This window comes from Lutibacter sp. HS1-25, from assembly GCF_004121075.1.
Classification (GTDB): domain Bacteria; phylum Bacteroidota; class Bacteroidia; order Flavobacteriales; family Flavobacteriaceae; genus Lutibacter.
In genome coordinates this window covers 57,672-115,342 of sequence record NZ_RHLN01000003.1, presented here as the reverse complement: position 1 = coordinate 115,342, position 57,671 = coordinate 57,672, and the positions used below count along the sequence as shown (strand labels likewise).

Genomic DNA, 57,671 nt, shown 5'->3' with positions numbered 1-57,671 from the left:
CCTGCTTCTTTAGCTTCTGCTTCTTTATCTGGAGTTACCAATGCTAATACTTTTACATCTTTACCAGTTCCGTGAGGTAATGTTACTACCCCTCTAACCATTTGATTTGCTTTACGAGGATCAACTCCTAATCTAACAGCTAAATCGATAGATGCATCAAAATTTACACTAGTAATTTCTTTTACTAAAGCAGAAGCGTCTTTTAAAGAATAAGCTTGATTTTTATCAACCTTCGCTTGTGCTTCTTTTTGCTTTTTAGTTAATTTTGCCATTTTAATAACTGTTTATTTTTTAATTGGAGCTTCACCTTTTACTCTGATTCCCATTGAGCGTGCTGTACCAGCAATCATTAATGTTGCAGATTCAATAGTAAATGCATTTAAATCTACCATTTTATCTTCAGCAATCGCTTTCACTTGATCCCAAGTAATTGTAGCCACTTTTTTACGATTAGGTTCAGCTGAACCACTTTTAAGTTTAGCTGCTTCTAATAATTGAACAGCCGCTGGTGGAGTTTTTACAACAAATTCGAAAGATTTATCCTTGTATACAGTAATTGCAACAGGTAATATTTTTCCTTGTTTATCTTGAGTTCTAGCATTAAATTGCTTACAGAACTCCATAATGTTAACTCCGGCAGCACCTAAAGCAGGACCAACTGGTGGTGACGGGTTTGCGGCTCCTCCCTTAACTTGTAATTTTACTACTTTACTAATTTCTTTTGCCATCTTTTAATCTTAAATTCAATATTACATTTAATGGAAGCAAAATGCAATATTACATTATTGTAACAATTATGAAATCTTTTCTACTTGCATATAACTTAATTCCAATGGTGTTTTTCTTCCAAAAATTTTCACCATAACTTCAAGTTTACGCTTTTCTTCGTTTATTTTTTCAATTGTACCATCAAAACCATTAAATGGTCCATCAATAACTTTTACTGTTTCACCAACTACATAAGGAATTGCTACATTGTCATTTTGAACAGACAATTCATCAACCTTACCTAACATTCTGTTAATTTCAGATTTTCTCATTGGAACAGGATCTCCTCCTTTAACTTCCCCTAAAAAACCAATTACACCAGTTATAGATTTGATAATATGAGGTAACTCACCACTTAGGTTAGCTTCAATCATAACGTAACCAGGAAAGTAAACACGTTCTTTGTTTAATTTTTTCCCATTACGTACTTGAATAACTTTTTCTGAAGGTACTAATACTCTATCTACATAATCAGACATGCCTAAACGAGCAATTTCATTTTCAATATAAGTTTTCACTTTATTTTCTTGCCCACCAATAGCCCTTACAACGTACCATTTTTTTACAGAATCAGTCATAAGTCTTTTAAAATAATTTAAAATATTCCGTTAATCCAGTTTGAAATAATTTATCAACAGCAAATACCGCAATTGCAAAAATTACTGTAAATACAGCAACAACTACAGTTGATTTTTGAGCTTCTTCCCAAGAGATCCAAGACATTTTATGTCTCAACTCATCAAAGGCATCTTTTATATATTGAACTAAATTCATTTCTTTAAATTTTGTACGGAGATAAATTTATTCGCATATAACATTTAGAATAAACTACCAATTCCTTATTATTTTATTGCACGGGCGGAGAGACTCGAACTCCCGACACCTGGTTTTGGAGACCAGTGCTCTACCAACTGAGCTACGCCCGTAAATATAAGGTGCTCCTCTAATAAGAAGCACCTTAATTTATTGTAATCTGGTAATTAGTCTAATAACTCAGTTACTTGACCAGCACCTACTGTTCTACCACCTTCACGGATTGCAAAACGTAAACCTACGTTTAATGCAATTTTTTGGTGTAATTCAACATTTATTGTTAAGTTGTCACCTGGCATAACCATCTCAACTCCTTCTGGCAACATAATAGTACCAGTTACGTCAGTTGTACGTACGTAAAACTGTGGACGATAGTTGTTATGGAATGGTGTATGACGACCACCTTCTTCTTTTTTAAGGATATAAACCTCAGCTTTAAATTTAGCGTGTGGAGTTACTGATTTTGGTTTACAAATTACCATACCTCTACGGATATCTTCTTTTGCAATACCTCTTAATAAGATACCTACGTTATCTCCAGCTTCACCTCTATCTAATATTTTACGGAACATTTCAACTCCAGTAATTGTAGAAGTTAATTTTTCAGCACCCATACCGATAATTTCAACAGCATCACCTGTATTAGCAACACCAGTTTCGATACGACCTGTAGCAACAGTTCCACGACCTGTAATTGAGAATACATCTTCAATTGGCATTAAGAAATCTTTATCAACGTCACGTTTTGGTAACTCGATCCAAGAATCAACAGCATCCATTAATTCCATAATCTTTTCAACCCATTTTGGCTCATTGTTAAGACCACCCAAAGCAGAACCTTGAATAACTGGAGTGTTATCACCATCATATTCGTAGAAAGATAATAAATCTCTGATTTCCATCTCTACCAATTCTAATAACTCCTCATCATCAACCATATCCACTTTATTCATGAATACAACTAATCTTGGAATACCTACTTGACGACCTAATAAGATATGCTCTCTAGTTTGAGGCATAGGACCATCTGTTGCAGCAACAACGATAATTGCACCGTCCATTTGAGCAGCACCAGTTACCATGTTCTTTACGTAATCCGCGTGACCTGGACAGTCAACATGAGCGTAATGACGGTTAGCTGTAGCGTATTCTACGTGAGCAGTGTTAATTGTAATACCTCTTTCTTTTTCTTCAGGAGCATTATCGATTTGGTCAAAGTTTTTTACTTCACAAAATCCTTTTTGTGCTAATACTACAGTAATAGCAGCAGTTAAAGTAGTTTTACCGTGGTCAACGTGTCCAATAGTACCTATGTTAAGGTGTGGTTTGGAACGATCAAAATTTGCTTTTGCCATGATTATTAATTTTTAAATCTTAGTTATATATAGTGTTAAATTCAATACTTTACTTGAGCCAATGACGGGATTTGAACCCGTGACCTCTTCCTTACCAAGGAAACACTCTACCCCTGAGCTACACCGGCCAAAAAAATAGAGCGAGAGACCGGGCTCGAACCGGCGACAGTCAGCTTGGAAGGCTGAAGCTCTACCAACTGAGCTACTCTCGCAATAATTTTTTCAAATCATCATTGTTGTAATAATTTCTTATTACTTCCTTTTCGTGGTGAGAGAAGGATTCGAACCTTCGAAGCTTGCGCAGCAGATTTACAGTCTGCCCTCGTTGGCCACTTGAGTATCTCACCATTTTAATTTTCAAAGATCTAAGCAAATGAACAAACACTTACTCTTTTCATTTTAAAAACAATTTCTTGTTTTTGAGCCGATAGAGGGACTCGAACCCACGACCTGCTGATTACAAATCAGCTGCTCTAGCCAGCTGAGCTACATCGGCATTTTACTCCATAAAAGAAGTCCGCTATTTCTAACGGACTGCAAATGTATTAAAGTTTTATTTTAATCCAAAACTTTTTATGTTATTTTTTTTAATATTATTTTTCTCTTACTTTTTCTTTCTTTTTTGCCAATTGCCTTTTCAAGGAATCTGCAGCCAACAAAATACCTTCTTCAAAGGTTTTACATTGTTTTTTTACAACAAAATCGTTACCAGGTACATTTAATTTTACATCAATAAGTTTGTTTTCTTTTTCACTTGTTTGCTGTACTTTAAGATACACTTCTGCATCTACAATTTTATCATAATACTTATCTAAAGCAGATAATTTCTTTTCAACAAACTCAACAAGCCCCTTGTCTACATTAAAATTTACACATTGCAAATTTACTTTCATAATAATTTAGTTTTTATCGCTCCTTGGGTGAGCTAGATTATACACTTCCTTTAACTTACCCAAACTACTATGGGTATATACTTGTGTTGACGCCAAACTAGAATGCCCAAGCAATTCTTTTACAGCGTTTAGATCAGCACCTTCATTTAATAAATGTGTTGCAAAAGAATGCCTTATTACATGTGGGCTTTTCTTTACCTTCAACGACACAGTACTAAAATAATTATTTATTATACGATATACAAGTGTATCGTATATTTTTTTACCATGTTTTGTAACAAATAAATATGATTGATCAGACTCAATAACACCTCTAAACTCGTGATATATTGCTAATGAGTCTAATACAGATTTTAACAATGGAATATAGCGCTCTTTATTTCTTTTTCCTAAGACCTTTACTACACCATTACTTCTATCTATATCATTTAATCTTAAATTTACCAATTCACTTCTACGCATACCTGTTGAATATAACAATTCCACAATCAACTTATCTCTTACAGATTCAAAATCAGTATTTTCCATATTTAAATTTAAAACACTTTCAATCTCTTTTTCAGAAAAAGGAACCTGAACTCTTTTTGCCACTTTTAAAGCTTTATGTTTTGTTAGTGGGTTTAAATCTAATTGTTTTGTCTTTTGAAGAAACTTGTAGAACGATTTTAACGAAGATATTTTTCTGTTTATACTTCGATTTGAAATATCTGAATTTACTAAAACAACTATCCAACTTCTAATTTGAGAATAATTTGCATTTACAATATCATCACTTTCAAATTCTGAAACACAAAATTCCTGAAAAGAAATCAAATCGTTTTTATAGGCCGTCACAGTATGTAACGAATATTTTTTTTCGAGCGAAATATAATTTATAAAGGCATTTATAGGCATAAAAAAAACCGTTAGTAAACAAACATACAAATTGTAATTTGTTTTAACTAACGGTTTAAAATGTTTTGGCTAAAAATTAACCTTGCTCTTCTGCTGTTCTTAATTTTTGAACATATCGAGCTTTTATAATTTGTGCGCGGTTTTCAACTGAAGGTTTATTGAATTGCTTACGGTTACGCAAATTTTTCATTGTCTTCGTACGATCAAATTTTCTTTTGTAACGTTTTAACGCTCTATCAATATTTTCTCCGTCTTTAACTGGTATGATTAACATATTTTAGCACCTCCTTTCAAATTGTTCTCTTTTATTTTTTGGATTGCAAAGATACAAACAAAATAAATACAAGCAATGTATTTATGTTATTTTATTTTAGCAATTGGCTTATACTCTTTCTTATCTATAACAATTTTTGCGATAATTTCTCTCAAAATTTCTGAAGTTCCACCTCCAATTGGGCCTAAGCGACTATCTCTAAACATTCTTGCCATAGGATATTCTTCCATATAGCCATAACCGCCAAGAAATTGCAAACATTCATAAATTACTTTATCTGCCATTTTGGTAGACAATAATTTAGACATGGTAGCCTCTTTTACAACATACTGACCTCTATCTAACCTATAGATTACTGAGTAATTAAACTCTTTACACATCTCTATTTCACTTGCTAAATCGGCAACTTTATGGCGCAATGCCTGAAATTTATCTATTGTTTTCCCAAATGCACTTCTTTCAGACATGTATTTAATTGCATAATCTAATGCGTATTCAGCACTTGCATGAGCATTTATACCCATTATTACACGCTCTAAAGCAAAATGTTGCATAATGTACGGAAACCCTTTCCCTTCTTCACCTAACAAATTTTCAGCAGGAATGACCACATTATCAAAAGCAATTTCGGCAGTATCAGAGGCTTTCCAACCCAATTTTTCTAAATGTGTTGCTGTAATTCCAGAAGTTTCACGATCAACAACAAAAATACTCATTCCTTTATTACCTAATTCGGTATTAGTTTTTGCTGCAACCACCAAATAGTCTGAATAAACACCATTTGTAATAAATGTTTTTGATCCGTTTAATATATAGGTATCACCATTTTTCACAGCGGTAGTTCTCATTCCTGCAACATCAGAACCTCCAAATGGTTCAGAAATACACAAACAACCAACTTTTTCGCCAAGAATACTTGCTGTTAAATATTTTTCTTTTATAGCAGAACTTCCCTCTTTTTCTAGGTGAGTCATTGCTAAATAAGTATGCGCCCAAATAGCTGCAGCAAATCCAGCTGAATTTACTTTTTGCATTTCTTCTAAAAAAACCACCGTATAAAAAAGATCAAGATTTATACCTCCAAATTCTTCAGGATAATTTAGGCCAAAATAGCCCATTTCACCCATTTTTTTCCAGATGTTTTTATCTACAAAACCATCTTTCTCCCATTTATCAACATTTGGAACAACTTCCTTTTTTAAAAAATCTTGGAAACTTCTTCTAAATGCCTCGTGTTCTTCAGTAAAATACATACTATTCATAGTGGGAAAACTATTATTTTTTTGTTGAAATTTTATTTAGCCTGCAAATATAGTGCTATTCTGTTGAATTTATCCAAAGGAAAACCCTCAATTTTTTTTAATTCTTCCAAAGATTGTATTTCAGCAACCTCATCTCTATAATTAAAAATCTTTTTAGTTAACTCATAATCAATATAAACAATGGCTAAAACCTCTTTAAAAGTTGCGGTATTTACATTTATTTTTTGAATGGTTGGAGGTGTTTTAACTCTAAAATATTTCAATACATCATTTGCAACTTCTTCATCTAAATTCCAAACCTCATACAATTGCTCATTCATTGAAAATCCTTGTAATTTTGTACGATAATTAACAATTCTACTTGCAAGTACCTCACCAATTCCCTTCACTTTTTTTAAATCTTCAACAGTTGCCAAGTTTAAATCTTGAATTTCCATAGCTTTTTTTACGGTATTATTACCATCATTTGAATTAGATTTTGAAGAATCAATCCAATCTGGAAATTTAAAATAGGGGCTTAACACATTCAACAAACTATCGCTAACACCTGTAATTTCTTGAAATTGTTTTGCTGAATTGATAAATGCTCCGTTTTTTCTAAAATCCAATAATTTATCAATCTCTTCAACAGACATTCCCAATTGATAGCCTTTATAATCTGTAATATAATTTGGATTGAAAGGATAAATTTTAGGTTTTGAATTTTCTAATTCAACAAAACGTAACGAATCCATTTCTTGTTGAAAAATAATTAATTTGGCCGAATTTGCTGAATTCTTTTCTTCGGAAGAAAAATCAACAAAAAAGAAAACCAATTGTAAGAGAATTATAATTATCAATAAAAATAAAATCCCATTTCGTTGGCGTTTATTATACCTAAAATGGGATTTAAAGCTATTCATAAAAAAGTTATTTAATAACTGTTAATTTAACTTTTATGGCTTTTAAATATCTGATAAGTTCACTTCTAACAATAGGAAATAAGAACAGTAAACCTATCATATTTGGAAAAACCAAGGCTAAAATCATAGCATCAGAAAAATCAAACACCGCTTTCATAGAAGCTGCAGCACCAATAATTATAAATGCAATAAATAATAATTTATAAGTTATATCAGCCAATTTACTTCTACCAAATAAAAATTTCCAAGATTGCAATCCGTAATAAGACCAAGAGATCATTGTTGAAATTGCAAAAAGTACAACTGCCAATGTTAACACATAAGGAAACCAAGGAATTACTGCTTCAAATGCCATAGAAGTTAAATTTACACCACCAACAGCAACACCATTAATAATAACGTTACCAGAACCATCTCCACCATAAACAAACATTCCGTCACTATTATAAAAAATAATTACCAAGGCTGTCATTGTACAAATTACAACAGTATCAATAAAAGGTTCTAACAAAGAAACAATTCCTTCAGAAGCAGGATATTTTGTTTTTACTGCAGAGTGCGCAATTGCAGCAGAACCTGCACCAGCTTCATTTGAAAACACTGCACGTCTAAAACCTGTAATTAAAACACCAAAAAAGCCTCCCAATCCTGCACTTGGCGAAAATGCTTCTCTAAATATAAGTGCGATTGCATCATCTATATAACTGGCGTGTGCAAACATTACAACCAAACAGGCTAAAATATAAATTACCGCCATAAATGGCACTACCTTTTCAGTAACCGATGCAATTCTTTTGATTCCTCCAATAATTACAAACCCCACAACTATTGCAATACCTACCCCAATTATTGTACCCGAATGACCACCTTGCATTCCCATTAGACTTGCCAATTGCTCCGCTGCCTGATTTGACTGTACTGCATTACCGCCACCAAATGATGCTCCAACACATAATATTGCAAAAAGTACCGCAAGTACTTTTCCTAAATTCTTGTAACCTCTTTCAGCCATTCCTTTTGTAAGGTAATACATTGGACCTCCATAAACAGTTCCATCTGGACCAACATCTCTATATTTTACTCCCAAAGTACATTCAACAAATTTTGTAGACATACTTAATAAACCTGCCATTACCATCCAAAAAGTTGCACCTGGTCCACCAATAGAAATGGCCAAAGCTACCCCTGCAATATTTCCCAAACCAACAGTTCCTGAAACTGCTGTTGCCAAAGCCTGAAAATGCGTTACTTCTCCTTCTTTACTTTCGTCTCGTATTGTATCAACAATATCACCATCAACAATATTTAGTTCTGCTTTTTCAGCACCATGCCCTTCAACTTCATCATATTTACCTCTAACAACATTTATAGCCAATCCAAATCTTCGAATATTGATTAACTTAAAATAAAAAGTAAAAAATACAGCTCCAAACACCAATAAAAAAACAACCAAAGGAACACCTGTACCTGGTACAAGCCAAAAAACAATTCCTTCCCATTTTGCTGTTATTGGTTCAAACCAATCATTGATTTTTTCATCTAAACCTTTTTCTTGCGCAGTTGAAATAAATGGGGCTATAAAAAGCAATAAGCTTATAAATTTTTTAGTCATAATTTTGGTTAATTTCATAAAAAGTCTGCAATATGGCAAAAAATTGATTTTACTACAAGTTTTAGACAATTTTAAAATTAAAAAACTTCCCTAAGTTTTGCTATTTGTTCTCTGTTTCCTAAAATAATTAAGTAAGTATCTTTTTCTAATTTAGTGTGCGCATCTGGATTGATAATATACTCTCCTGTAGAAGTTTTAAAGCCAATAGCTGTACAACCTGTTTTTTTTCTTAGATCTAAATCCAATATTGTTTTGGATAAAAATTCTTTAGGTAAGCTGTTTACAGATATCTCTTCGAGGTTTGCATTTTCATTCCCAGAAATAGAAAGTCTATCAATAAATTCAATTAAATCGGGAGTTACAACCAAAGAAGCCATATGTGCACCACCCAATTTATCGGGCATAATTACATTTGTAGCACCTGCAATTTTTAATTTACCGTAAGAAGATTCACTAGAAGCACGGCTTATTATAATAAAATTTTTATTGAACTGACGAGCAGACAATACCACAAATAAATTATCGGCATCAGATGGCAAAGCCGTAATTAAACTTTTTGCTTTATCCAATCCTAATTTTAACAAATCATCATCATTAGTTGCATCACCTTCAACATACAAAACCCCATCTCGCTCTAAATCAGCTATTTCATTAATTCTTTTTTCAATTACCACACAAGGCACATTAAACTGTCGTAATTTATTTACGGCTTGTTTTCCATTTCGTCCATAACCACACACAATGGTATGATTTACTAATTTACCAATTTCTTGTTCCACTTTTTTATATTTTATAAGTTGAAAAAATTTGCTACTTGCCAAATACTCGGTAATTGCAGTAACTGAATATCCATAAACTACAATACTAATTATGATTAAAAATATGGTAAAAAGCTTTGTTTCTGTCGAAAATTTATGAATTTCACCAAAGCCAACTGTAGACATTGTAATAATGGTCATATACAACGAGTCTACAAAGTTATCACCCGCAATAACCATATAACCAGTTACGCCAATAATAACAACTGATAGTAGTAAAAAAATAGAGATTTGTAATTTTGATTTGAATATCATAAAACTATAAGTCAAAAACTGAGCTTCTTTTTGTATAAATTAAATCTTTTAATCGCAATAAAAAAGCCAGGGTTAAATAAATTCCAAAAGAAACTCCTAAAGTTACAAATGATAAATAAATAAAGAAAATTCGCACATTAGAAACACTAATACCCAATCTATCTGCAAATCTTGACGAAACTGCAAATCCGTGTTTTTCAAAAAAATGACGCAAAGAATCAATCCACTTCACAAGCTAAAAATTTGAACGCAATATACTAATTTTCAAAATAAGATATTAGCTACATTCAATTTATAGCCACAATTTTTTAACTTTGCTGCTTTCCAAAAAACAGCATGACAAAACACCAGGAATATATTGAAGTACTTGGCGCACGCGTTCACAATTTAAAAAATATTGATGTTCGTATACCTCGAGAAAAATTAGTGGTTATCACTGGCTTAAGTGGCAGTGGCAAATCTTCTTTGGCATTTGACACTATTTATGCTGAAGGACAGCGGCGCTATATTGAAACTTTTTCGGCCTATGCGCGTCAGTTTTTGGGAGGCTTAGAAAGACCCGATGTTGATAAAATTGATGGACTTTCTCCCGTTATTGCTATTGAACAAAAAACAACCAGCAAAAGTCCACGTTCAACTGTAGGAACAATTACAGAGATTTACGATTTTTTACGATTGCTTTTTGCACGTGCTGCAGATGCTTATTCGTATAACACCAATAAAAAAATGGTAAGTAATAGCGACGAGCAAATTAAAGAATTGATTTTAAGCGAATTTGAAGCTAAAAAAATTGTAGTTCTTGCGCCTGTTGTAAAATCAAGAAAAGGACATTATCGCGAACTTTTTGAACAAATAGCCAAACAAGGTTTTGTTAGAGTTAGAGTTGATGGTGAAATTGTTGAAATTGAAAAAGGAATGCGTTTAGATCGTTATAAAACGCATGATATTGAAATTGTAATAGACCGCCTTGAAGTAAATAAATCTTCAGAAAAAAGATTGGAAGAAACCATTACAACCGCCTTATATTCGGGCGAAAATGTAATGATGGTTTTAGAGCACAATCAACATATTCCTCGCTATTTTAGTCGAGAATTAATGTGTCCAGAAACAGGTATTTCCTACCCAAATCCCGAACCAAATTCATTTTCATTTAACTCACCAAAAGGTGCTTGCGAAACTTGCAATGGATTGGGAAAAATCAACAAAGTAAATATTGACAAAATAATTCCCAATAAAGAAATATCTATAAAAAGTGGTGGAATTACGCCTATTGGCGAGCAAAAATCGACTTGGATATTTAAACAATTACAATTAATTGCAGAGCGTTATAAATTTCAATTAACCGATCCTATTTCAAAAATTCCTGCGGAAGCATTAGAAGTTATTTTGAATGGTGGTAAAGAAAAATTTGAAGTTGCATCAAAAACAATGGGCATTACCCGCAATTACGAAATTGATTTTGAAGGTATTATTAAATTTATTGAAAATCAATACAATGCAAGTGATTCAACATCATTAAAACGGTGGGCTAACGATTTTATGGATGAAATTGAATGTGAAACTTGCAATGGTGCCCGATTAAAAAAAGAAGCACTTTATTTTAAAGTAAACGAAAAAAATATTGCAGAGTTAGCGCATTTAGATATTTCAGAATTGGCAAATTGGTTTTCAACTGTTGAAGAAAAATTATCTAGCAAACAACTTCAAATTGCTTCAGAAATAATTAAAGAAATTAGAACGCGCATTCAGTTTTTACTAGATGTTGGTTTGGATTATTTAGCCTTAGATCGAAGCTCAAAATCTTTGTCAGGTGGCGAAGCGCAACGCATTAGGCTTGCAACACAAATTGGCTCTCAACTTGTTGGTGTCTTGTATATTTTAGACGAACCTAGTATTGGTTTACACCAACGCGACAATGAAAAGTTGATAAAATCATTGATCAATCTTAGAGATATTGGAAATTCTGTTTTGGTAGTTGAACATGATAAAGACATGATTGAACACGCCGATTTTGTTTTAGATATTGGTCCTGGCGCTGGAATTCACGGTGGTGAAATTGTAAGTGAAGGTACTTTTGCTGAACTAAAAAAACACAACACTTTAACTGCAGATTATTTAAACGGTACCCAAAAAATAGCAATTCCTTCAAAAAGAAGAAAAGGAAACGGACATAAAATTGTTATCAAAGGCGCATCAGGCAATAACCTAAAAAATTTAACGGTTGAATTTCCTTTAGGACAATTAATTTGCGTAACTGGTGTTTCGGGTAGCGGAAAATCTACTTTAATTAACGAAACATTGTACCCAATTTTAAATCAGCATATTTACAATGGTGTAAAAAAACCAATGCCTTTTAAAACCATTGAAGGTTTAGAACATATAGACAAAGTTATTGCTATTGACCAATCGCCCATTGGTCGCACACCTCGCTCAAATCCAGCAACTTACACAGGAGTTTTTGGCGAAATTAGAAATCTATATGCTAAAACTAGTGAAGCTGCTATTAGAGGGTATAAATCTGGTCGTTTTTCATTCAATGTTAAAGGAGGAAGATGCGAAACTTGTCAGGGTGGTGGCGTTAGGGTTATTGAAATGAATTTTTTACCCGATGTACATGTTGAGTGCGAAACTTGTCAAGGCAAACGTTTTAATCGTGAAACTTTAGAAATTAGATACAAAGGAAAATCAATTGCCGACATACTAGATATGACCATTGAGGAAGCTGTTACTTTTTTTGAAAACATTCCTAAAATTCACAGAAAACTAAAAACAATTCACGATGTTGGCTTGGATTACCTTACTTTAGGTCAACAATCAACAACCTTATCAGGAGGTGAAGCACAACGTATAAAATTAGCTTCTGAACTTTCAAAAAGAGATACTGGAAATACTTTTTATATTTTAGACGAGCCCACAACTGGTCTACATTTTGAAGATATTAGGGTTTTAATGGAAGTGCTAAACAAACTAACAAACAAAGGAAATACCATATTGGTTATTGAACACAATATGGATGTTATAAAACTGGCAGATTATATAATAGATATTGGTATGGAAGGTGGTAAAAATGGCGGACAATTAATTTGCTACGGTACCCCTGAAGAAGTAAGTAAACATAAAGAAAGTTACACTGCTAAATTCTTAAAAAAAGAATTACATTAGGCAAAAACTATTTTTTAGTTTTAAATAAAAAAATACAATTTACAATGACACCCAACGAAGATAGAAAAATACGAGAAAAATTTAAGCAAAAAACTTGGAACGAAATTAAAACCAACGACTCCTGGGCTATTTTTAAAATTATGGCCGAATTTGTTGAAGGCTTTGAACGCTTAGGTAAAATTGGACCTTGTGTTAGTATTTTTGGTTCTGCTCGCACAAAACCAGAAGACGCCTCATATATTTTAGCTGAAAACATTGCCTATGAACTAACCCAACACGGTTACGGAATTGTAACTGGTGGTGGACCTGGAATTATGGAAGCAGGAAACAAAGGAGCTGCACGTGGTAAAGGAATTTCGGTTGGTTTAAATATTGAATTGCCTTTTGAACAACACGACAATCCATATATTGACTCGGATAAAAGTTTGGATTTTGATTACTTTTTTGTTCGTAAAGTAATGTTTGTAAAATACTCACAAGGTTTTGTTGTAATGCCAGGTGGGTTTGGAACTTTAGACGAATTATTTGAAGCCATCACTCTAATTCAAACTAAAAAAATTGGAAAATTTCCTATTATTTTGGTAGGTAAAAAATATTGGTCTGGTTTGTTTGATTGGATTAAAAATACACTTGTTGAAGAAGGTAAAATTAGCCCAGCAGATTTAGATTTAATTTCAATTGTAGATACCGCTGAAGAAGTTTTAGAAGTTATAAACACCTTCTACCAAAAATACAGTTTAAGTCCTAATTTCTAAATAAATACTTTTTTTGAATAAGAATCTCCTTTTAATGGTTGTTTTTGGTGTTGTTTTTTTGAACTTAAGTTTTAGTCAAAATAACAACATTAAGATAAATGCTACCTTAAATACAGAAACTCACGAATTAAATATTTATCAGGAAATTAATTACTTTAACAAATCGGACAGCATTTTAAATAACATTTATTTAAGCAATTGGCCAAATGCGTATAAAGATAAAAAAACGCCATTGGCGCAAAGATTTGTTGAAAAAAACTCGAAATCTTTCCATTTCACCAAATCAAAAAACCGAGGAAATTCAACCATAAATACCATTCTTGTAGATTATGAAGTTGCTGATTGGAAGTCTCCAAATCAACAACCTGATATTTTAAACATCCTATTAAAAGAGCCCTTAAAACCCAACGATTCTGCTAAAATTATAATTACATATGTTGTAAAAATCCCCAATTCTAAATTTACAAGATACGGTGTAAGTTCTAATATTTACAACTTGCGCTATTGGTATTTAGTTCCTGCAATATTCAATAAAAAATGGGATACTTATAACAATCTAGACTTGGACGATTTATACATGGATTTTACCGATTATAACATCTCGGTAAATGTTCCGGCTGATTATACTTTAAACAGTGATTTAATTGTTTCTGAAACTAAAAATTCACTTCAAAAAACTTATCAATTAATAGGAAAAAACCGGTTAGATGTTGAATTGAGTATCTCTCAATATGATGATTTTTCGCAGTACAATTCCAAACCTGTTTCAATTATTACCAACTTAAATTCAGCAAGATTAAATTTAGTTGTAAAAACAACCATATTAAATAGAGAACTTCATTTTATTGAATCTTACTTAGGTGCATACCCACATAACAAATTGTTAATTAACAAAATAGAATACGAAAAAGATCCAGTTTACGGATTCAATCAATTGCCCGAATTTTTAGCACCCTTTAGTGATAATTTTGAATGGGATATAAAAATGTTCAAAGTATTGGCAAGAAAATACATCACTACAAAATTTTTGTTCAATCAAAGAGAAGATGTTTGGCTTGCTGATGGCTTACAAACATATTTAATGATGAAATATATTGAGGAATATTATCCTGAAATGAAAGCCATTGGTAATGTTTCAAAAATTTGGGGTGTTAGAAGTTTTAACTTGGCTAAAATAGATTTTAACGATAAATATTATTTTATCCATCAGTTTGCTGCTCGTAAAAACTTAGACCAATCACTTACAACACCTGCAGATTCCTTGTCTAATTTCAACCAAAAAATTGCCAATAAATACAAAGCTGGTATTGGCTTAAAATATTTAGAAAATTATTTAGGCGAAGAAACTATTAAAAATGCAATTGTAGATTTCTCTAAAAACAATGCCATAAAAAAAACAGAGAGCAATACCATTTTTAACAATATTAGCACAACTAAAAATATAGATTGGTTTAAAAATGGTTATATAGAGACCAGTAAAAAAAGTGATTATAAAATTAAAAAAGTTGATGTTATAAACGACTCTATTGAAGTTACCGTAAAAAATATGAGAGACTTTACGGTTCCTATTGAATTATTTGGAATTAAAGATTCTGAAATCAAATACAGAAAATGGCTTACAGGTATAGATTCAATTTCTAAAATTACCATACCTAAAGATGGATTTGACAAGCTATCTTTAAATTACCAATCGCTTTTACCTGAATACAACTTGCGAAATAACTGGAAAAATGTAAATCCTACTTTATTTACAAGGCCTTTACAATTAAAATTTTTTAAAGATATTGAAAACCCATATTACAACCAATTATTTTACACTCCTGTTTTTGGATACAACTATTACAGTGGAATTATACTTGGAATGGCTTTTTCAAATCAAACTTTTTTAAATAAAAGCATTAATTTTAAAGTCACACCATCATACAGTACAAAAAGTAACGCATTTTCAGGATCTTACTCTTTAAAATACGAGTTTTTACCTGAAAATAAACAAGTTAATAAATTTGTGTTAGGTGTTGCTGGTAATCATTACGACTATGCTCCAGATTTACCTTACAGCAAATTTACACCTTTCGCATTTTTAGAATTTAGAAAAAAAAGCCATAGAGACATTAGTAGCAATGCTATTTCTGCAGGTTATACTTTTGTTGACAAAGCTCCTTCACCTACAGAAACACAAGATCCTGAAACTTTAAAATACAATGTTTTTAGTATTAATTACGGCTTCTCAAAACCAAATGTAATTAATGATATTCGTTTGTCTACCGGATTTCAAATGTCCGATAAATTTAGTAAGGTATCATTAGATGCACATTATAGAATTTTAACAAACACCAACACACAATTTGATTTTAGGTTTTTTGCAGGTGCTTTTTTAACAAACGACACGAATACCGATTTTTTTAGTTTTGCTATGGACAGGCCAACGGATTATTTATTTCAATACGATTATTTAGGTCGCTCTGCAACAACAGGTTTTTTAAGTCAGCAAATTATTATTGCTGAAGGTGGTTTTAAGTCTAATTTACCCGTACAATACGCAAATCAGTGGTTAACTTCAATAAACACAAGTATTGGTGTTTGGCGTTGGGCTGAAATTTACAACGATGTTGCTTTGGCTAAAAACAAAAATCAAAACGTCTATTTTGCTTATGAAAACGGTGTTAGACTTAATTTTGTGCAAGATATATTAGAAGTGTATTTTCCTGTTTACTCTAATTTAGGTTGGGAAATTACACAAACAGATTACGCCTCTAGAATAAGGTTTGTATTGGTTTTAAATCCAAAAAGAATCGTAAATTTTTTACGAAGAGGATTTTATTAAATTTTTAAAATTTTGCAATATTCAATTGACAATCAATTAAATAATATTTATAAAATTTCGAGTTTTGATTGTTTATTCACAACAATTCCCAATTCAGCCAGTTCATTTTTAATTATCATCAAAAATAACTAACTTCGCACAGCTGAAAAATGAAAAATTAAAAAACCATGCAAGTAAAACCCTCATCTACTTCACCAGAACAACTCTCTTTTAATCAGTTTAAAAAAGAAGTTTTAGACGATTACAAAATTGCTGTAATAAGCAGAGAATGTAGTATGTTGGGGCGCCGAGAAGTTTTAACAGGAAAAGCAAAATTTGGAATTTTTGGTGATGGCAAAGAAATACCTCAATTGGCGATGGCAAAATCGTTCAAAAAAGGTGATTTTAGATCTGGTTATTATCGTGACCAAACTTTTATGATGGCAATTGGAGAATTAACTCCACAACAGTTTTTTGCAGGTTTGTATGCGCATCCAGACATTAAAGCTGAACCTATGTCGGGTGGTAGACAAATGGGTGGTCATTTTATTACGCATAGTTTGGATGAAAACGGAGAGTTTAAAAATTTAACCGAACAATACAATTCAACTGGAGATATTTCACCAACAGCAGCTCAAATGCCACGTATGTTGGGAGTTGCTTATGCTTCAAAACTTTTTAGAGAAGTTTCTGAACTTGAAAAATCTAAATTTTCAAACAACGGAAATGAAATTTCTTGGGGAACTATTGGTAACGCCAGTACTTCTGAAGGTTTGTTTTTTGAAACCATAAATGCTGCAGGTGTTTTACAAGTACCTATGGTAATAAGTGTTTGGGATGATGATTATGGAATTTCGGTTCCTGCTAAATTTCAAACAACAAAAGAAAATATTTCTGAAATTCTTAAAGGATTTCAAAGAGATGAGAAAGATAAAGGTTTTGAAATTTTTGTTGTAAAAGGCTGGGATTATGCCAAATTAATGGACGTATATGCCAAAGCTGCTAAAATTGCACGAGAAGAACATGTACCTGTTCTTATTCACGTACAAGATTTAACACAACCGCAAGGTCATTCAACTTCTGGTTCACACGAACGCTACAAATCAAAAGAACGCTTAATATGGGAAAAACAATTTGATTGTATTTCTAAAATGCGAGACTGGATTTTTGAGTTTGAATTAATAGACCAAACAGGCAATGTTTTAAAATTTGTTGAACTTGAAGAAGAATTGATAAAAATTGAAAAGGATGCTAAAAAACTAGTAAGTCAAGCTCGTAGAGACGCTTGGAGTGCTTATTTAACTCCCATAAAGGAAGAAAAATCGAAGTTAATGTTGCTTCTTGATAATTTAGCAGCTAAAAGTAACAACAAAGTTTTTCTGTCAAAATTAAAAAACGACCTGGCTACAATAAGTGAACCTTGCAGAAAAGATTTAATTTCTACAGCAAGAAAATCTATTGTTTATGTTAGAGATGAACAATTTGTAGAAAAAACACAACTTCAAAATTGGATTACTAATTTTATAAAAACTGAAGCACCAAAATACAATTCTCATTTGCATAGCGAATCTTCTAAAAGTATTCAAAATGCAAAAGAAATTTTACCTACTTACCCAAAAAATCCAGAACTAGTTGATGCCCGAATTATTATAAAGGATAATTTTGATACGCTGTTTTCTAAATACAACGATGTTTTTATTTTTGGAGAAGATGCTGGAAATATTGGAGATGTAAATCAAGGTTTGGTTGGACTACAAGATAAATATGGAAAATTACGAGTTTCTGATACAGGTATTCGTGAAGCGACTATTATTGGACAAGGAATAGGTATGGCTTTAAGAGGCCTACGCCCTATTGCCGAAATTCAGTATTTAGACTATGTGCTATATGCTATCCAAATATTGAGCGACGATTTAGCTTCTTTACATTACCGCACTGTAGGTAAACAAAAAGCACCTTTAATTATTAGAACTCGAGGACATAGATTGGAAGGTATTTGGCATTCTGGTTCTCCAATGGGTGCTATTATTCATTTATTAAGAGGAATTCACATATTAGTGCCTCGAAATATGACAAAGGCAGCTGGATTTTATAATACATTACTAGAATGCGACGAACCCGCTTTGGTTATAGAAAACTTAAATGGTTACCGACTTAAAGAAAAATTACCAAACAATTTTGGTGAATTTAAAACGCCAATAGGTGTTGTTGAAACAATTAGAGAAGGTAAAGATATTACAGTAGTTTCATATGGTTCAACCCTAAAAATTGTGCAAGATGTAGTAAATGATTTATTACAGGTTGATATTGATATTGAAATTATTGATGCGCAAAGTTTATTGCCTTTTGATATAAAACACGATGTTGTTAAAAGTGTTCAAAAAACAAATAGATTAATTGTTATTGATGAAGACGTTCCTGGAGGTGCATCTGCTTATTTGTTAAATGCTATTTTAGAAGAACAAAATGCCTATGAATTTTTAGATAGCAAGCCCATTACTTTAACAGCTAAAGCACATAGGCCTGCTTATAGTTCAGATGGAGATTATTTTTCAAAACCAAATGCTGAAGATATTTTTGAAACTATCTACAATATGATGCGTGAAGTAAATCCTTCAAAATTTAAAAAACTATATTAAATAAACTGTAGCTTTTGACTTTTTGACTTTTTGACTTTAAACTTTTGACTTTTGACTTTTGCTTTTGACCATCGCTTCTATGTTAAAAAACTATTGTTGTACAAACGCTTCAACCAATTCACCTAAAACTTTTTCAGACTTTTTAGCTACTTCCTGCACTTCTTCGTGAGATACAGATTCAACAATACCTTCAATACCTAAATCGGTTATTACGGATAAACCAAAGCAAGTCATTCCCATATGTTTGGCTACAATTACTTCAGGTACTGTAGACATTCCTACACAATCTGCACCTAAGATTTTAACCATTTTATATTCTGCAGGCGTTTCAAAAGTAGGACCTTGTAGGGCTAAATAAATTCCTTTCTGAATAGAAACATTTGATTTTTCAGCAATCATTTCCATTTTAGCAATCATTTTTTTACAATAAGCTTCGTGCATATCAACAAATCTTGGACCAAAACGCTCATCATTTTTACCGTGTAAAGGATGCGCTGGCATCATATTAATATGATCTGTAATAATCATAATATCACCCACTTTAAAAGCTGGATTTACGCCTCCTGATGCGTTTGAAACAATTAACTTTTCAACACCTAAATATTTCATTACACGTACAGGAAAAACAGTTTGCTCCATAGTCCAACCTTCATAATAATGAAAACGACCACGCATTGCTACCACTTTTTTTCCTCCTAAAGTACCAAAAATCAATTCTCCTGAATGCCCTTGCACTGTTGAAACCGGAAAATTTGGAATATCGGCATACGAAATAGCAATTTCAATTGAGATTTTTTCAACCAAATTACCCAAACCAGTACCTAAAATAATTCCATAATCTGGTGTTGTAATTCCTTTTTCTTGAAGAAATTTAACGGTTTCCTGAACTTTGTTCCACATAATTTTTTATAAGTTTATTAAAATCGTTTTCACGATTTATAAATGTTGTTTTTATTGAAATATAATGTATGTTTTTTACCTTATCAAAGATACGAACATAATCTTTCTCTGTTGTTAAAATCATTTTTTTTGAAGAAGTTAATGCTTCAAAATTTAACTTTATCATTTCGATATCAGCAGCTTTAAAATCGTAATGATCTGGGAATTTTAAATGTTTAAATTTCAGTTGTTTTTCATTCAAATAATTTAACAAAGGTGCTGGATTTGCAATTCCCGTAATTAAAAGCAATTCCGTATCATTTAGGTTTTCTAAATAAACTTCATCAATACCTTTCAACGTTTCATAATAAGCAATTGTCGTAAAAAAAACAGGTTGCTTTTGGTTTACATTTAACTTTGACACTACTTTTTCCTGTGCTTCAGCTAAAAGATTGTTTGGGCATTTTGTCACAATAATAGTCTGTGCACGTTTGGCTCCCCATTTATTTTCGCGCAAATTACCTGTTGGCAACATACAATCATCAACATACAAATCATTGTACGATGTTAATAAAATATTAAATCCGCCTTGCACTTTTCTATGCTGAAAAGCATCGTCTAACAAAATTACATCGGGTGGATTTTGCATTTTTTCCAATTGCTGAATGCCGTTGGTTCTATCTGCATCCACACAAACAATAATATTTGGAAATTTTTGAAAATACTGAAAAGGTTCATCGCCAATAATTTCAGCATTTACACCTGTTTCAGCCAAAACAAATCCTTCACTTTTTCGTTTATATCCTCTGCTTAAAACAGCAACTTTATAGTTATTTTGCAACAAACGAATTAAATATTCTATTTGAGGTGTTTTTCCTGTACCACCAACACTTAAATTACCAACTACAATGGTTGGTGTTTTAAATTTGGTTGATTTAAATACGTTAACATTGTACAAATAATTACGCAAAAAAGTAATTAAACCATACAATAAACTAAATGGAAACGCTATTTTTCTTAGAAAATTCACCAAATGCAAAATTACAAAACAAATCAGAATATTTCTATTTAAAAGGTTTAACTTTCATGTGTAAAAATTATATTTGTTTGTACAATTTGAATTATTATGATAAAAATTAAAGACATAACCAATTGCATTGAAAAAATTGCACCTTTAAATTATGCTGAAGATTTTGACAATGTTGGCTTGTTAATTGGTGATTTTAAAACTGAAGTTACAGGCGTTTTAGTTTCGTTAGACACTTTAGAAAACATTGTTGATGAGGCTATTGAAAAAAAATGTAACCTAATTGTTAGCTTTCATCCTATTATATTTTCGGGTTTAAAAAAATTGAATGGTAAAAACTATGTAGAACGTGTGGTTTTAAAAGCCATTAAAAATAACATTGCCATTTATGCTATGCATACTGCACTTGACAATAGTTTTGTGGGGGTAAATGCAAAAATTTGTGAAATATTGGGCTTGGAAAATAAAAAAATATTGATTCCGCAAAAAAATACCATCAAAAAATTAACAACCTATGTGCCTACAAAAAATGCCGAATCTGTGCGATTGGCATTGTTTGAAGCTGGAGCTGGTAACATTGGAAATTACGATTGTTGTAGTTTTAATACCGATGGATTTGGTACTTACAAAGGCAATGAAAATTCAAATCCAGTAATTGGCGAAAAAGGAAATTTACACACCGAAAATGAAACTTTTATAAGCGTAATTTTTGAAAAACACCAGCAACAAAACATACTTTCTGCGCTTTTTAAGTCACATCCTTATGAAGAAGTTGCCTATGACATTGTTAATTTAGAAAATATTCACCAAGAAATTGGCTTAGGAATGATTGGCGAATTGACTAAAGAAATGGAGGAAATTGACTTTCTTAATTTTGTAAAAAACACCATGAACGCAAAAGGCATTAGACACTCACAATTGCTAGGAAAACCAATAAAAAAAGTAGCTGTTTTAGGCGGTTCTGGAAGTTTTGCCATTAACAATGCAATTGCAAAAGGAGCCGATATTTATATTACATCAGATATTAAATATCATGAGTTTTACAAGGCCGAAAACAAATTAATTATTGCAGATATTGGTCATTATGAGAGTGAACAATTCACAAAAAATATTTTAGTTGATATTCTTACAAAAAAATTTCCTAATTTTGCAATCATTTTATCACAAAAAAACACGAATCCAATTTATTACTTATAAATATGTCTAAAAAGAAAGAAGTTACTGTTGAAGAAAAATTAAGAGCATTGTACGATTTACAATTAATTGATTCAAGAGTAGATGAAATTAAAAGTGTTAGAGGTGAATTGCCTTTAGAAATTGAAGACTTAGAAGATGAAATAGTAGGTTTAAATAAAAGACTTGCCAATTTAGATGAAGATGTTGTTAGCCTAAAAGGTGAAATTACAGCAAAAAAAGCAGTTATTGAAGACGCTAAAGCTTTGATTAAAAAATACGCTGAACAACAAAAAAATGTTCGCAATAACAGAGAATTTAATTCAATCAGTAAAGAAACTGAATACCAAGAATTAGAAGTTGAATTGGCTGAAAAAAGAATTAGAGAATTTAAAGCTAAAATTGAGCAAAAAAATGAAGTAATTGCTTCAACAAAAGCAAACATTGCTACTCAACAAGAAGCTTTAAAACACAAAGTTGCAGAATTAAATGATATTATGGGTGATACAGCTAAAGAAGAAGCTTTATTACTTGAGAAATCTGCAGAATACGCTGATTTAATTGATGATCATTTATTAGTTGCTTATAAGAGAATTAGATCTACTGTAAAAAATGGTTTGGCTGTAGTTGCAATTGATAGAGGTGCTTCAGGAGGTTCATTCTTTACGATTCCACCACAAAGACAAGTTGAAATTGCGAGTCGTAAAAAAATTATTACAGATGAGCATAGTGGACGTATTTTAGTTGACGGTGCTTTAGCAGACGAAGAAAGAGAAAAAATCGAAAGAATGTTAAGCAAATAATTGCTTATCAAATATTTATATAAAAAAGGCTTCCAAATTTGGAAGCCTTTTTTATTTTTTAATAGCTCTAATAGAATACAACAAAGGAAACATGCGTTGGTTTTCTTTTAAAACAAACAAGCCATCATTTGTTTTTTCCATATCCGGAAAACTATTGTATGGCGATTTTTCAAATTCGTTTAAAAATTCTATTTGCAAACCTGCACTGGTTAAAGCCGAAACAACTTCACCCAAACCATGGTTCCAGCCATATTCTTTACTTGTAATATCAGCATCATTATTTGTATAAGTCCCTTGATATTCTTCATAAATTACCTCTTTGTTAAAATATGGATAGGTTAATTTTGGTGGCGTTTGTAAAAAATCGAACATCCAAACAATTGGATGAAATTCAATCATATAAAACACACCACCTTTTTTTAATTTTGAGGCAATTATTTCTCCCCAAGTTTTTAAATCGGGTAACCAGCCAATTACACCATACGATGTAAAAACAATATCAAACTTACCTTTTACTTTTTCTGGAACTTCATATAAATTACTTTCAATAAAAGTTGCATCTAATCCCAAAGTTTTATTTAATTTTTGAGCCTCTGCAATACCTTCATTAGAAATATCTATACCCGTACATTTGGCTCCCAACCTACTCCAACTTAAAGTATCTTGTCCAAAATGACACTGTAAATGCAATAATTTTTTTCCTTCAACATGACCTACTTCACTTAATTCATAAGCATTTAATGAAGTTTTTCCTTTTAAAAATCCTTCAATATCATAAAACTCAGATTTGGTGTGGATACCCACTTTTTTATTCCAAGTTTCTTTATTTACTTCAAAATATTTTTTAAACTTTTCCATTTCACTAAAATAACACAATTAAAAACAACCAAAAAACAGGAATCGCTTCCACCCAAAAACTTGTATAATATCTCGATTTTTCAGCAGATGAAAACCATAAAAAACAACCTGTAATTATTGAAACAATAATATTTATATAAACTTCAGAAATTAAATAATTTTCTTTAAAAAAAGTTAACAATACAAATATTATTAACAAAATTAACCCAAATTGTTTTGATGTTTTAACGCCTAAAACATGCGGTAAAGTTTTTAGTTTTTTAGAATCGTAATTTACATCTCTAATATCAAAAGGAAGTGTAATGGCAATTAAAATAAAAAAACGTTGTACAAATTCAATCCAAACATTTTTATCTAGTGCAATATTCGCTTCATCCAAAGCAAATAATACACAAATAGCTGCCCAAGAAATTGCAATGCTAAAAATTTTTATGGATGGAAAATTTCTAAAAGAAACTTCAATTTTCTCATTTTTATAAACAGGAACAACATAAAAAAAAGTTATCAATGCAAACGGAATCAATATAATAAGCGAATTAAAGTTAAAATTGGTAAAACCCAAAATATACCATATCCCTAGAGTTGAAAAAGCCGATAAAACAATCAAACTTTTTTTAAATTCATAAAACCATGTTTTCAACCAAATTAACCTACTTGTTTTAATTTCATAAAACCGAATAAAATTGTAAGAAACAACGATTGATAATGCAATAAAAACAGGCATTTTATAAGATGAGTTTTCAAATTTCAACAAAGAAATTTTAGCCATACAAAACCCAGCCAAAGCAACATGGATATTGCTAAAAATATAAAAGTCTTTTATTTTTTGTAAAAATTGCATTTGGCAAATGTAGCCAATTGACCAACGAACAAATAAAATGGTTAACAAAATATTACAATATGTAATAAAAATAGTATTTGAATACTTGTATTTTACGTATTTTTGTCAACCTAAAATTCACCTACTAATTACACTAAATGAGAACAGATTCTTTTGTTTTAAGACACGTTGGACCTCGTGAGAAAGGGGTTGAAGAAATGATAAAAACAATTGGAGTTTCATCAGTAGAAACTTTAATTGACCAAACCATTCCTGCAGATATTCGACTAAAAAACAATCTTAATTTACCAATCGCTATGAGCGAATATGAATACATGAGTCATATTCAATCATTGGCCGCAAAAAATAAATTATTCAAAAATTATATCGGTTTAGGATACCATCCAACCATAGTGCCAGGTGTAATTCAACGCAATATTTTAGAAAATCCGGGATGGTACACTGCTTACACACCTTACCAAGCTGAAATTGCGCAAGGTCGTTTAGAGGCTTTGTTAAATTACCAAACTATGGTTACCGAGCTTACTGGTATGGAGTTGGCAAATGCTTCGTTATTAGACGAAGGTACTGCCGCTGGTGAGGCAATGACTATGTTGTTAAACAACCGTACTAAAGAACAAAAAAAGGCAAATGCTGTTCAGTTTTTTGTTTCTGATGAAGTATTACCACAAACCATTGATGTTTTAAAAACCAGAGCCATTCCTTTAGGAATTGAGTTGATTATTGGAGATTTCCAAAAATTTGAATTCAACCAAAATGTTTATGGCGCAATTTTGCAATATCCATCAAAAAATGGTCAGGTTCATAATTACAGTGCTTTTGTTGAAAAAGCAAAAAGTGTAGATGCTAAAATTGCCGTTGCAGCCGATTTATTAAGTTTGGCAAATTTAGTTCCTCCTGGAGAATGGGGAGCCGATGTTGTTGTAGGAACTACACAACGTTTTGGAATTCCTATGGGATATGGAGGTCCACATGCAGGTTATTTTGCTACAAAAGAAATTTACAAACGTACACTACCTGGAAGAATTATTGGTGTAACCCAAGATAAAGACGGAAACCGTGCTTTGCGTATGGCTTTACAAACCAGAGAACAACATATTAAACGTGAAAAAGCAACTTCAAATATTTGTACCGCTCAAGTTTTATTGGCTGTTATGGCTGGTATGTACGGTGTTTTTCACGGACCAAAAGGTTTAAAATACATTGCAACTAAAATTCAGAATTTAACAACTACTTTAAATGAAGGAATTTTAAAATTAGGCTTAAAACAATTAAACTGTACTTATTTTGATACCTTAACTATTGAAGTTTCAAACACTTCAACAGTAAAAGAAATCGCAGAAAATAAAGGTATTAATTTTTATTACCCATCAACAAAACTTGTAAGTATATCTATCAACGAGACTTCAACTTTAAGTGATGTAAATGAAATTTTAGAAATTTTAGCCATTGCTGAAGGAAAAAATACAATTTCTTTTAATGAAGTTAAAGAAAATAACTTACCCGAAAATTTAAAACGCACCTCTACTTTTATGACCAATGAAGTTTTTGAAAACTACCATTCAGAAACTGAAATGATGCGTTATATTAAAAAATTAGAACGAAAAGATTTATCGTTAAACCACTCAATGATTTCTTTGGGTTCTTGTACTATGAAATTAAATGCAGCGACTGAAATGTTGCCTTTAAGCTGGCCACAATGGGGTGTTATGCATCCATTTGTACCTGTTGAACAAGCACAAGGTTATCAAGAAGTTTTTAAAGGATTGGAAGCTGCTTTAAATGAAATTACTGGTTTTTATGCTACTTCCTTACAACCAAATTCAGGTGCGCAAGGCGAGTATGCAGGTTTGTTGGTTATCAAAGCTTACCACGAATCTAAAGGCGATCACCATAGAAATATTTGTTTAATTCCGGCTTCGGCTCACGGTACCAACCCAGCTTCAGCAGTTATGGCTGGTATGGAAGTTGTAGTAACAAAATCTACCGAAAAAGGAAATATTGACGTGGAAGATTTACGTGAAAAAGCCGAATTATACAAAGATAATTTAGCTTGTTTAATGGTTACTTATCCATCTACCCACGGTGTTTTTGAAAGTACTATTAAAGAAATTACTGAAATTATTCACCAACGTGGCGGACAAGTATATATGGATGGCGCCAATATGAATGCGCAGGTGGGTTTAACAAATCCTGCAACTATTGGAGCAGACGTTTGTCATTTAAACTTACACAAAACATTTGCAATACCTCACGGAGGTGGCGGTCCTGGCGTTGGCCCTATTTGTGTGGTAGAACATTTAGCTCCATTTTTACCTTCAAACCCAATCATTCCAACTGGCGGAGCAACTCCTATTACAGCTGTTTCATCGGCACCTTGGGGATCGGCATTGGTATTGCTAATTTCATATAGCTATATTAAAATGTTGGGTACAAACGGCTTAAAAGAGGCTACAATTTATGCCATTTTAAATGCCAATTATGTAAAAGCTCGTTTAGAAAAACATTACAAAATTTTATATGCTGGAGAAAATGGTTTTGCTGCACATGAAATGATTGTAGATTTTAGAGAATTTAAAGCAAAGGGTATTGAAGTTACAGATGTTGCTAAACGTTTGATGGATTACGGATACCACGCGCCAACAGTTTCTTTTCCAGTAGCTGGAACACTTATGATTGAACCTACAGAAAGTGAAAACAAAGCAGAATTAGATCGTTTTTGCGATGCTTTAATAAGCATAAAAGGTGAAATTGATGCTATGGAAAGTGGCGATGTAAATAGTGCTTTAAAAAATGCACCGCATACACAAGAAATGTTAACTGCTAATGAATGGAATTTCCCATACACACGTGAGCAAGCTGCTTTTCCTTTACCATATATTAAAGAAAATAAATTTTGGCCATCAGTTAGAAGAGTTGATGATGCTTATGGAGATCGAAATTTAATTTGTTCTTGCAATCCTATTGAAGATTATATCAATTAATTTAAGCGTTTTTAACGCATATTACACTAAAAAAGCCTCACAAATACGTGGGGCTTTTTAATTTCAAAATAAATTAAATTTCAAAAATTACAGTTTTCTTAATTCAACTGCATTAAAAATTTCATTCATTCAAAAAAATAGGAAAAATTTCAATAATTGGTAAACCAGTAATATTAACATAAAAAATATAAGCAGTTCCTTTTTTACTATCGCTCAAAATAGTACTTTTGCATTTCGATATAAATCAAATATCCTATAATCATAATGAAAAAAATCACTAAAGAAACCTATATCAATTGGTATAAAGACATGCTTTTTTGGAGAAAATTCGAAGATAAATTAGCGGCTCTTTATATTCAACAAAAAGTTCGTGGATTTCTACATTTGTACAATGGTCAGGAAGCAGTACTAGCTGGTGCATTACACGTAATGGGTAAAAATGACAAGATGATTACAGCATACCGTAATCACGTTCAACCAATTGGATTAGGAGAAGATCCTAAAAGAATTATGGCTGAACTGTTAGGTAAGGTTACAGGAACATCAAAAGGTATGGGGGGATCTATGCATATTTTCTCTCCTAAACATAATTTTTATGGTGGTCACGGAATTGTAGGTGGACAAATACCTTTAGGTGCTGGTTTGGCTTTTGCTGACAAATATTTTGGTAGAGACGGTGTAACATTAACCTATTTTGGTGATGGTGCTGCGCGTCAAGGTTCTTTACACGAAACTTTTAACATGGCTATTACCTGGAAATTACCTGTTGTGTTTATTTGTGAAAACAATGGATACGCAATGGGAACTTCAGTAAGTCGTACTGCAAACCACGAAGATATTTGGAAACTTGGTTTAGGTTACGAAATGCCTTGTGGGCCAGTTGATGGAATGAATCCTATTAAAGTTGCTGAAGCAATGGAAGAAGCTATTGAAAGAGCAAGAAGAGGTGACGGACCTACATTATTAGATATTAAAACTTACAGATATAGAGGACACTCAATGAGTGACGCTCAACACTACAGAACAAAAGATGAAGTGGATGAATATCGTAAAATTGACCCAATTACTCAAGTGTTAGATGTTATTTATAAGAAAAAATACGCTACAGAAAAAGAAGTTAAAGAATGGGACAAAGAAGTTAAAGCTAAAGTTGATGAATGTCAAAAATTCGCTGAGGAGTCTCCATTCCCAGAAGCTCAACAATTATACGATATGGTGTATGATCAACAAGATTATCCATTTTTAAAACATAGATAGATGGCAGAAATTATTACAATGCCCCGTTTAAGTGATACAATGACTGAAGGAGTTGTAGCACAGTGGTTAAAAAAAGTAGGGGATAAAATTGAAGAAGGAGATATCCTTGCTCAAATTGAAACTGACAAAGCTACAATGGAATTTGAATCTTTTAACGAAGGTTACTTATTACATATTGGATTGCAAGAAGGGGAAACAGCTCCTGTTGATAGCTTATTAGCAATTATAGGTGAACAAGGTGAAGATATTTCTGCATTGTTAGCCGGAGGTGCTACCAAAACAACTGCAAAAGAAGAAACTCCAGCACCTGTTGCTGCTGAAAAAACTGATGCTGCTCCTGCTAAAACTGAAACTGCACCTGCTGCTGAAGCTTTTGTAGTTCCAGATAATATTACTGTTGTTACAATGCCTCGTTTAAGTGATACTATGACAGATGGTACTGTAGCTTCATGGTTGAAAAAAGTTGGTGACAAAGTTTCTGAAGGTGATATCCTTGCTGAAATTGAAACTGACAAAGCCACAATGGAATTTGAATCTTTTAATGAAGGAACATTGTTATATGTTGGTTTACAAGAAGGTGAAAATGCTCCTGTAGATTCTTTATTAGCCATTATTGGTGAAGCTGGAACAGATGTAACTGCTGTTGTAGCTGGATTTGGTTCTGTTGCTGCTGCTCCTGTAGCTGCTGCACCTAAAGAACAAGCTCCTACAGAATTTGTAGTAGAAAAAAAGAATCCTACAACAACCACAAATAATGCAAATACAACAGCTACTAAAAAAGTAAGCGCAATTAATTCTGAAAATGGACGTATTGTAGCTTCTCCTCTTGCAAGAGTTTTAGCTGAAGAAAAAGGAATAAACTTAGCAAAAGTTGTTGGTACTGGAGAAGGTGGTAGAATTGTAAAAACAGATATTGAAAATTACAATCCTGTTGTTGAAACTGCTGTTGCTGCTGCAACTGTTGTTGCTGCTCCTGCTGGAGAAATCAGTAGAACTGAAGTGAAAAATTCTCAAATGCGTAAAGCAATTGTTAAAGCGCTTGACAATTCTCAAACTACTGCAGTAAACTTTACTGTGACAATGGAAATTGACATGGACAATGCTATTGCATCTAGAGAAACAATCAATGCATTACCAGATACAAAAATATCTTTTAATGACTTAGTTGTAAAAGCTTGTGCTATGGCATTAAAATCGCACCCACAAATTAATACTGAGTGGACAAACGAACAAACTATCTACAACAATCACATCTCTATTGGTGTAGCTGTTGCTATTGAAGATGGCTTGGTAGTTCCTGTAATTCCTTTTACAGATTCTAAGAGTTTAACTCAAATTGGTGCTGAAATAAAAGATTTAGCAATCAAAGCTAAAAACAAAAAATTAACACCTGCTGAAATGTCGGGTTCTACTTTTACAGTTTCTAATTTAGGTATGTTTGGTGTAGATCATTTTACTTCTATTATCAACCAACCTAACTCAGCAATTTTATCTGTTGGTGGAATTAAACAAAAACCTGTTGTTAAAAAAGGAGAAATTGTTGTTGGAAATGTAATGACATTAACTTTAGCTTGTGACCACAGAACTATTGATGGTGCTGTAGGTGCTGCTTTTATGAATACCTTAAAACAGTATATTGAGAATCCAGTTGCTATGTTAGCTTAACATTTAGCTTCAAAATATTTAAAAACCCATTGTTTTCACAATGGGTTTTTTTAAACCCTAGTTTTAAAATAACAAAATATGACAATAGATATCCCAGGATATAAAAAAATTGAAATCAAAAATTTACTTTGCGACTTTAACGGAACAATCGCAAACAATGGTGAATTGATTTATGATATGGATTTGCTTATCAATAAACTATCAAAAAGCATCAAAATATATGTAATTACTGCCGATACATTTGATACTGTTGAAAACCAATTAAAACACCTAAATTGTGAGATTATAAAAATTTCAAGTGAAAATCAAAGTGAACAAAAATTGGCCATTTTAAAAGAATTAAACCCTTTAAATACAGTTGCCTTTGGAAATGGCAGAAACGATCAATTAATGCTAAAAGAAGCTATTGTAGGCGTTGGAATATTAGAAAACGAAGGTATTTGCACTTCAACTTTAATAAATGCAGATATTATTTGTAAAAACATTCACAATGCTTTTGAATTGCTTTTAACTCCCAAAAAATTAATTGCGACTTTAAGAAATTAAAAAAGCTTATCACAAAAGTTCTTAAGTCAACTTTACTAAGTAAATTGTTTGTGCATTTTTGGCATTAAGCATTAAAATACTACAATTTTTAAAGTAGAAAAGTTTATAAAATATCAAACAATAAAAAAGCCTTAACAAAAGTTAAGGCTTTTTTATATAGTGTAACAATATGCTTATTTTTTAAATTTAGCATATTTAGATTTGAACTTGTCAATACGTCCTGCAGTATCAATTAATTTAGATTTACCTGTATAAAAAGGATGTGATGTTCTTGAAATCTCTAATTTTACTAAAGGATATTCAACACCGTCAACTTCTAAAGTTTCTTTAGTATTTACTGTTGAACGAGTTAAAAACACATCTTCATTAGACATATCTTTAAATGCTACCATTCTATAATTTTCTGGGTGTATACCTTTTCTCATCGTAAACTCGTTTTAATGCTGTTTTTATTTTTAAGACTGCAAATTTAACTATATTTTTGAAACTTCAAACAAATAATTTATTTTATTTACATAAATCTTTCAAAAAAACTTAATTAAGTTATGTTACACAAATATTTTCTAGGTTTTACCCTATTTCTAGCAGTAATTTCATGTAAAAGTGAGTACAAATTTATATTAAATGCACCTAAAAAAATTCAATCTAATCAAGAATTAACCATTTCAATTTCAGAAAAAGGTAATAAACCAATCGATTCTGTTCAATTTTCAATAGGAAATACAAAAATAAAAAGCACAAACAATACTGCTACTTTAAATGTTAAAGATTACAAATTAGGAAAGCACACAATTAATGCTCTTGTTTTTTATGATCATAAAACTGAAAAAGTAACAAGCCCAATTTATATTATGGCAGATACGCCTCCAGCTATTTATTCGTACAAAATTGTAAATACCTATCCACACGACAAAGGTGCCTACACGCAAGGCTTAGAATATTATAATGGTTTTTTATATGAAGGCACTGGACGAAATGGTGAATCATCTATTAGAAAAGTAGATTTAACAACTGGAAAAGTTTTACAACAAAAAGATTTAGATGCAAAATATTTTGGAGAAGGCATAACTATTTTTAACAACAAAATTTACCAACTAACCTGGAAAGGTGGCCTTGGCTTTATATACAATTTAGACACTTTTGAAAAAGAAGGAGAATTTAAATATACCAAAAGTCGCGAAGGTTGGGGACTTACACATAACAACAAACAAATTATTAAAACTGATGGTACTGAAAATATTTGGTTTTTAAATCCTGAAACTTTGGTTGAAGAAAGCTATATTGAAGCTTATACCGATACACGAAAAGTTGAAAATTTAAACGAACTTGAATATGTAAATGGAATGATATATGCCAATGTGTGGCAACAAAATTCTATCTTAATTGTAAATCCAACCAATGGAAAAGTTGAAGGAGTTGCAAATTTAAACAGTTTAAAAGATTTAATTTTGAAAGAACAAAATTTAGAAGAACACGACGATGTTTTAAATGGTATAGCCTACGACAAAGAAAATAACCGATTATTTGTAACTGGTAAACATTGGGGTAAGTTGTATGAAATTGAGCTATTTAAAAAACAATAAACCTTTTAAATAAAATTTACCAATGCGCATATAAATTTTAAAATTAATTTATATGCGCATTTTATCTGGTATTTTTATCTCTAATATTTTTTATATTTACAAAAACTTACAAATGCGCTTTTGCTCTATTTTTATAATTACAATAACACTGCTTTTAACTTCATGCAGAGAAGATTTTTCAGCCGAACTTAGTTCGGGGAAACTTTTGTTTTCAAAAGATACTGTTTATTTAGATACCGTTTTTACCAATATAGGATCAAGTACTTATCAGTTAAAAGTTTACAATAAAGGCAATAAAAATATTTCAATTCCAACCATTAAATTAGGAAGAGGAGAAAACTCATTTTATCGCTTAAATGTTGATGGAGCTTCGGGTAAATATTTTGAAAACGTTGAAATTTCAGCAAAAGACAGCATCTATATTTTTATTGAAACCACAATCGATTTTAACAAAGTACCAAACCCAATTTATACTGATTCTATCGAGTTTTCTGGTGGTGGGTATTTTCAAGATATCAAATTAGTTACACTGGTTAAAGATGCTTATTTTTTATATCCTTCAAAAGATGCAAACGGCTTTATAGAAACCATACCTATTGGAATTGATGCTGAAGGTAAGGAAATTACCGTAAATGGGTTTTATTTAGAAGACAATACCACTTTTACAAATGAAAAACCATATGTAATTTATGGATATTGCGCTGTTCCTTCAACAAAAAAATTAACTATTGAAGCTGGTGCAAATATTTATTTTCATAACAATTCAGGATTAATTGTAGACAAAGACGCAACACTTATTATTAACGGAGAATTAAATAACGAAGTAATTATTGAAGGTGACAGATTAGAACCTGAGTTAAGTAATATTCCTGGTCAATGGGGAAGTATTTGGCTGCGATCAGGCAGTAAAAACCATAGCATTAATAACACCATTATTAAAAATGCAACTGCGGGTATTATTATGGATTCTATAGGTAGCACCTCTACCCCTACTTTAACTATTAAAAACACGCAAATATACAACAGCTCTAATTTTGGAATTTTAGGAAGAAACACCAATATTAAGGGAGAAAACTTAGTAATTAATAATAGCGGACAAGTATCTTTGGCTTGTACAATTGGCGGTACTTATAATTTTACCCACTCAACATTTGCAAATTATTGGAATAATGGCATTCGTCAGTTTCCAAGTGTTTTGATAAACAATTATTATTCATTTATCCAAGACAATGAAATAGTTGATCAAACTCGTGATTTATTGGCTGCAAATTTCACCAATTGTATTATTGAAGGAAATAACAGTATTGAACTTATTATAAATAAAGCTGAAGAATCAACGGTTTTCAATTACTTTTTTGAAAACAACCTGATAAAATTTAACGATTTTGGCAATTCTTATACCAATATTCCCGAATATAATTTTGAAGATACCAATCATTATTCAAACAATATTTTTAACGGAAAACCTGATTTTAAATTGCCTTACGAAAATGAATTGATAATTGGCGAAAAATCGGATGGTAAAGAAAAATCAGCGCTACAAGGAAGCATTAAAGTACCTTACGATATTTTAGGAACTCTAAGATCTGCACCAGCAGACATAGGTGCATATCAACATATTATTTTTGAAGAATAAATCATGAAAAACATCATTATTACAGGAACAAGCCGCGGAATTGGATTTGAACTGGCGCAACTATTTGCGAAAAATAGTTGCAATGTTTTAGCGCTTTCAAGAAATTCGGAAACATTAAAAGCTTTAAACATCAAAAATATTTCGACCTTATCTGTTGACCTTTCAAAAGAGGAAGATTTAAATCAGGTAACTGCATTTGTTTCAAAAAATTGGAAATCTGTTGATATTTTAATCAACAATGCTGGAAAATTAATTAGCAAACCTTTTAACGAATTAACTACTGCCGATTTTGTTGAAGTTTATCAAGTAAATGTTTTTGCAGTTGCTACATTAACCCAAAAATTATTGTCATTTTTAAAAAAAGGAAGTCATGTTGTTAATATTAGCAGTATTGGTGGCGTACAAGGCAGTATGAAATTTCCAGGTTTGGCAGCATATAGTTCTTCAAAAGGAGCATTGCTAACACTTACTGAAATGCTTGCTGAAGAATACAAAGAACAAGAAATTGCATTTAACGCCTTGGCACTTGGAGCTGTACAAACCGAAATGTTAAATGAAGCCTTTCCTGGCTACAAAGCTCCTGTTACCGCTTTAGAAATGGCAAATTATATTTATAATTTTGCATTGACAGGAAACAAATTTTACAACGGAAAAATATTACAAGTTTCTTCAACCACACCGTAATTAATGAGTAAAGTGCTATCAAAATATATTCCTGAAAATTCGGTTGATTTGGTTTTAGACATTCTGAAACAACACCCTATTGCCATTAAAATTGTGAACGATAGAAAAACAAAACATGGCGATTTTAGAAAAATGAGTGATGGAAAAGTTCAGATTACAATGAACAACAGTTTAAATCAGTATCAATTTTTACTTACACTTATTCATGAAATTGCGCACTTTACTACACATAAACAATTTAAAAGTGTAAAACCACATGGTTTAGAGTGGAAAGTAAATTTTCAACATTTAATGCTTCCATTTTTACAACCTTCTATTTTTCCAACAGCATTACTTCCGCATTTAGCAAACTACCTAAAAAACCCAAAAGCAAGTACAGGAAGTGATGTAAATTTAACGTATGCCTTAAAACAGTACGATGAAGATTTAGACAAAAATTTTGTTTTTGAATTGGAACAAGGCAGCTTTTTTATCTTCAACAATAAAACTTACAAAAAGGGAGCAATTAGACGAACTCGAATTGAATGTTTAGAAATGAGCAGTAAACGCACTTACTTATTCAATCAAAATGCCGAAGTAAAACCAATAAATCAATAGCTTCTAAAGTCCCACTTTTTAAAAGTCACTTTATTCATAAAAAATAAATTAAAAAAATCACTATATTTCAAAGTAAAATATAAATTTGTTAAAAAACTTTGAATATGGATAATATAGATAAAGATTTACCAATTGACAATCCTAACAACCATAACAACGAAGATTCTAGTCGTGATTTGCAAGCTATTTGGTCTAGCATAAAAAAGTTTTTATACGAATTACTTAATATCAAACATGATACCGATAAAAAAGGGACTATTGAAGATATAAAGGGCAATATTTCTATGAAAGGTCATACTGCCTGGGTATTGGTTTTTTCAATTTTAATTGCATCAATCGGATTAAATGTAAGTTCAACTGCAGTAGTAATTGGAGCGATGCTTATATCGCCTTTAATGGGGCCAATTTTAGGTATTGGACTATCTATTGGTATTAATGATATTGACACCTTAAAACGTTCACTTATCAATCTTGCCGTAATGGTTGGGTTGAGCTTAGCAACTTCATTTTCATTTTTTTTAATTCCTTTATTTAGAGCTGAAACACCAGAACTTTTAGCCAGAACTGCTCCTGATGTTAGAGATGTTTTTATTGCAATTGCAGGTGGTTTGGCATTGATTGTTGCAATAAGCCGAAGAAGTAAACAAACAAATACAATTGCCGGTGTTGCAATTGCTACAGCCTTAATGCCACCTTTATGTACTGCAGGTTATGGATTGGCTACCATGAATTTAAGCTATTTTGCAGGTGCTATGTTTTTATTTACTATCAACACTATTTTTATAGCGTTGGCAGCTTTTGTAATTGTAAAGTTTTTAGATTTTCCCGTTGTAAAATACCTAAATTCTGTAAAAAGAAAACGCATCGCTCAAACTGCATCAACCATTGCCATAATTGTATTTGCTGGTAGTATTTATATGTTTTTTAATTTATTTAAACAAAACCAATTTAAACAATCTGCAGACAAATTAATTAAAGATTTAAAAAGTCACGGCATTAGTATTATTGATGAAAATGATGAAAACATAGATTATAAAAACAAAACAATTACCATTTTTATTTATGGAAATAAATTATCTAATAACGATATTAATAACTGGAAAAACAAACTTCCTAGTTTTGGTTTAGAAGAAACCAACTTAATAATTAAGCAAGGTGTAGATGATTCTGATTTAAGACATGAAGTAAAATCGCTATCTGAATTATATGCTCGAAACCAAGAAATTATTTCATCTCGTGACGAATCTATCAAACAAAAAGAAGAAAAAATTAAATTACTAGAAAATGAGATTTCTAAATATTTAAAATCAGAAATCCCATTTATACAAATTAGTGATGAAGCAAGGGTAATTTACAATGGATTATCAGAAATAAGCTATGCTAAAACCATTTCCACAAATTTTAAAACAACTGATACTATTTTAAACTTTAATACAAAATGGTACGATTCTGTTCCAAATACAGTTTTTCAACAAAAACAGCTCGAAAATTGGTTAAAGATTCGTTTAAACACAAAAAAATTAAAAGTAACTAAAAATTAATTTTAATTAAAAATCAATTATAACTCCAAATCTAGGCAATATATTTCCAGAGTCATTTGCAATTTCTTCCATTAAGTAACGCGTATTGTCGGCTGGATCAACAAGATAGTTTCCGTCTGCATCTGTTTGTGCCAGTAAATATGGCTGCTCAACTGTTTGTGTTGCCAATATATTTTGAATATCGACATAAAAGTTCAGCGAAAAATGTTTCCAATACCAGGTTTTATCCAATCTAATATCCAACTGATGATACAAATCATATCTTTCTGTATTTAATAAAGTATAATCTAAAATACCGCTATTATTTACATTATAATTTACAATTAACGAAGATGCATCATAATCATATGGCGTATATGGTCTTCCGCCTACCATTCTAAATTTAGCACCCAACTCCCAGTTTTTATTGAATTTTTTTCCACCAGTAGCGGTCAATAAATTTCGGTTATCCCAAGAAGAAGGTACATATTGATTGTTCACATCTTTAAACTCACTTTTTACAAAAGTATAAGATAAAATTCCGTACAAACCGCTGTAAGATTTCTTTTGAAGAAAAACCTCAAAACCATATGATCTTCCTTGAGAGCTAGAAGTAACTTCTTCGTTTCCTATTACACCAAAATCAGCACCTAAATTTGCTAAACTCACTTGATTTTCAACAGAGAACGGATAATTACTATACCCTTTATAAAAACCTTCAACAGTAATTTTTGAACTCAAATCTGGTTTAAACTCTAAACCAGTAACCAAATGATTGGCAGTGATATAATCTAAACCATTTTGCTTGTTAACCAATACACCATCTACATCTCTGTAACCCATTACAGTATAAGACGGCAATTGATTGTAAATACCTGCGGAAGCATTTACTGCCCATTTTTGATCAAATGCATAAGCCAACGAAAGCCTAGGTGAAAACTGATTGAATAAATTTGACATTTTAGAACCATAATCAACCCCATCAAATCTAACACCAAAAGAAGCACTTAATTTTGAGTTGAAATACGTTTTAGAAATTTGACCAAACAAACTGTATTTAAACAAATTCAATTTTGAAGCATAATCTATAATTTCTACACCACCTGAATTGGCTAGTTTTTGAAATGTTGAATTGGTATACGTAACCTGTTCTAAACCTGTACCAAAATTTATTTTGTAATCCTTTTTTAAGGTTGAAGTGTTTTCATAACGCAATTTATTTTCAATTTCTCTTGAATTGTAATTAAGCAACAAATCATCAGAATCACCAGTGTTTCCATCGTATTTAACAATATCATTGTTCCATTCGTTTCTACTTACTACAACTTGCTGCATTGCTTTTTCACCATAATGCTTGTAAGACAAACCTGCTGTATAATTCCATTGATTTTGGGTAGGAATAACATTTAAAATATAAAGGTTTTTCTTTAAAACATCTTCATCAGTAACACCATCATTTACACCTTCATTTAATTTAAAATTATCAATTGCTCCCAAACCAATCAAAGAGATTTCATCTTTATCTGAAATTTGATGCTTTAAATTCAACTGAAAATCGTTGTAAGTAGGCAAAAAAGGCAATTTCAATAATTTAAACAAACCACTCAAATAAGATTGACGTGCAGAAGCTATATAAGTGGTTTTCTTTCCTATTGGGCCATCAATAGTAACACCAGCGTCTGAAGTTCCAACAGTCGCCCTTAAATTCAATTTATCTGGGTTTCCTTCCTTTTGCGTAAACTCAATTATAGAACTCAAAGCATTTCCTCTGTTTGCAGCAAAAGAACTTGAATAGAAATCGGCTTTTCTAATTAAATCAGCATTTATAATTCCAACAGGACCACCCGTAGAACCTTGCGTTTGAAAATGGTTGATTACAGGCACTTCAACACCATCTAAATAAAATTTATTTTCTGAAGGCGAACCACCTCTAATGATTATATCGTTTCTAAAACCAGGATTTGAAGCAACACCAGGAAACGATTGAATTACTTTTAAAACATCTCGATCACCACCTGGATTTTTTTCTATCTCTGCAATTCCAATAGATTGATACGACACAGGACTCTCTAAAGACTTTTTAAACAACTGACTTTGGATAACCACCTCGCTTAATTGTTCTCCTTCCTGAGACAGTGCAATTACAACATAAGGTGTTTTTTCTTTTGTTACCAAATAATCATCAGAAGATTTGGTTCCATAACCAATAAACGAAGCTTGAATTTTTAAATAACCTAAAGGCGCATTTTTAACTGTAAACTCGCCCAATTCGTTTGTATTAGCGCCAATATTTGTACCTAAAACCAATACATTTACAAAAGGCAAAGGCTCTCGAGTTTGAGCATCTATAACTTTTCCATTGATAACCCCTACATTTTGAGCAATTATAACCTGAAAACTAACTAATAAAAACAGACTTATACTTAAAAATAACTTCATATTAATATTTAAATTTATGCAAATATATCAATTTTGTTTAACATTTGATTTTTTTTATTAAACATTTTAAATCAAGGTTAAAAAAAAGCCTCAAAATTTAATTTGAGGCTTGTGGTGAGAGAAGGATTCGAACCTTCGAAGCTTGCGCAGCAGATTTACAGTCTGCCCTCGTTGGCCACTTGAGTATCTCACCAAAATTTAAAAAAAAGCTCCTCTAAATTGAGAAGCTTTTTGTGACCGGGCTGGGGCTCGAACCCAGGACCACCTCCTTAAAAGGGAGGTGCTCTACCAACTGAGCTACCAGGTCATTTTTTCCTTTTTAGCGGCTGCAAAGATATGGGTATTTTTCAATAAAACAAATATCTTTGTTATTTTTTTTCATTTAAATATGCCTCCCTAACTTTTTTAAATAAATTAGAAGAATAAACAAAATTTATAATTGCTTCATTCTCAGTTTTAAAAATCTCAGAATTGGATCCTTCCCAAGCTTGAACACCGTTTTTTAAAAAAATAATTTTTTCTCCAATTTCCATCACAGAATTCATATCATGTGAATTAATAACTGTAATTATATCATACTCTTTGGTAATTTCCTGAATCAAATTATCTATAACAGTAGCCGTATTTGGATCTAAACCTGAGTTGGGTTCATCACAAAATAAATACTTTGGATTCATTACAATTGCACGTGCTATGGCAACCCTTTTTTGCATCCCACCTGATAATTGTGCTGGAAATTTTTTATTTACACCTTCTAAATTTACACGGTTTAAAACAAAATTCACACGATCGCGCATTGCTCTAAAAGTTTGATCTGTAAACATTTTTAAAGGAAACATAATATTTTCTTCAATAGTTAAAGAGTCATATAAGGCTCCCCCTTGAAAAACCATCCCAATTTCTTGTCTTAATTGTCTGTGATCTTTAATAGATAATTCTGTATTTTTTCTGCCATCAAAAGAAATAAAACCTTTCTCAGGCGTATGTAAGCCTAATAAGCATTTCAGCAAAACAGTTTTTCCAGAACCACTTTGACCAATAATCATATTTGTCTTACCTTTTTCAAAAGTGGTAGAAATACCTTTTAAAACCTGTTGTCCGTTAAATTCCTTGTATATATTTTCAACTACTATCATCTATCCTAAAAGCATTTGGGTTAAAAAATAATTCATTAAAATAATTACAATACTAGTCCAAACTACAGCTTGCGTACTTGCCCTACCAACTTCTAGAGAACCCCCTTTAACATAATACCCGTGATATGAAGGGATTGTAGCTATTGCAAAGGCAAAAACCAATGTTTTTATAAGCGCATATTTTATAAAATAAGGGTTAAAGTCTAATTGCACACCATATATATAATCTTCAGAAAAAAACAAATCTGTCATTATTCCGGCAACATAGCCACCATAAATTCCTAAAAACATAGCCAATAAAATCAACAATGGATAAAAGAATAAAACAGCAATAATTTTTGGTAACACTAAATAATTTAAAGAATTGATACCCATTACCTCCAGAGCATCTATTTGCTCTGTAACTCGCATTGTTCCAATACTTGATGTAATATAAGACCCCACTTTTCCGGCAAGAATAACCGACATAAATGTTGGTGCAAATTCTAATATTACAGATCTTTTTGTAGCAAAACCTATCAAATATTTGGGTATAAACGGGTTGTCTACACTTAGAGCCGTTTGTATCGCAACAACACCTCCAACAAAAAAGGAGATAAACATTACTATACCAAGCGATTTTAAACCTAAATCTTCAATTTCTCTAAATAACATTTCTTTAAAAACCGACCATTTTTGTGGCTTTTTAAAGACTTGTTTTAACATTATAAAGTATTTACCTACATGTTCAAAGTAGTTCATTCAATTTCTTTTTGGCTAAAATATTAAATTAATATGATGATTGTTCTTTTTGTAACATAAAAATATTTGAGGTTTAAAAATTATCGTAATTTTGAAATCTTAGTTTTTTATTAAAAAATATGTTACAAATGAAGAAATTATTATTGTTATTTATAATTGGTTTTGCACTTGCACAATGTGCTGGTGTAAAATCTAAAACAAACAATTCATCCACAAATTCAGCTTCAATTTCTACATCAACTATAAAACGACCAAAATTGGTTGTTGGTATTGTTGTAGATCAAATGCGCTACGATTATTTGATTAAATTTTATAACAAATATGGTGAAAATGGCTTTAAATTATTGATGAATACAGGTTATAACTTACAAAACGTTCATTACAATTACATACCAACTTATACCGCAGTTGGTCACACTTCTATTTATACAGGAACCACACCTACAAACCATGGCATTATAAGTAATAATTGGTACGATAAGTTTGAAAAAAAATCTATTTATTGTGTTGACGATGACAAATACCAATCTGTAGGCGCTAAAGATGGTGGGCAAAAATCACCCTATAGAATGTTAACTACAACAGTTACAGATCAGCTTAAATTAGCCCAAAACATGAACGGAAAAACAATTGGAATTTCTATTAAAGATAGATCTGCTATTTTACCTGCAGGCCACACTGCAAATGCCGCTTATTGGTTTGAAGGTGGAAATACTGGTAAATTTATATCCAGCACATTCTATATTAATGAATTACCAAGTTGGGTAAACGATTTTAACAACTCAGGAATTGCTAATAGTTATTTAGAAAAAACTTGGGATACTTATTACGATATCAATACTTACACTGAATCTATTGCAGATAAAAACGACTTTGAAGAACCTTTTAAAGGAAAAGAAACTGCTACATTTCCTTATAATTTAGCTGAATTAAGAAAAAGCAACAACAATTACGATTTACTAAAAACAGTTGCCTTTGGAAATGATTTTACAACAGATTTTGCAAAAGCGACCATATTAGGCGAAAATTTAGGAAAAGGTGAATTTACAGATTTTTTAGCTATTAGCTTTTCAAGTACCGATTATGCTGGACATAGATTTGGAGTAGATTCTAAAGAAGTTGAAGACTCTTATATTCGTTTAGACAAAAATATTGAAGATTTAATTCAGTTTTTAAATAAAGAAGTCGGGCAAGGAAATTACACCTTGTTTTTAACAGCTGATCACGCTGCTATTCAAGTACCATCATATTTACAAACTTTAAAAATTCCTGGTGGTTATTTTGATTCAAAAAAATTCGTTGAGTTTGTAAACACCATTTCACTAACTCATTTTAATTCAACAGAAATAATTGAAGACATTTCTAATTATCAAATATTTTTAAATAAAGACAAAATCAAAGAACTCGATTTAGATATTTTAGAAGTAGAACAAGTATTTGTTGATGAAATTTTAAATTTTGAAAACGTTTATAAGTCTGTAAGTGCTCATACGCTTCAGGCAACATCATTTACTTCAGGAATTTTACAAACTTTACAAAATGGTTACAATCAAAAACTTTCTGGAGATATTTTATACGTACCAAACCCAACAACAATTACCTACTCGCATATGGGAAGTACCCATGGATCGGGTTATAGTTACGACACTCATGTGCCGTTAATTTTTTACGGTCAGGGAATCAAACAGGGAGCTTCAAATGAATACTATCCAATAGTTGACATTGCTCCTACTATTTCAAGTTTATTAAAAATTGAGCAACCAAATGGCACAACTGGTAAAACCATTACTGAAGTTTTGAAATAAAAAAAAGAGCAGAGAAAATAGTAAAAAACTTTTGGAATTTATAAATTTCATTACATCCAAAAACTTAAAATATTAGCAAAAAAAAATCCTCTTTCGAGGATTTTTTTTTAATATCTATAAACAATAGCGTTGATGTTCATTCCCGCTCCAACCGAAGCTAAAATTACTACATCGCCTTTATTAAGTTCTTGATCTTCCATTTGACCTCTTTTAACCAAATCAAACAAAGTAGGTACTGTTGCAACAGAACTGTTACCTAACTTATGAATGCTCATTGGCATAACACCACTTGGAACTTTAGATTTATATAAACGGTAAAAACGTTTTAAAATAGCTTCATCCATTTTTTCGTTAGCCTGATGAATAAATACCTTTTTTACTTCAGAAATATCAACACCACTTTTATCTAGTGCAGCTTTCATAGCTAAAGGCACGTGGTTAAGTCCGTATTCATATATTTTTCTACCAAGCATTTTAATGTATCTTACGTTTGGATCTTCAGTTTTACTAAATGATTCTCCAAAATACAAATAATAACATTCTTCAGTAGTATGCGTTTGTGTGGCGTGACTTAAAATTCCAGAAGGAACATCACTTTCAACACCTTCAACAATACAAGCACCTGCACCATCAGCAAAAATCATGGAATCTCTATCAAAAGGATCAACCACTCTTGAAAGAGTTTCAGTACCAATTACCAAACATTTTTTTGCGATACCAGCTTTGATAAAAGCTTCAGCTTGAATTACACCTTGCACCCAACCTGGACAACCAAATAAAATATCGTAGGCAACACAATTTGGGTTATTAATTCCTAAATTAAATTTTATTCTTGAAGCTAAACTTGGTAAAACATCACATTGAATGGTTCCACTTTTAACATCTCCAAAATTATGAGCAACAATAATATAGTCTAATTCTTCTTGATCTATTCCAGCATCTTCAATTGCTTTTTGAGCAGCAAAAAATCCTAAATCTGATGAATTTAATTCAGGTTCAGCATAACGCCTTTCTTCAATACCTGTAATGGATTTAAACTTATCTATAACAATGTCATTCTCGTACGCAAACGGAGTACCATCATCATTTAAAAAATTAGCATTTAAAAAATCTTCGTTTTTTTTAACTATTGAAGGAATATGGCTTCCTATACCTGTTATAACTGAATATGTACTCATTTAAAATAATTGTATGTAAAAAAATCTTGTAAATGTACTAATATATTACTTATTAATCTCCAAAATTTTAATTTTCATTACGGTGGCTATTGACAAAGCTCTTGATTTTGCTGTATGTGCCATTGCTCCATCAAACAATTCGTCTACAGATTGATTAAAACTTGATAACCAATGTGTAAAATGAATCGTTTCAAATGGCATTTGAGACTGTAAATCTAGGTGTGGTTGCATTGCATTTTTACGATACTCACCCGTGTAAAAAAGGATATTACTCCAAAAATCAACCAAGGTTTGCAGATGCGTTTCTAAGTGAACTGGATTTTTAAACTCTTCAAAAAAATGACACATTACCTTATCATTCATCAGTTTAACATAAAACGTTTTTACCAATAAATAAATATCATCTCTTGATTCGATATCTTTTTTTTCCAAATTCAATTTTCTTTAAAATGACAATAAAATTAACAGAACAACTTTTTCTGTCTACTACTTTTAACTTTTACAACAACGATTTATCGAATGCCATTGGAAGCAAATCCAACACAGAATTGGTTTTCATCACATTTCCAATTTCACCCATAAAATATACAGCTATTTTATCTTCTTGATTTATTTCGTATTCAGAAAGTGTTTGCCTGCAAGCCCCACAAGGTGAAACAGGCTCATTCACCACCAAAGTTGCTGAACTTGCTGAAATAGCCAATGCAAGTATTTTTTGGTTTGGAAATTCAGATGAAGCTTTCCAAATAGCAACCCTTTCGGCACAGATTCCTGAAGGATATGCTGCGTTTTCCTGATTGTTGCCCGTTATAATTGAACCGTTTTCTAACAATAAAGCTGCGCCAACCTTAAATTTTGAATAAGGCGCATATGCCATTTGTTTGGCTTCAATTGCTTTATTCATTAATAATTTTATATCAATGGGCAATTCATCAATAGATTCAAAAACAGTAATTTGTGTTGTTATCTCAAGTTGTTTCATTAAAAAAAAGCTTAGTAAATTTCATATAATTCTCCGAAGTCGAAAGATAATGAAAATCTAAGTGTATTTTCTAAAGGATTGTTAATATCTGCTGTATTGAATAAATAAGAAAGATCTAAACGAGCACTTTTAAACTTAAAACCAGCACCAAGAGTCATAAATTGACGAGAACCTTTGAATTTACTTTCGTGAAAATAACCTGTTCTTAAAGAAAATGCATCGTTGTACATATATTCTGCACCAAGTGCCCAAGTTATTTCTTGCATTTCTTCTTTTCCACCTCCAGGTGCATCAGAAAAAGAACCAATCATTCCTTCAAAAAACCCTTTATCAGGTTGTAAATATTTACCATCTCCAAAAGGTACATTTGGCGTAGGCACTAACAATTTATTAAATTCGGTTGTTAATGTTACTTTATTATAATTGTCTAAAATAAAATCAAAACCACCACCCAATCTTAAATTAGTAGGCATATAACTTTCTTGTCCATCTGTTGAATAAGATACTTTTGGACCCATGTTTGAAATATTAAAACCTGCTCGCCAAACACCATTAAAATCTCCAAAATTTTCTTCATCAGATTGATAAAAACCAGAAATATCAACTGTAAAAGTATTTACCGGAGTAATTACTGTGTTAGCCGATTCAATACCTAAATCGGAACGCACATAGCGTAAAGTAATACCCATACCATAGTTTTCACTTAATTTTAATGAGTAAGCTCCGTCTAATGAAAACTCATTTAATTTTTCTGTTCCTGTTGGAACTCCTCCTGAATCTGTTAAATCAATTTCACCTAAATTAAAATAATTTAAACTAGCTGACCATGAAGATCTTTCGTTAATTCGGTTTGCAAAATTTACACCTCCTAAAAACACATCGTTTGTTAGTTCTTGAAGCCAAGGCGTATAGTAAATACCTAATGAATATTGAGCTGGCATAAATGCATATTTTGCAGCATTGTAATGTTGCGAAAATGCATCAGCAGATGTTGATGCTCCAATATCTCCCAAACCACCTGAACGAGCATCAGGTGCAATTAATAAAAATGGTGCCGCTGTTGGAATTGGATTTGGTTGTTCTTGAGCGTATAAATTTTGTAAAGCTATAACAGCTATAAAGGTTAAAAAGGTTATTTTTTTCATTAATTATTTTGATTATTTTCAATAAATTTTATTGAAGTATTACTAATTTTTCTATTTTTTCTGCTTTTATATTTGAGTCTACTGCTTCAACTTTTAGTTTATACACATAAACTCCTTTTCCTATTTTTGAACCAAAATCGTCCAAACCATTCCATGATATTGATCTTGATAAATTTCCTTCAGTTTGAACTGCTTCATTGATTGTTTTTACCAATTTACCCGAAACAGTAAAAATTTGAACCTGTACATTTAACAATTGATTTGGTTTATTATGACCAAACCAAAACTCTGTATAAGTACTAAATGGGTTTGGATAATTTAACACATTGGTTAAAACCAAATCACTATCGTCAACCACCACAAAAGAAAACGTAGATTCTGATAAGTTATTGTAAGTATCCCATACTTTTAAAGAAATTGTATGAGGCCCCACTGAAAGGTTTCTAAAAGGATAGGTTACCTTTCCCTTTTTATAAGTATCTAAATCGGTTTCATAAAAATCGTTTAAAATTATTGGATTGTATTGATCTCCGTCTAAAATAGCAATTATATCGTGATCTACTGCCGTAATAGATGTATTTATACCATTTTCATCTTCTAAAACAGCTATAAAATTTGGAGACTCATTGGTATTTCCACCTTCAACAAAGTTTAAGTCATTCATATACAACTGAATGGTTGGACCGGTTGTATCTTCAGGAGCGTCGTTATTAATTCCACCTACTACAATATCCAAATTATAACCTGCCTTATCTATACTTTTATTGGTTGCGTATAAACTTAATTTTCCTTTTCCGTTAGCAACTTTAATATCTTTTGACGCAACAAATTCAAATGCAAACAGGCCGTTTTCAACTTTTGACCTTCCTGTAAATATTTTACTTTCCAAAACATCAAAAAACATTACAAAATTGTGATTGTCATTATCCAATGTTTTAGTTAAAATAGGTTTATCAAAAACCGTTACTTCAAATTCACCATTAAAATCATTTAAAACTGTTCCAAAATCATCTGTAACTTCACCTTCAAATTTAACAAAAGACAATGCTTTAATGGTATCTAAAGACTGATTGATATCTACACCATTCATTTTTGTAATACGCACATTTGGTTTTGGTATGTTAAGAGGCATTGCTGGATCGCCAAAATAATAAATAAAAAACCGTTGATTTGTTGAAAACTGATTTTTAACATTTAACAAAGATGCTGCAATGGTATAGTTTTCATTGTTGAAATTTAATAAAGGTTTTATCAAACGCTCGTTAAACGACTGTCCTACACTAATATAAATTTCTCGAGTTGTTGAAATTAACGATGAAGAACCGCCTTTGGCATTCCATATTAAATATTCACCTGCTGTTTTTCGTAACGGATTATCAAATCTAGTAAATTCACATGTTACAGTTACAAATAAAGGCATTTTAACACTATTGTTATAGGCCTGAATTTCTGGTACTGTTAAAATTCCTTCAGCTGCCCAGCCACCTTCACCTCCATGTCCAAAATAATCAACTAACAAAGTACCCTTTTCAACTTGATTTGTAATATCTACATTTACAGTTGGATATTTATTTCCTCCCGATGAACTTACTTGTACATAAGCATCGGCATATATTTTTTTCAAATTAAAAACAGGCTTATTGGCAGCAATTGTATCTGCTAATTTTTCCATACTTACCTCAATAATAGATTCTCCTTCAGCATCTATATCATCAGCAACCAATGTAATTTGATTGCGCCAACTCCCAAAAGAATTTGCACTGTAATAATTCAATATTTTATTTACAACCTGACTAGCCTGTAGAGGTTCAGTTACTGGAATTCTACCTGTTGCAATATCCTGACGATCAAATGACCCCAAACCTCCTTCATTTTCATCCATCATTCCATAATAATCATCTGTAACATACGATGATGCCAAATTAAAACTTTCATAAGCTTCAAATACCGGAACAACATTGTTATTACCGCTAATTCTATCTTTATAATCGTACGATGCATCTCCAAAAAGACAAATGTATTTTAACTGATTTGTAGTTGCATTGGTATATAAATTTCTTGCAAAATCTCTAATAGCCGTTAGATCTGGTGCCCCCGAAGAAAATTCATTGTAAATTTCTTCTAAAGAAATTACCTTGACAATTAAATTTGAATTTTGCACATGATAATCGGCTAATTTTTGAGCAACATCCATCAAATATTTTTTGGTAACAATAATATAGTCTACATTATTTAAGCTATGTAAATTTTGATTTACAACTTTTGAAACACTCAATCGTTTTGGCAGGTAATAATCACTTGAATTTAATGCAATATATTCGTGATTTACACCTCCGTTTACTTTAAAATTAAAAGTTGAAGCACTTGACTGATTTTCAATATTTATAGGTTTTAAAGGGTTTGTAACATCCCAAACCGCTTCAACACCCGAACCGTTTTCAATAACAAACTCAAATATTCCATTGGTTTTATTTGTGTTGAAATTTCTAAATGAAAATTGTTTTCCCAAAGATTTTAACTGCTTCAATCCTAATACTTCTATATAATCTAAATAAGCATTTGCTGAAGGATTTCCATTATTATTGTAAGTTATTTTAATAGGTACTGAATTTCCAGACATGGTTAATTTTCCACTACCTCTACTAGCTGATGCATGGTTTAAACCAAAGCTTGCCCCCAAATTAAAATTAAACAAATCTTGGTTATTTACCTTAACATTCATTTGAGTTGTTATTGAAGACTCTGCTACACTACGAACCCTTACTGTTAAATCTTTAGATGAATCAATATTATTAAAAGGTATTGAATAAGAATGTTCATTTTGAATAGAATAATTATCTCCAAACCACTGCTGACCAACAGCAAAAAGGTTTACTTTATCGACTTCAAAAAAAGTAAAATCATCAAAATTTGAAACTTGAAAATCAGCATCCTCAGTTATTGGAGTTTGATTTGCTATTCTTAAACCTTCAGAAGTACCTACAGTAATAAAATAATAAGCCTCATCAGAAAAAATATTGTATTGATGCTCTAACCCATCTAAGGTGTTATTTGAGTTAAACCATTTATTAGGACCTTGACCATAAAATAAAATATAATCATTATTATCAAAACTACCATCATCTTCACCACTTACAAAAATGGCATTTTGCTGTAAATCGTTGTGTCTAAATTCGCTATTTTTAAAAGGTAACATTGCACCTCCATTACCATAAATTTGAATATTTTTTGGGTTTATCCCATTTACATTCATTCCTAAGCTTTGCAAAAAAGATTTGTCTATTTTAAAAACACCAGTTGTATCTATACTAAACTTATACCAATCACCCGAAGCTAAAACCGAATTTTTAACAGCTGCTTTTTTGGTTTGCTTATTTTGAGCTTTAGAAATTTCGTATTCAAGATCAAATGATACTACTTTTTTTAAACCTTTTTCGTCTTTTACAACAGGAACAAGGACTAAAACAGCTTTAGATTTATCCCTTTCATTAGTAATATTGAAGCTAATTTCTAACTCGGTATTTAATTTTACAGGAGAAACAATACTTTGAGAAACATTGGTAATACGTTCGTATTGTACATTTTTAATGTTGAAATTTTGAAGAGTCATTCCGTATTCTACCTCCCATATTTCAGAAAAAGCTGGATTTAAATTAACGTCTAAAAAATTTCCTTCAACCAACACAGTGCTAACCTTAAAGCTTTTAAACACCTCAATATTAGCACTTTCATTCCATTTTAATCGAAAACTTTTTACTTCTATTTGTTGAGCAAAAATTACATTTCCAACCAAAAATAATATGACTATAATTATATTTCTTAATTGTTTCATCTAAATAATTAACGATAAATTATTCATGTTATTTTTATATATTGCAACAATACATATAATAAAGAAGAAATACAATCGTTAAAACAAAACATGACTGATTTATTTTTATTAAATTTATTTCTTGTAGAAAAATTTATTTAACGTAAATTGCGCCAAAATGGAAAACCCTATTAAGTTAAAAATGAATATGAACAGTTTATTTACTATGACTAGAATACATTTATTAATTTTTGTTAGTATTGCGCTTGTTAGTTGCCATAACAGAAACCCTAGCAACACCAATTCACTAACAGGATGGAGCTCAAAAGACAAAGCCAATGCTGGATTTTCTGAAAACGATGATTACAAAGGGCAAACTGCACCTCCAGGAATGGTTTTAGTTGAAGGTGGCTCATTTACTATGGGTGAAGTGCAAGACGATGTAATGTTTGATTGGAATACAACACCTGTAAAACAACAGGTTCGCTCGTTTTATATGGATGAATGCGAGGTTACAAACTCTGAATACTTATTTTATTTAGAGTGGATGGAAAAAGTTTTTCCACCAAATGATCCAAATTACAAAGCCATTTACCAATCTAGTGTACCAGATACACTTGTTTGGAGAGATGTTTTAGGATTTAATGAGTTATTAACTGAAAACTACTTAAGACATCCTGCATATGCTAATTATCCTGTAGTTGGTGTTAGTTGGTTACAAGCAAATCAATATTGCAAATGGAGAAGTGATCGTGTAAACGAAAAAATATTGATGGATAAAGGTATTTTAAATGACCTTTATGGAATGGATTCTACTAAAGTGCAAGGAAAAAACAACTTTAATACAGAAGTTTATTTATCTAACCCTAAATTGTTATTTGAAGGTGATTCAACAATTTACAATTATGGAAGATCTGGAGATTTAAGACAAGTTAAAGTTTCTGATGGTGTATTGGCATTAAAATTTAGATTACCAACTGAAGCCGAATGGGAATATGCTGCAAAAGCAATTGTTGAAAACAGAGAATATAACAACATTAGAGGTCGTAAAAAATACGCTTGGAAAAGCAAATATACACGTAACGCTGCATCTAAATATCAAGGAGACCAGTTAGCCAACTTTAAACTTTCTAAAGGTGATTATAGTGGTGTACCAGGTTGGAGTAATGATGGAGCTGATATTACAATTCAAGTAAAATCTTATGAACCAAATGCATTTGGATTGTATGACATGTCTGGTAACGTTGCTGAGTGGGTTGCTGATGTTTACAGACCAATAATAGATAACGATGCCAACGATTTTAATTATTTTAGAGGGAATTTATTCACCAAAAAAATGATAGATGCTGAAGGTAAAGTCGTTATTATTGATGATAATTCTGTTGAATTTGACACTTTAGACAACGGTCAAATGGTTCCAAAATATATGCCAGGAGAAATTAAATATATTCCAATCACCAAACGTGATGCTTATATGCGAAATAATTACGAAAAAGCATACAATGTTAACGCAAAAGATGGTGATTTAGCATCTACAAAATCTTATGAACAAGACGAAGATGAAATGGAATCTGCTCCTAGAATGTACAACTCTCCAGTAAAACCTCGTGAAATTGGGGAAAGCGGTTTAATAATACAACAATATGACGAAAAGGTTAGAAACACTTTAATTAGCGACGAAACTAGAGTTTATAAAGGTGGATCTTGGCAAGATAGAGCTTACTGGTTAGATTCTGCTCAAAGACGCTATTTACCACAATATATGTCGACTAACTTCATTGGTTTCCGTTGTGCAACAGACAGAGTTGGTTCTATGACTTATAAACGAAGAAAACCATCAACGACAAAAGTTAGATATTAAACTAATTTAACATATACAAAAACCTCACTGAAAAACTCAGTGAGGTTTTTTTTATATTTACCGTTAAAAAAAAATTTCCAAACAGTTATTTAAAACCTATTTAAATGAATATTGAAAATATTTATACGCTTTTTTTAGAACACAAATTAATTGATACCGATACTCGTAAAATAAGACACGGAAGCTTATTTTTTGCATTAAAAGGCGATAACTTTAACGGAAATGAATTTGCCAATGAAGCTATTGGTAAAGGTGCTAGTTTTGCTATAATTGATGAAAAAGCATATCAAACCAGCGATAAAACAATTTTAGTTGAAAATGTTTTAAGTACATTACAAGAATTGGCTAACTATCACAGAAAACAACTAAACACAACTATTATTTCACTTACAGGAAGCAATGGTAAAACAACTACCAAAGAGTTGATTAATGCTGTTTTGTCTAAAAAATACAAAACAACCGCAACTGTTGGTAATTTAAACAATCATATTGGAGTTCCTTTGACTTTACTTTCAATGACACCAGAAACCGAAATTGGCATTGTTGAAATGGGTGCAAATCACCTAAAAGAAATTGAGTTTTTATGTAAGATAGCAGAACCAAATTTTGGTTATATTACAAATTTTGGCAAAGCACATTTAGAAGGTTTTGGAAGTGTTGAAGGTGTTGTAAAAGCAAAATCTGAATTGTATGATTTTTTGCGAAATACAAATAGAAAAGCCTTTATAAATACTGATGATGTTAAACAAGTTACACAATCTAAAGGCATAGAAACAATTGAATTTAACAGTGATACTGTAAGCTTTATTGAAGCAAACCCGTTTGTAGTTGTCCAATTTAAAAATACAACAATCAACAGTCAATTAATTGGCAAATACAATTATAACAATATTGCGGTAGCTATTGCTATTGGTAATTATTTTAATGTATCTACAGATGATATTAAAATTGCCATTGAAAATTATATTCCATCAAACAATCGTTCTCAAATACTTTTAAAAGGAACAAATAAAATTATTTTAGATGCATACAATGCAAATCCAAGTAGTATGCAGGCTGCACTAGAAAACTTTAACCAATTAGCCGACAAGCACAAAGTTATATTTCTAGGAGATATGTTTGAGTTGGGTAATGAAAGTGCTTTAGAACATCAAAAAATAGCTGAATTAGCTACTTCACTTGATTTTGAAGAAGTACATTTAATAGGAAAAGCATTTTCTACAACGAGTGTAAAAAATGCTTTTGTTTATGAAAGTTTTGAAGCTTTTAAAACTTCAAAAATTAGTTTTTTAAACAATACTACAATTCTAATTAAAGGTTCCAGAGGAATGGCTTTAGAAAGAATTTTAGATTTGCTCTAACTTAAGTTGTTCTCTGTGGTATTCAATTAAACCATCTATAGGACGCCTTACAATGTTTCCAATTTCAATATTATTTAAATTGGCAACATGTTTTATAGCGTCTTGCGCAAAATAGGCAATAGAACCAACAAAATGTACTGGAAGACTTTTAGCTTCAGGGTAGGTCAAAATTCTATTTTCAAAGAATTCTGTCATTCCTTTACGCAAAACTTCATTAAAGTAATCATTTCTTTCATTTCTTAAAATAAACTCTACAAATTTGGCCAAATAAGCATTTGGATTTTCATTTTTGTAGATATTCTTTTTAATAACATCAGCATCTAAATCAAATTGCGTTTCAAAATGTTTCGCAAGATTACTAGGCATTCTGTTATAAAAATAATCGAGAATTAATTTTTTTCCAAAATAATTACCACTGGCTTCATCCATTAAAATATATCCTAATGAAGGGATTCTTGTCTCAACCTTTTCACCATCAAAATAGCTACTATTAGAGCCTGTTCCAAGAATACAAACTATACCAGGTTTTGTAGTTACTGCATAAACAGCAGCGTAAGTATCTTCTCTTACAACAACTTTAGCATTCACAAAAAATGATTCAAAAACAGCTTTTAGCAGCAATGACAACTTTTCAGTTCCACAACCAGCTCCATAAAAATAAACCTCTGTAACCTGATTTTTACAATCTAACAGCTCTTTATTTTCTTGAATTCTACTTGTCATTAGGCTTTCACTAAGAATTTCAGGATTTAAACCTTCAGTTCTGGTTTTAAAAACCTGAACGCCATATTTATCTAGTAAAATCCAATCGGCTTTGGTTGAGCCACCGTCTGCAATTAAAATCATTTTTTGTGAATTATATATATTAATTACTTAACGTTTGCAATGTAAGTAGCTAAGTCAACTAATTTAGTTGAATAACCAAACTCATTATCGTACCAAGAAACCAATTTAAAGAAGTTATCATTTAAAGCGATTGAAGCATCAGCATCAAATACACTTGTCATTGATTCAGAAACGAAATCTTGAGAAACAACAGCTTCTTCAGTATAACCTAAAACACCTTTTAATTCATTTTCTGAAGCAGCTTTTAAAGCAGCTTTTACTTCAGCCCATGATGCAGATTTTTCAGTTCTTACAGTTAAATCAACTACTGATACATCTGGAGTTGGTACTCTAAATGACATACCTGTTAATTTTCCGTTTAATTCAGGAATTACTTTTCCAACAGCTTTAGCAGCACCAGTTGAAGAAGGAATGATATTTGCTAATGCACTTCTACCACCTCTCCAGTCTTTTCTTGAAGGACCATCAACAGTTAATTGAGTTGCAGTTGTAGCGTGTACAGTTGTCATTAAACCTTCAACAATACCAAAGTTATCGTTAATTACTTTAGCTAAAGGAGCTAAACAGTTAGTAGTACAAGAAGCGTTAGACACGATAGTGTTAGCTGCAGTAATTTCTTTATGGTTTACACCCATTACAAACATTGGAGCATCAGCAGAAGGAGCAGAAATTGCTACTTTTTTAGCACCAGCAGTAATGTGTTTTTGAGCACCTTCTAAACTTGTAAAGATACCTGTACAATCTAATACGATTTCAGCACCTACAGCATCCCATTTTAAATCTTCTGGATTACGTTCAGCAGTAATTCTAATTTCTTTACCATTTACAACTAAGTTTCCGTTTGCAACTTCAACAGTTCCGTCGAATTTACCGTGTACAGAATCGTATTTTAATAAGTAAGCTAAGTGCTCAACATCTAATAAATCGTTAATTCCAACTACTTCTACATTTGGTCTTGCAGCAGCTACTCTAAAAGCTATTCTTCCAATTCTACCAAATCCGTTAATTCCAATTTTAATTGTTCCCATTTTATTAATTATATTTAATTTTTGTTTTTATTCTAATTTATGAAGTTATTTCAGCTACTTTAAGTAACTCTTTGTCTATTTCGTTATCCAATTTAATGGCTTTGTTCAATCCGGTTAGTACTACTTCGTTGTTAATAACACCTACCATAACACCTGAAACTCTATCAAGCAAACATTCAACAGCTGCAACACCTAACCTACTAGCTAAAACCCTGTCAAAGCAGCTTGGAGAACCACCTCTTTGCATATGACCAAGTACTGAAACTCTGATATCATAAATTGGGTATTTTTCTTTGATATAATCAGCTAATTCAAAAACACTTTTACCTATTTTCTCACCTTCTGTTACAACAACAATACTTGATGTTTTACCTTTATCTCTACCTTTTCCAAGTGATTCTTCTAATTTTTCAATACCAATTTCCTTTTCCGGAATTAATATTTCTTCAGCACCAGATCCAATTCCTGCATTTAATGCAATAAAACCAGCATCTCTTCCCATAACCTCAACAAAAAATAATCGGTTATGTGAACTTGCAGTATCTCTAATTTTGTCAATTACTTCTACAACTGTATTTAAAGCTGTATCGTAACCAATGGTATTATCTGTACCGTAAATATCGTTATCAATAGTACCTGGTATTCCAACAACTGGGAAGTTGAATTCTTGAATAAATTTTAAACCTCCTGTAAAAGTACCATCACCTCCAATAACAATAAGTGCTCCAGCGCCAACTTCTTTTAAATTTTCGTGGGCCTTTGCTCTTCCTTCTTCGGTCATAAATTCTTTAGATCTAGCCGACTTTAAAATAGTACCACCTTTATTGATGATATTACTTACTTGACGACCAGAAAGTGGTTCAAAATCACCTTCTATCAATCCTTGGTATCCTCTATAAATACCAACACATTCTATTCTATAATAAGTACAAGCTCTAACTACAGCTCGTATGGCAGCATTCATACCTGGAGCATCACCTCCTGAAGTTAAAACTGCTATCTTTTTTATTGGTTCATTCATTAGTTAAAATTATTCTTCAAAATTACTTTTAAATCAATTTTTTTCCTATTATTTACCTCTTTATTCACTAAAACGATTTCGGTAAAAAACTAGTTAAAAGACACCCTTTATTTTACTTAAAACTTAACATCCTCAAACATTTACATAAAATTTAATGAATTAGGATGAAATACAAAAATACCTATTTAAACCTAAAAAAAAGCTAAATAAAACCTAAATTATTAAAAAAGTCGTCTCATAAAAAAACGCCTTGAAAAGGCGTTTTTTACGATTATTAACAATAAAAATATCGCTATTACTCAACTTTAAATATGTAAGAAGACAAGGTATCTAACTGTATATTTATAGATCCAATTCCGTTTTTAACAACTAGGTTTTTACTTGTTTCACCATATAATTGATCTTTTACAGTATAATTTCCATCTTTTAATTTCCAATATTTTATTATTTCTGAAGGAATTTGAAGATCCAAATCGTAATTTACCAAATCATCAAAATTTGAAATCACAATTAGTTTTTCATTTTCAGACCAACGTACAAAAGAAAATATTTTACGTGAATAATTTGCTACATTTTGACGGTTGTAAGTATGAATTTCAGCATAATTACCCATCAAAGCTTCACTATTTATGGTAAAATTTAATAAACGTTTGTAAAAATCTCTTAATTCTTTTTCATTATCAGTTGACAAACCTCCATCAAAATTGTGATTGTTTACCCAACGTTGAAAAGTAGGAACACCCACATAATCAAATATTGAAGTACGTGTTGGCGATCCAAATCCTGCGTTTTCAGCTCCAGGCTCGCCTACTTCTTGCCCAAAATAAATCATTGTTGGCGATGTACTTATTGTTGCAGAAATCACCATTGCTGGCTTGCCTTTTTCAGCGGTACCTGCAAAATCTGGACTTGCAATACGTTGTTCATCATGATTTTCTAAAAAATGCAACATATTGTGCTCAATATCTGCTTTATAATCTTGTATTCCAACAATATGGTCTGTCCATCCGTGACCTTGCATAATATTTTTAATTGTATCGTACAACGCAACTTTATCGT

48 protein-coding genes and 7 tRNA genes (2 of these 55 cut by a window edge) are annotated in these 57,671 nt (G+C 31.4%); 18 read left to right on the top strand and 37 right to left on the bottom strand.

Features of this window, described 5'->3' with window-relative positions; translation table 11 throughout:
• From rplA to EC396_RS02660, 18 genes are all read right to left on the bottom strand, one after another.
• Positions 1-272, bottom strand: the beginning of a protein-coding gene (rplA, locus tag EC396_RS02745; protein WP_129365173.1) for a 50S ribosomal protein L1. Its footprint begins 418 nt before the window's first position; the window shows 272 of its 690 coding nt (coding positions 1-272); it begins with the start codon at positions 270-272; its stop codon lies beyond the left edge, outside the window.
• Between the two features lie 12 nt (positions 273-284).
• Positions 285-728, bottom strand: coding sequence for a 50S ribosomal protein L11 (gene rplK / locus EC396_RS02740; RefSeq protein WP_129365172.1), 444 nt, complete (start codon positions 726-728; stop codon positions 285-287).
• A gap of 66 nt (positions 729-794) precedes the next feature.
• The gene (nusG, locus tag EC396_RS02735; RefSeq protein WP_129365171.1) at positions 795-1,346 is read right to left on the bottom strand and encodes a transcription termination/antitermination protein NusG; all 552 of its coding nucleotides are present in this window, start codon (positions 1,344-1,346) and stop codon (positions 795-797) included.
• Between the two features lie 7 nt (positions 1,347-1,353).
• Positions 1,354-1,542, bottom strand: a complete 189-nt coding sequence (secE, locus tag EC396_RS02730; protein WP_129365170.1) for a preprotein translocase subunit SecE — start codon at positions 1,540-1,542, stop codon at positions 1,354-1,356.
• Positions 1,543-1,621: 79 nt separating this feature from the next.
• Positions 1,622-1,694: transfer RNA gene (locus EC396_RS02725), tRNA-Trp, on the bottom strand.
• Positions 1,695-1,748: 54 nt separating this feature from the next.
• Entirely contained in the window at positions 1,749-2,936 is a 1,188-nt protein-coding gene (tuf, locus tag EC396_RS02720) for an elongation factor Tu (protein WP_129365169.1), read from the bottom strand.
• A gap of 56 nt (positions 2,937-2,992) precedes the next feature.
• A tRNA-Thr gene (locus tag EC396_RS02715) sits at positions 2,993-3,064 on the bottom strand.
• Positions 3,065-3,075: 11 nt separating this feature from the next.
• Positions 3,076-3,148, bottom strand: a tRNA-Gly gene (locus EC396_RS02710).
• Between the two features lie 54 nt (positions 3,149-3,202).
• Positions 3,203-3,283 (bottom strand) — tRNA-Tyr (locus EC396_RS02705).
• 75 nt (positions 3,284-3,358) lie between these two features.
• A tRNA-Thr gene (locus EC396_RS02700) sits at positions 3,359-3,432 on the bottom strand.
• 97 nt (positions 3,433-3,529) lie between these two features.
• Positions 3,530-3,829, bottom strand: coding sequence for a ribosome hibernation-promoting factor, HPF/YfiA family (gene hpf, locus EC396_RS02695; RefSeq protein WP_129365168.1), 300 nt, complete (start codon positions 3,827-3,829; stop codon positions 3,530-3,532).
• Positions 3,830-3,835: 6 nt separating this feature from the next.
• Positions 3,836-4,723 carry a tyrosine-type recombinase/integrase gene (locus EC396_RS02690; RefSeq protein ID WP_129365167.1) on the bottom strand — a complete coding sequence of 296 codons (888 nt, stop codon included), beginning with the start codon at positions 4,721-4,723 and terminating at the stop codon, positions 3,836-3,838.
• A 76-nt stretch (positions 4,724-4,799) separates the two neighbouring features.
• On the bottom strand, positions 4,800-4,997 hold the full coding sequence (gene rpsU / locus EC396_RS02685) for a 30S ribosomal protein S21 (protein ID WP_129365166.1): 198 nt from the start codon (positions 4,995-4,997) through the stop codon (positions 4,800-4,802).
• Between the two features lie 86 nt (positions 4,998-5,083).
• Entirely contained in the window at positions 5,084-6,259 is a 1,176-nt protein-coding gene (locus EC396_RS02680) for an acyl-CoA dehydrogenase family protein (RefSeq protein ID WP_129365165.1), read from the bottom strand.
• 32 nt (positions 6,260-6,291) lie between these two features.
• Positions 6,292-7,161 (bottom strand): helix-hairpin-helix domain-containing protein, encoded by an 870-nt coding sequence (locus EC396_RS02675; protein ID WP_129365164.1) that lies wholly within the window; start codon positions 7,159-7,161, stop codon positions 6,292-6,294.
• A 7-nt stretch (positions 7,162-7,168) separates the two neighbouring features.
• The gene (locus EC396_RS02670) at positions 7,169-8,773 is read right to left on the bottom strand and encodes a sodium:alanine symporter family protein (RefSeq protein ID WP_129365163.1); all 1,605 of its coding nucleotides are present in this window, start codon (positions 8,771-8,773) and stop codon (positions 7,169-7,171) included.
• Between the two features lie 77 nt (positions 8,774-8,850).
• On the bottom strand, positions 8,851-9,846 hold the full coding sequence (locus EC396_RS02665) for a TrkA family potassium uptake protein (RefSeq protein ID WP_129365162.1): 996 nt from the start codon (positions 9,844-9,846) through the stop codon (positions 8,851-8,853).
• A 4-nt stretch (positions 9,847-9,850) separates the two neighbouring features.
• Positions 9,851-10,078 (bottom strand): PspC domain-containing protein, encoded by a 228-nt coding sequence (locus EC396_RS02660; protein ID WP_129365161.1) that lies wholly within the window; start codon positions 10,076-10,078, stop codon positions 9,851-9,853.
• A gap of 104 nt (positions 10,079-10,182) precedes the next feature.
• Between EC396_RS02660 and uvrA the strand changes: the two genes are divergently transcribed.
• The 4 genes from uvrA (at position 10,183) to EC396_RS02640 (ending at position 19,205) form a co-directional block, all read left to right on the top strand.
• The gene (uvrA, locus tag EC396_RS02655) at positions 10,183-13,008 is read left to right on the top strand and encodes an excinuclease ABC subunit UvrA (protein ID WP_129365160.1); all 2,826 of its coding nucleotides are present in this window, start codon (positions 10,183-10,185) and stop codon (positions 13,006-13,008) included.
• A 44-nt stretch (positions 13,009-13,052) separates the two neighbouring features.
• Complete coding sequence (locus EC396_RS02650) at positions 13,053-13,763, top strand: TIGR00730 family Rossman fold protein (protein ID WP_129365159.1); 711 nt, start codon at positions 13,053-13,055, stop codon at positions 13,761-13,763.
• Positions 13,764-13,776: 13 nt separating this feature from the next.
• Positions 13,777-16,587: an aminopeptidase gene (locus tag EC396_RS02645; protein ID WP_129365158.1), complete on the top strand. Its 2,811-nt coding sequence runs from the start codon at positions 13,777-13,779 to the stop codon at positions 16,585-16,587.
• Between the two features lie 167 nt (positions 16,588-16,754).
• Positions 16,755-19,205 carry a thiamine pyrophosphate-dependent enzyme gene (locus EC396_RS02640; RefSeq protein WP_129365157.1) on the top strand — a complete coding sequence of 817 codons (2,451 nt, stop codon included), beginning with the start codon at positions 16,755-16,757 and terminating at the stop codon, positions 19,203-19,205.
• 90 nt (positions 19,206-19,295) lie between these two features.
• Here EC396_RS02640 and EC396_RS02635 read toward each other — a convergent pair whose 3' ends face one another.
• Entirely contained in the window at positions 19,296-20,105 is an 810-nt protein-coding gene (locus EC396_RS02635; RefSeq protein ID WP_129365156.1) for a purine-nucleoside phosphorylase, read from the bottom strand.
• Positions 20,077-21,114: a tetraacyldisaccharide 4'-kinase gene (gene lpxK / locus EC396_RS02630; RefSeq protein ID WP_129365155.1), complete on the bottom strand. Its 1,038-nt coding sequence runs from the start codon at positions 21,112-21,114 to the stop codon at positions 20,077-20,079. Before lpxK ends, EC396_RS02635 begins: the two co-directional genes overlap by 29 nt.
• A gap of 99 nt (positions 21,115-21,213) precedes the next feature.
• Between lpxK and EC396_RS02625 the strand changes: the two genes are divergently transcribed.
• Both EC396_RS02625 and EC396_RS02620 read left to right on the top strand, forming a co-directional pair.
• Positions 21,214-22,308, top strand: coding sequence for a Nif3-like dinuclear metal center hexameric protein (locus tag EC396_RS02625; RefSeq protein ID WP_129365196.1), 1,095 nt, complete (start codon positions 21,214-21,216; stop codon positions 22,306-22,308).
• A 2-nt stretch (positions 22,309-22,310) separates the two neighbouring features.
• Complete coding sequence (locus EC396_RS02620) at positions 22,311-23,087, top strand: zinc ribbon domain-containing protein (RefSeq protein ID WP_129365154.1); 777 nt, start codon at positions 22,311-22,313, stop codon at positions 23,085-23,087.
• Positions 23,088-23,138: 51 nt separating this feature from the next.
• On the opposite strand, the gene EC396_RS02615 is transcribed toward EC396_RS02620, so the two are convergent.
• Positions 23,139-23,945 carry a bifunctional 2-polyprenyl-6-hydroxyphenol methylase/3-demethylubiquinol 3-O-methyltransferase UbiG gene (locus EC396_RS02615; RefSeq protein WP_129365153.1) on the bottom strand — a complete coding sequence of 269 codons (807 nt, stop codon included), beginning with the start codon at positions 23,943-23,945 and terminating at the stop codon, positions 23,139-23,141.
• Positions 23,946-23,949: 4 nt separating this feature from the next.
• Positions 23,950-24,786, bottom strand: coding sequence for a hypothetical protein (locus EC396_RS02610; protein ID WP_129365152.1), 837 nt, complete (start codon positions 24,784-24,786; stop codon positions 23,950-23,952).
• A gap of 137 nt (positions 24,787-24,923) precedes the next feature.
• Between EC396_RS02610 and gcvP the strand changes: the two genes are divergently transcribed.
• From gcvP to EC396_RS02590, 4 genes are all read left to right on the top strand, one after another.
• A complete protein-coding gene (gene gcvP, locus EC396_RS02605; RefSeq protein WP_129365151.1) occupies positions 24,924-27,770 on the top strand; it encodes an aminomethyl-transferring glycine dehydrogenase in 2,847 nt (948 codons plus the stop codon).
• Between the two features lie 264 nt (positions 27,771-28,034).
• Positions 28,035-29,027, top strand: a complete 993-nt coding sequence (pdhA, locus tag EC396_RS02600) for a pyruvate dehydrogenase (acetyl-transferring) E1 component subunit alpha (RefSeq protein ID WP_129365150.1) — start codon at positions 28,035-28,037, stop codon at positions 29,025-29,027.
• A complete protein-coding gene (locus EC396_RS02595; RefSeq protein ID WP_129365149.1) occupies positions 29,028-30,692 on the top strand; it encodes a pyruvate dehydrogenase complex dihydrolipoamide acetyltransferase in 1,665 nt (554 codons plus the stop codon).
• 78 nt (positions 30,693-30,770) lie between these two features.
• Positions 30,771-31,238 carry an HAD family hydrolase gene (locus EC396_RS02590; protein WP_129365148.1) on the top strand — a complete coding sequence of 156 codons (468 nt, stop codon included), beginning with the start codon at positions 30,771-30,773 and terminating at the stop codon, positions 31,236-31,238.
• Positions 31,239-31,411: 173 nt separating this feature from the next.
• On the opposite strand, the gene EC396_RS02585 is transcribed toward EC396_RS02590, so the two are convergent.
• Complete coding sequence (locus EC396_RS02585) at positions 31,412-31,663, bottom strand: type B 50S ribosomal protein L31 (RefSeq protein WP_129365147.1); 252 nt, start codon at positions 31,661-31,663, stop codon at positions 31,412-31,414.
• Between the two features lie 120 nt (positions 31,664-31,783).
• Here EC396_RS02585 and EC396_RS02580 point away from each other — a divergent pair, with 120 nt between their 5' ends.
• The 5 genes from EC396_RS02580 (at position 31,784) to EC396_RS02560 (ending at position 37,279) form a co-directional block, all read left to right on the top strand.
• Positions 31,784-32,821: a glutaminyl-peptide cyclotransferase gene (locus tag EC396_RS02580; RefSeq protein ID WP_129365146.1), complete on the top strand. Its 1,038-nt coding sequence runs from the start codon at positions 31,784-31,786 to the stop codon at positions 32,819-32,821.
• A gap of 52 nt (positions 32,822-32,873) precedes the next feature.
• Positions 32,874-34,457 (top strand): hypothetical protein, encoded by a 1,584-nt coding sequence (locus tag EC396_RS02575; RefSeq protein ID WP_370276407.1) that lies wholly within the window; start codon positions 32,874-32,876, stop codon positions 34,455-34,457.
• Between the two features lie 3 nt (positions 34,458-34,460).
• The gene (locus tag EC396_RS02570) at positions 34,461-35,141 is read left to right on the top strand and encodes an SDR family oxidoreductase (RefSeq protein WP_129365145.1); all 681 of its coding nucleotides are present in this window, start codon (positions 34,461-34,463) and stop codon (positions 35,139-35,141) included.
• A 3-nt stretch (positions 35,142-35,144) separates the two neighbouring features.
• Positions 35,145-35,738, top strand: coding sequence for a SprT-like domain-containing protein (locus tag EC396_RS02565; protein WP_129365144.1), 594 nt, complete (start codon positions 35,145-35,147; stop codon positions 35,736-35,738).
• A 104-nt stretch (positions 35,739-35,842) separates the two neighbouring features.
• Positions 35,843-37,279, top strand: coding sequence for a DUF389 domain-containing protein (locus EC396_RS02560; protein WP_129365143.1), 1,437 nt, complete (start codon positions 35,843-35,845; stop codon positions 37,277-37,279).
• Between the two features lie 6 nt (positions 37,280-37,285).
• On the opposite strand, the gene EC396_RS02555 is transcribed toward EC396_RS02560, so the two are convergent.
• The 5 genes from EC396_RS02555 to EC396_RS02535 all read right to left on the bottom strand — a co-directional run bounded on the left by EC396_RS02555 (position 37,286) and on the right by EC396_RS02535 (position 41,574).
• Positions 37,286-39,697, bottom strand: a complete 2,412-nt coding sequence (locus EC396_RS02555) for a TonB-dependent receptor (protein ID WP_129365142.1) — start codon at positions 39,695-39,697, stop codon at positions 37,286-37,288.
• A gap of 112 nt (positions 39,698-39,809) precedes the next feature.
• Positions 39,810-39,890, bottom strand: a tRNA-Tyr gene (locus tag EC396_RS02550).
• A gap of 41 nt (positions 39,891-39,931) precedes the next feature.
• Positions 39,932-40,004: transfer RNA gene (locus tag EC396_RS02545), tRNA-Lys, on the bottom strand.
• A gap of 61 nt (positions 40,005-40,065) precedes the next feature.
• Positions 40,066-40,833 carry an ABC transporter ATP-binding protein gene (locus EC396_RS02540; protein ID WP_129365141.1) on the bottom strand — a complete coding sequence of 256 codons (768 nt, stop codon included), beginning with the start codon at positions 40,831-40,833 and terminating at the stop codon, positions 40,066-40,068.
• Positions 40,834-41,574 carry an ABC transporter permease gene (locus EC396_RS02535; RefSeq protein WP_129365140.1) on the bottom strand — a complete coding sequence of 247 codons (741 nt, stop codon included), beginning with the start codon at positions 41,572-41,574 and terminating at the stop codon, positions 40,834-40,836.
• A 128-nt stretch (positions 41,575-41,702) separates the two neighbouring features.
• On the opposite strand from EC396_RS02535, the gene pafA reads away from it, so the two are divergent.
• Positions 41,703-43,379 (top strand): alkaline phosphatase PafA, encoded by a 1,677-nt coding sequence (pafA, locus tag EC396_RS02530; protein WP_129365139.1) that lies wholly within the window; start codon positions 41,703-41,705, stop codon positions 43,377-43,379.
• Positions 43,380-43,486: 107 nt separating this feature from the next.
• On the opposite strand, the gene EC396_RS02525 is transcribed toward pafA, so the two are convergent.
• The 5 genes from EC396_RS02525 to porU form a co-directional block, all read right to left on the bottom strand.
• Positions 43,487-44,557, bottom strand: coding sequence for a 3-oxoacyl-ACP synthase III family protein (locus EC396_RS02525; protein ID WP_129365138.1), 1,071 nt, complete (start codon positions 44,555-44,557; stop codon positions 43,487-43,489).
• A 45-nt stretch (positions 44,558-44,602) separates the two neighbouring features.
• Complete coding sequence (locus EC396_RS02520; RefSeq protein ID WP_129365137.1) at positions 44,603-44,989, bottom strand: group III truncated hemoglobin; 387 nt, start codon at positions 44,987-44,989, stop codon at positions 44,603-44,605.
• 67 nt (positions 44,990-45,056) lie between these two features.
• Complete coding sequence (gene cdd, locus EC396_RS02515; protein WP_129365136.1) at positions 45,057-45,539, bottom strand: cytidine deaminase; 483 nt, start codon at positions 45,537-45,539, stop codon at positions 45,057-45,059.
• 11 nt (positions 45,540-45,550) lie between these two features.
• On the bottom strand, positions 45,551-46,684 hold the full coding sequence (gene porV, locus EC396_RS02510; protein WP_129365135.1) for a type IX secretion system outer membrane channel protein PorV: 1,134 nt from the start codon (positions 46,682-46,684) through the stop codon (positions 45,551-45,553).
• Positions 46,685-46,712: 28 nt separating this feature from the next.
• Positions 46,713-50,516 (bottom strand): type IX secretion system sortase PorU, encoded by a 3,804-nt coding sequence (porU, locus tag EC396_RS02505; protein WP_240665622.1) that lies wholly within the window; start codon positions 50,514-50,516, stop codon positions 46,713-46,715.
• Between the two features lie 157 nt (positions 50,517-50,673).
• On the opposite strand from porU, the gene gldJ reads away from it, so the two are divergent.
• Positions 50,674-52,356 (top strand): gliding motility lipoprotein GldJ, encoded by a 1,683-nt coding sequence (gldJ, locus tag EC396_RS02500; RefSeq protein WP_370276406.1) that lies wholly within the window; start codon positions 50,674-50,676, stop codon positions 52,354-52,356.
• Positions 52,357-52,460: 104 nt separating this feature from the next.
• Entirely contained in the window at positions 52,461-53,717 is a 1,257-nt protein-coding gene (murF, locus tag EC396_RS02495; protein WP_129365134.1) for a UDP-N-acetylmuramoyl-tripeptide--D-alanyl-D-alanine ligase, read from the top strand.
• Here murF and EC396_RS02490 read toward each other — a convergent pair.
• From EC396_RS02490 to EC396_RS02475, 4 genes are all read right to left on the bottom strand, one after another.
• Positions 53,703-54,563 (bottom strand): N-acetylglucosamine kinase, encoded by an 861-nt coding sequence (locus tag EC396_RS02490; RefSeq protein ID WP_129365133.1) that lies wholly within the window; start codon positions 54,561-54,563, stop codon positions 53,703-53,705. The genes murF and EC396_RS02490 overlap by 15 nt on opposite strands.
• 23 nt (positions 54,564-54,586) lie before the next feature.
• Positions 54,587-55,591 carry a type I glyceraldehyde-3-phosphate dehydrogenase gene (gene gap, locus EC396_RS02485; RefSeq protein WP_129365132.1) on the bottom strand — a complete coding sequence of 335 codons (1,005 nt, stop codon included), beginning with the start codon at positions 55,589-55,591 and terminating at the stop codon, positions 54,587-54,589.
• A gap of 37 nt (positions 55,592-55,628) precedes the next feature.
• Positions 55,629-56,612, bottom strand: a complete 984-nt coding sequence (pfkA, locus tag EC396_RS02480; protein ID WP_129365131.1) for a 6-phosphofructokinase — start codon at positions 56,610-56,612, stop codon at positions 55,629-55,631.
• Positions 56,613-56,907: 295 nt separating this feature from the next.
• On the bottom strand, positions 56,908-57,671 hold the 3' end of the coding sequence (locus tag EC396_RS02475; RefSeq protein WP_129365130.1) for an alpha-amylase family glycosyl hydrolase. 1,111 nt of this gene lie beyond the right edge of the window; the window shows 764 of its 1,875 coding nt (coding positions 1,112-1,875); its start codon lies beyond the right edge, outside the window; it ends in the stop codon at positions 56,908-56,910.

What these genes read in the sequence shown, in the direction of transcription:
- gcvP (WP_129365151.1), top strand. Translation starts at nt 24,924, where the DNA reads ATGAGAACAGATTCTTTTGTTTTAAGACACGTTGGACCTCGTGAGAAA.
- EC396_RS02560 (WP_129365143.1), top strand. Translation starts at nt 35,843, where the DNA reads ATGGATAATATAGATAAAGATTTACCAATTGACAATCCTAACAACCAT.
- EC396_RS02490 (WP_129365133.1), bottom strand. Translation starts at nt 54,563, where the DNA reads ATGATTTTAATTGCAGACGGTGGCTCAACCAAAGCCGATTGGATTTTA.
- EC396_RS02620 (WP_129365154.1), top strand. Translation starts at nt 22,311, where the DNA reads ATGTCTAAAAAGAAAGAAGTTACTGTTGAAGAAAAATTAAGAGCATTG.
- EC396_RS02580 (WP_129365146.1), top strand. Translation starts at nt 31,784, where the DNA reads ATGTTACACAAATATTTTCTAGGTTTTACCCTATTTCTAGCAGTAATT.
- EC396_RS02565 (WP_129365144.1), top strand. Translation starts at nt 35,145, where the DNA reads ATGAGTAAAGTGCTATCAAAATATATTCCTGAAAATTCGGTTGATTTG.
- tuf (WP_129365169.1), bottom strand. Translation starts at nt 2,936, where the DNA reads ATGGCAAAAGCAAATTTTGATCGTTCCAAACCACACCTTAACATAGGT.
- secE (WP_129365170.1), bottom strand. Translation starts at nt 1,542, where the DNA reads ATGAATTTAGTTCAATATATAAAAGATGCCTTTGATGAGTTGAGACAT.
- hpf (WP_129365168.1), bottom strand. Translation starts at nt 3,829, where the DNA reads ATGAAAGTAAATTTGCAATGTGTAAATTTTAATGTAGACAAGGGGCTT.
- gldJ (WP_370276406.1), top strand. Translation starts at nt 50,674, where the DNA reads ATGGAAAACCCTATTAAGTTAAAAATGAATATGAACAGTTTATTTACT.
- EC396_RS02590 (WP_129365148.1), top strand. Translation starts at nt 30,771, where the DNA reads ATGACAATAGATATCCCAGGATATAAAAAAATTGAAATCAAAAATTTA.
- pfkA (WP_129365131.1), bottom strand. Translation starts at nt 56,612, where the DNA reads ATGAATGAACCAATAAAAAAGATAGCAGTTTTAACTTCAGGAGGTGAT.
- EC396_RS02525 (WP_129365138.1), bottom strand. Translation starts at nt 44,557, where the DNA reads ATGAGTACATATTCAGTTATAACAGGTATAGGAAGCCATATTCCTTCA.
- murF (WP_129365134.1), top strand. Translation starts at nt 52,461, where the DNA reads ATGAATATTGAAAATATTTATACGCTTTTTTTAGAACACAAATTAATT.
- EC396_RS02650 (WP_129365159.1), top strand. Translation starts at nt 13,053, where the DNA reads ATGACACCCAACGAAGATAGAAAAATACGAGAAAAATTTAAGCAAAAA.
- uvrA (WP_129365160.1), top strand. Translation starts at nt 10,183, where the DNA reads ATGACAAAACACCAGGAATATATTGAAGTACTTGGCGCACGCGTTCAC.
- EC396_RS02610 (WP_129365152.1), bottom strand. Translation starts at nt 24,786, where the DNA reads ATGCAATTTTTACAAAAAATAAAAGACTTTTATATTTTTAGCAATATC.
- rpsU (WP_129365166.1), bottom strand. Translation starts at nt 4,997, where the DNA reads ATGTTAATCATACCAGTTAAAGACGGAGAAAATATTGATAGAGCGTTA.
- porU (WP_240665622.1), bottom strand. Translation starts at nt 50,516, where the DNA reads ATGAAACAATTAAGAAATATAATTATAGTCATATTATTTTTGGTTGGA.
- EC396_RS02680 (WP_129365165.1), bottom strand. Translation starts at nt 6,259, where the DNA reads ATGAATAGTATGTATTTTACTGAAGAACACGAGGCATTTAGAAGAAGT.
- EC396_RS02570 (WP_129365145.1), top strand. Translation starts at nt 34,461, where the DNA reads ATGAAAAACATCATTATTACAGGAACAAGCCGCGGAATTGGATTTGAA.
- EC396_RS02555 (WP_129365142.1), bottom strand. Translation starts at nt 39,697, where the DNA reads ATGAAGTTATTTTTAAGTATAAGTCTGTTTTTATTAGTTAGTTTTCAG.
- gap (WP_129365132.1), bottom strand. Translation starts at nt 55,591, where the DNA reads ATGGGAACAATTAAAATTGGAATTAACGGATTTGGTAGAATTGGAAGA.
- EC396_RS02635 (WP_129365156.1), bottom strand. Translation starts at nt 20,105, where the DNA reads ATGTGGAACAAAGTTCAGGAAACCGTTAAATTTCTTCAAGAAAAAGGA.
- EC396_RS02585 (WP_129365147.1), bottom strand. Translation starts at nt 31,663, where the DNA reads ATGAGAAAAGGTATACACCCAGAAAATTATAGAATGGTAGCATTTAAA.
- pdhA (WP_129365150.1), top strand. Translation starts at nt 28,035, where the DNA reads ATGAAAAAAATCACTAAAGAAACCTATATCAATTGGTATAAAGACATG.
- EC396_RS02675 (WP_129365164.1), bottom strand. Translation starts at nt 7,161, where the DNA reads ATGAATAGCTTTAAATCCCATTTTAGGTATAATAAACGCCAACGAAAT.
- EC396_RS02615 (WP_129365153.1), bottom strand. Translation starts at nt 23,945, where the DNA reads ATGGAAAAGTTTAAAAAATATTTTGAAGTAAATAAAGAAACTTGGAAT.
- EC396_RS02690 (WP_129365167.1), bottom strand. Translation starts at nt 4,723, where the DNA reads ATGCCTATAAATGCCTTTATAAATTATATTTCGCTCGAAAAAAAATAT.
- cdd (WP_129365136.1), bottom strand. Translation starts at nt 45,539, where the DNA reads ATGAAACAACTTGAGATAACAACACAAATTACTGTTTTTGAATCTATT.
- nusG (WP_129365171.1), bottom strand. Translation starts at nt 1,346, where the DNA reads ATGACTGATTCTGTAAAAAAATGGTACGTTGTAAGGGCTATTGGTGGG.
- EC396_RS02670 (WP_129365163.1), bottom strand. Translation starts at nt 8,773, where the DNA reads ATGACTAAAAAATTTATAAGCTTATTGCTTTTTATAGCCCCATTTATT.
- rplK (WP_129365172.1), bottom strand. Translation starts at nt 728, where the DNA reads ATGGCAAAAGAAATTAGTAAAGTAGTAAAATTACAAGTTAAGGGAGGA.
- EC396_RS02595 (WP_129365149.1), top strand. Translation starts at nt 29,028, where the DNA reads ATGGCAGAAATTATTACAATGCCCCGTTTAAGTGATACAATGACTGAA.
- EC396_RS02640 (WP_129365157.1), top strand. Translation starts at nt 16,755, where the DNA reads ATGCAAGTAAAACCCTCATCTACTTCACCAGAACAACTCTCTTTTAAT.
- pafA (WP_129365139.1), top strand. Translation starts at nt 41,703, where the DNA reads ATGAAGAAATTATTATTGTTATTTATAATTGGTTTTGCACTTGCACAA.
- EC396_RS02665 (WP_129365162.1), bottom strand. Translation starts at nt 9,846, where the DNA reads ATGATATTCAAATCAAAATTACAAATCTCTATTTTTTTACTACTATCA.
- porV (WP_129365135.1), bottom strand. Translation starts at nt 46,684, where the DNA reads ATGAAAAAAATAACCTTTTTAACCTTTATAGCTGTTATAGCTTTACAA.
- EC396_RS02540 (WP_129365141.1), bottom strand. Translation starts at nt 40,833, where the DNA reads ATGATAGTAGTTGAAAATATATACAAGGAATTTAACGGACAACAGGTT.
- EC396_RS02575 (WP_370276407.1), top strand. Translation starts at nt 32,874, where the DNA reads ATGCGCATTTTATCTGGTATTTTTATCTCTAATATTTTTTATATTTAC.
- EC396_RS02535 (WP_129365140.1), bottom strand. Translation starts at nt 41,574, where the DNA reads ATGAACTACTTTGAACATGTAGGTAAATACTTTATAATGTTAAAACAA.